Annotated in this window: 50 protein-coding genes, 9 tRNA genes, 1 riboswitch and 1 other annotated feature (1 of these 61 running past the window's edge); of the genes, 8 read left to right on the plus strand and 51 right to left on the minus strand. The window is 27.4% G+C overall.

Annotated features, from left to right (window positions below):
* Positions 1–641: 641 nt before the first annotated feature.
* From AC4FQW_RS09315 to rph, 13 genes are all read right to left on the minus strand, one after another.
* Positions 642–1,370, minus strand: coding sequence for an MgtC/SapB family protein (locus AC4FQW_RS09315; protein WP_491148715.1), 729 nt, complete (start codon positions 1,368–1,370; stop codon positions 642–644).
* Between the two features lie 438 nt (positions 1,371–1,808).
* A tRNA-Gly gene (locus AC4FQW_RS09320) sits at positions 1,809–1,882 on the minus strand.
* Positions 1,883–1,887: 5 nt separating this feature from the next.
* Positions 1,888–1,962, minus strand: a tRNA-Gly gene (locus AC4FQW_RS09325).
* A gap of 47 nt (positions 1,963–2,009) precedes the next feature.
* Positions 2,010–2,085, minus strand: a tRNA-His gene (locus AC4FQW_RS09330).
* A 4-nt stretch (positions 2,086–2,089) separates the two neighbouring features.
* A tRNA-Arg gene (locus AC4FQW_RS09335) sits at positions 2,090–2,166 on the minus strand.
* A 6-nt stretch (positions 2,167–2,172) separates the two neighbouring features.
* Positions 2,173–2,246: transfer RNA gene (locus tag AC4FQW_RS09340), tRNA-Gly, on the minus strand.
* Positions 2,247–2,350: 104 nt separating this feature from the next.
* Positions 2,351–2,426 (minus strand) — tRNA-Pro (locus AC4FQW_RS09345).
* A 3-nt stretch (positions 2,427–2,429) separates the two neighbouring features.
* Positions 2,430–2,506: transfer RNA gene (locus AC4FQW_RS09350), tRNA-Arg, on the minus strand.
* 72 nt (positions 2,507–2,578) lie between these two features.
* Positions 2,579–2,652 (minus strand) — tRNA-Gly (locus tag AC4FQW_RS09355).
* A gap of 101 nt (positions 2,653–2,753) precedes the next feature.
* A tRNA-Pro gene (locus AC4FQW_RS09360) sits at positions 2,754–2,829 on the minus strand.
* Between the two features lie 219 nt (positions 2,830–3,048).
* The gene (locus AC4FQW_RS09365) at positions 3,049–3,525 is read right to left on the minus strand and encodes a YfcE family phosphodiesterase (protein WP_303130184.1); all 477 of its coding nucleotides are present in this window, start codon (positions 3,523–3,525) and stop codon (positions 3,049–3,051) included.
* 8 nt (positions 3,526–3,533) lie between these two features.
* Complete coding sequence (locus AC4FQW_RS09370; RefSeq protein WP_303130183.1) at positions 3,534–4,145, minus strand: XTP/dITP diphosphatase; 612 nt, start codon at positions 4,143–4,145, stop codon at positions 3,534–3,536.
* Complete coding sequence (gene rph / locus AC4FQW_RS09375; RefSeq protein ID WP_491148718.1) at positions 4,145–4,891, minus strand: ribonuclease PH; 747 nt, start codon at positions 4,889–4,891, stop codon at positions 4,145–4,147. The genes AC4FQW_RS09370 and rph overlap by 1 nt, the downstream gene beginning before the upstream one ends.
* A 161-nt stretch (positions 4,892–5,052) precedes the next feature.
* On the opposite strand from rph, the gene AC4FQW_RS09380 reads away from it, so the two are divergent.
* A complete protein-coding gene (locus tag AC4FQW_RS09380) occupies positions 5,053–6,594 on the plus strand; it encodes a hypothetical protein (protein ID WP_491148720.1) in 1,542 nt (513 codons plus the stop codon).
* A gap of 94 nt (positions 6,595–6,688) precedes the next feature.
* On the opposite strand, the gene AC4FQW_RS09385 is transcribed toward AC4FQW_RS09380, so the two are convergent.
* Positions 6,689–8,173 (minus strand): ABC transporter substrate-binding protein, encoded by a 1,485-nt coding sequence (locus AC4FQW_RS09385; RefSeq protein WP_491148722.1) that lies wholly within the window; start codon positions 8,171–8,173, stop codon positions 6,689–6,691.
* 143 nt (positions 8,174–8,316) lie between these two features.
* On the opposite strand from AC4FQW_RS09385, the gene AC4FQW_RS09390 reads away from it, so the two are divergent.
* Entirely contained in the window at positions 8,317–8,598 is a 282-nt protein-coding gene (locus AC4FQW_RS09390) for a hypothetical protein (RefSeq protein WP_303130178.1), read from the plus strand.
* 35 nt (positions 8,599–8,633) lie between these two features.
* Here the strand turns inward: AC4FQW_RS09390 and AC4FQW_RS09395 are convergent, their stop codons facing one another.
* From AC4FQW_RS09395 to pcrA, 3 genes are read right to left on the minus strand one after another with little or no spacing between them, the layout of a single operon-like run.
* Positions 8,634–8,906 carry a hypothetical protein gene (locus AC4FQW_RS09395; protein WP_303130177.1) on the minus strand — a complete coding sequence of 91 codons (273 nt, stop codon included), beginning with the start codon at positions 8,904–8,906 and terminating at the stop codon, positions 8,634–8,636.
* A 4-nt stretch (positions 8,907–8,910) separates the two neighbouring features.
* Positions 8,911–10,902: an NAD-dependent DNA ligase LigA gene (gene ligA / locus AC4FQW_RS09400; RefSeq protein WP_491148725.1), complete on the minus strand. Its 1,992-nt coding sequence runs from the start codon at positions 10,900–10,902 to the stop codon at positions 8,911–8,913.
* A 21-nt stretch (positions 10,903–10,923) separates the two neighbouring features.
* Positions 10,924–13,167: a DNA helicase PcrA gene (pcrA, locus tag AC4FQW_RS09405; RefSeq protein WP_491148727.1), complete on the minus strand. Its 2,244-nt coding sequence runs from the start codon at positions 13,165–13,167 to the stop codon at positions 10,924–10,926.
* A gap of 134 nt (positions 13,168–13,301) precedes the next feature.
* Here pcrA and AC4FQW_RS09410 point away from each other — a divergent pair, with 134 nt between their 5' ends.
* Positions 13,302–13,748 carry a hypothetical protein gene (locus AC4FQW_RS09410; RefSeq protein ID WP_303130174.1) on the plus strand — a complete coding sequence of 149 codons (447 nt, stop codon included), beginning with the start codon at positions 13,302–13,304 and terminating at the stop codon, positions 13,746–13,748.
* A 33-nt stretch (positions 13,749–13,781) separates the two neighbouring features.
* Here AC4FQW_RS09410 and AC4FQW_RS09415 read toward each other — a convergent pair whose 3' ends face one another.
* The 4 genes from AC4FQW_RS09415 to AC4FQW_RS09430 form a co-directional block, all read right to left on the minus strand.
* Positions 13,782–14,267, minus strand: a complete 486-nt coding sequence (locus AC4FQW_RS09415) for an HdeD family acid-resistance protein (protein WP_491148729.1) — start codon at positions 14,265–14,267, stop codon at positions 13,782–13,784.
* A 98-nt stretch (positions 14,268–14,365) separates the two neighbouring features.
* On the minus strand, positions 14,366–15,238 hold the full coding sequence (locus tag AC4FQW_RS09420; protein WP_303130172.1) for an AAC(3) family N-acetyltransferase: 873 nt from the start codon (positions 15,236–15,238) through the stop codon (positions 14,366–14,368).
* A 24-nt stretch (positions 15,239–15,262) separates the two neighbouring features.
* Entirely contained in the window at positions 15,263–15,847 is a 585-nt protein-coding gene (locus tag AC4FQW_RS09425) for a pentapeptide repeat-containing protein (RefSeq protein ID WP_491148732.1), read from the minus strand.
* 19 nt (positions 15,848–15,866) lie between these two features.
* Complete coding sequence (locus AC4FQW_RS09430) at positions 15,867–16,274, minus strand: hypothetical protein (RefSeq protein WP_491148733.1); 408 nt, start codon at positions 16,272–16,274, stop codon at positions 15,867–15,869.
* Positions 16,275–16,412: 138 nt separating this feature from the next.
* On the opposite strand from AC4FQW_RS09430, the gene AC4FQW_RS09435 reads away from it, so the two are divergent.
* The gene (locus tag AC4FQW_RS09435; protein ID WP_491148964.1) at positions 16,413–17,315 is read left to right on the plus strand and encodes a radical SAM protein; all 903 of its coding nucleotides are present in this window, start codon (positions 16,413–16,415) and stop codon (positions 17,313–17,315) included.
* 121 nt (positions 17,316–17,436) lie between these two features.
* Positions 17,437–18,063 carry a superoxide dismutase gene (locus AC4FQW_RS09440; RefSeq protein ID WP_491148734.1) on the plus strand — a complete coding sequence of 209 codons (627 nt, stop codon included), beginning with the start codon at positions 17,437–17,439 and terminating at the stop codon, positions 18,061–18,063.
* 125 nt (positions 18,064–18,188) lie between these two features.
* Here the strand turns inward: AC4FQW_RS09440 and AC4FQW_RS09445 are convergent, their stop codons facing one another.
* Positions 18,189–21,506 carry an FtsX-like permease family protein gene (locus tag AC4FQW_RS09445; protein WP_491148736.1) on the minus strand — a complete coding sequence of 1,106 codons (3,318 nt, stop codon included), beginning with the start codon at positions 21,504–21,506 and terminating at the stop codon, positions 18,189–18,191.
* 14 nt (positions 21,507–21,520) lie between these two features.
* Positions 21,521–22,222, minus strand: coding sequence for an ABC transporter ATP-binding protein (locus AC4FQW_RS09450; RefSeq protein ID WP_491148738.1), 702 nt, complete (start codon positions 22,220–22,222; stop codon positions 21,521–21,523).
* 133 nt (positions 22,223–22,355) lie between these two features.
* Here AC4FQW_RS09450 and AC4FQW_RS09455 point away from each other — a divergent pair, with 133 nt between their 5' ends.
* Together AC4FQW_RS09455 and AC4FQW_RS09460 are read left to right on the plus strand one after the other, a co-directional pair.
* On the plus strand, positions 22,356–22,907 hold the full coding sequence (locus AC4FQW_RS09455; protein WP_303130165.1) for a TetR/AcrR family transcriptional regulator: 552 nt from the start codon (positions 22,356–22,358) through the stop codon (positions 22,905–22,907).
* Positions 22,908–23,087: 180 nt separating this feature from the next.
* Positions 23,088–24,746: a glutamine--tRNA ligase/YqeY domain fusion protein gene (locus AC4FQW_RS09460; protein ID WP_303130163.1), complete on the plus strand. Its 1,659-nt coding sequence runs from the start codon at positions 23,088–23,090 to the stop codon at positions 24,744–24,746.
* A gap of 137 nt (positions 24,747–24,883) precedes the next feature.
* Here the strand turns inward: AC4FQW_RS09460 and gltX are convergent, their stop codons facing one another.
* The 14 genes from gltX to AC4FQW_RS09530 form a co-directional block, all read right to left on the minus strand.
* A complete protein-coding gene (gltX, locus tag AC4FQW_RS09465; RefSeq protein ID WP_491148741.1) occupies positions 24,884–26,542 on the minus strand; it encodes a glutamate--tRNA ligase in 1,659 nt (552 codons plus the stop codon).
* Between the two features lie 61 nt (positions 26,543–26,603).
* Positions 26,604–26,812, minus strand: a binding site (T-box leader).
* A gap of 433 nt (positions 26,813–27,245) precedes the next feature.
* The gene (locus AC4FQW_RS09470; protein ID WP_303130987.1) at positions 27,246–27,962 is read right to left on the minus strand and encodes a pseudouridine synthase; all 717 of its coding nucleotides are present in this window, start codon (positions 27,960–27,962) and stop codon (positions 27,246–27,248) included.
* Between the two features lie 252 nt (positions 27,963–28,214).
* Entirely contained in the window at positions 28,215–30,215 is a 2,001-nt protein-coding gene (locus AC4FQW_RS09475; protein ID WP_491148743.1) for a triple tyrosine motif-containing protein, read from the minus strand.
* 154 nt (positions 30,216–30,369) lie between these two features.
* Positions 30,370–30,813 (minus strand): YaiI/YqxD family protein, encoded by a 444-nt coding sequence (locus AC4FQW_RS09480; RefSeq protein ID WP_303130984.1) that lies wholly within the window; start codon positions 30,811–30,813, stop codon positions 30,370–30,372.
* Between the two features lie 3 nt (positions 30,814–30,816).
* A complete protein-coding gene (locus tag AC4FQW_RS09485; protein ID WP_303130983.1) occupies positions 30,817–32,169 on the minus strand; it encodes a glucose-6-phosphate isomerase in 1,353 nt (450 codons plus the stop codon).
* A gap of 442 nt (positions 32,170–32,611) precedes the next feature.
* The gene (gene hdhA / locus AC4FQW_RS09490) at positions 32,612–33,409 is read right to left on the minus strand and encodes a 7alpha-hydroxysteroid dehydrogenase (RefSeq protein WP_491148746.1); all 798 of its coding nucleotides are present in this window, start codon (positions 33,407–33,409) and stop codon (positions 32,612–32,614) included.
* A 265-nt stretch (positions 33,410–33,674) separates the two neighbouring features.
* Positions 33,675–34,751 (minus strand): NAD(P)H-dependent amine dehydrogenase family protein, encoded by a 1,077-nt coding sequence (locus AC4FQW_RS09495; protein ID WP_491148748.1) that lies wholly within the window; start codon positions 34,749–34,751, stop codon positions 33,675–33,677.
* Between the two features lie 71 nt (positions 34,752–34,822).
* The gene (locus tag AC4FQW_RS09500; RefSeq protein ID WP_491148750.1) at positions 34,823–34,954 is read right to left on the minus strand and encodes a hypothetical protein; all 132 of its coding nucleotides are present in this window, start codon (positions 34,952–34,954) and stop codon (positions 34,823–34,825) included.
* A 137-nt stretch (positions 34,955–35,091) separates the two neighbouring features.
* Positions 35,092–35,631, minus strand: a complete 540-nt coding sequence (locus tag AC4FQW_RS09505) for a MerR family transcriptional regulator (protein WP_491148752.1) — start codon at positions 35,629–35,631, stop codon at positions 35,092–35,094.
* Positions 35,632–35,825: 194 nt separating this feature from the next.
* Positions 35,826–37,358 (minus strand): glutamine-hydrolyzing GMP synthase, encoded by a 1,533-nt coding sequence (guaA, locus tag AC4FQW_RS09510; RefSeq protein ID WP_491148754.1) that lies wholly within the window; start codon positions 37,356–37,358, stop codon positions 35,826–35,828.
* 196 nt (positions 37,359–37,554) lie between these two features.
* Positions 37,555–39,009 (minus strand): IMP dehydrogenase, encoded by a 1,455-nt coding sequence (gene guaB / locus AC4FQW_RS09515; RefSeq protein WP_491148756.1) that lies wholly within the window; start codon positions 39,007–39,009, stop codon positions 37,555–37,557.
* 115 nt (positions 39,010–39,124) lie between these two features.
* Positions 39,125–39,222, minus strand: a riboswitch (purine riboswitch).
* 175 nt (positions 39,223–39,397) lie between these two features.
* Positions 39,398–41,023: a chaperonin GroEL gene (groL, locus tag AC4FQW_RS09520; RefSeq protein ID WP_491148758.1), complete on the minus strand. Its 1,626-nt coding sequence runs from the start codon at positions 41,021–41,023 to the stop codon at positions 39,398–39,400.
* Positions 41,024–41,035: 12 nt separating this feature from the next.
* Complete coding sequence (gene groES, locus AC4FQW_RS09525) at positions 41,036–41,320, minus strand: co-chaperone GroES (RefSeq protein WP_491148760.1); 285 nt, start codon at positions 41,318–41,320, stop codon at positions 41,036–41,038.
* A 201-nt stretch (positions 41,321–41,521) separates the two neighbouring features.
* On the minus strand, positions 41,522–43,015 hold the full coding sequence (locus tag AC4FQW_RS09530) for a 4Fe-4S dicluster domain-containing protein (protein WP_491148762.1): 1,494 nt from the start codon (positions 43,013–43,015) through the stop codon (positions 41,522–41,524).
* Positions 43,016–43,183: 168 nt separating this feature from the next.
* Here AC4FQW_RS09530 and AC4FQW_RS09535 point away from each other — a divergent pair, with 168 nt between their 5' ends.
* Positions 43,184–43,480, plus strand: a complete 297-nt coding sequence (locus tag AC4FQW_RS09535; protein WP_303130745.1) for an HNH endonuclease — start codon at positions 43,184–43,186, stop codon at positions 43,478–43,480.
* Between the two features lie 52 nt (positions 43,481–43,532).
* Here AC4FQW_RS09535 and AC4FQW_RS09540 read toward each other — a convergent pair whose 3' ends face one another.
* The 14 genes from AC4FQW_RS09540 to AC4FQW_RS09605 form a co-directional block, all read right to left on the minus strand.
* On the minus strand, positions 43,533–44,432 hold the full coding sequence (locus tag AC4FQW_RS09540; protein ID WP_491148765.1) for a DNA-3-methyladenine glycosylase family protein: 900 nt from the start codon (positions 44,430–44,432) through the stop codon (positions 43,533–43,535).
* A gap of 17 nt (positions 44,433–44,449) precedes the next feature.
* Complete coding sequence (locus AC4FQW_RS09545; protein WP_303130747.1) at positions 44,450–44,854, minus strand: C-GCAxxG-C-C family protein; 405 nt, start codon at positions 44,852–44,854, stop codon at positions 44,450–44,452.
* 222 nt (positions 44,855–45,076) lie between these two features.
* Positions 45,077–46,270, minus strand: a complete 1,194-nt coding sequence (locus AC4FQW_RS09550; RefSeq protein ID WP_491148767.1) for a phospholipase C — start codon at positions 46,268–46,270, stop codon at positions 45,077–45,079.
* A 158-nt stretch (positions 46,271–46,428) separates the two neighbouring features.
* Positions 46,429–47,277 carry a 3-hydroxybutyryl-CoA dehydrogenase gene (locus AC4FQW_RS09555; protein ID WP_303130749.1) on the minus strand — a complete coding sequence of 283 codons (849 nt, stop codon included), beginning with the start codon at positions 47,275–47,277 and terminating at the stop codon, positions 46,429–46,431.
* Between the two features lie 34 nt (positions 47,278–47,311).
* Entirely contained in the window at positions 47,312–48,310 is a 999-nt protein-coding gene (locus tag AC4FQW_RS09560; RefSeq protein WP_491148769.1) for an electron transfer flavoprotein subunit alpha/FixB family protein, read from the minus strand.
* Between the two features lie 20 nt (positions 48,311–48,330).
* Entirely contained in the window at positions 48,331–49,110 is a 780-nt protein-coding gene (locus AC4FQW_RS09565; protein ID WP_491148771.1) for an electron transfer flavoprotein subunit beta, read from the minus strand.
* A 16-nt stretch (positions 49,111–49,126) separates the two neighbouring features.
* Positions 49,127–50,266 (minus strand): acyl-CoA dehydrogenase, encoded by a 1,140-nt coding sequence (locus AC4FQW_RS09570; RefSeq protein WP_491148772.1) that lies wholly within the window; start codon positions 50,264–50,266, stop codon positions 49,127–49,129.
* 60 nt (positions 50,267–50,326) lie between these two features.
* On the minus strand, positions 50,327–51,109 hold the full coding sequence (locus AC4FQW_RS09575; RefSeq protein WP_491148774.1) for a short-chain-enoyl-CoA hydratase: 783 nt from the start codon (positions 51,107–51,109) through the stop codon (positions 50,327–50,329).
* A gap of 275 nt (positions 51,110–51,384) precedes the next feature.
* A complete protein-coding gene (locus AC4FQW_RS09580) occupies positions 51,385–52,023 on the minus strand; it encodes a redox-sensing transcriptional repressor Rex (protein WP_303129807.1) in 639 nt (212 codons plus the stop codon).
* A 595-nt stretch (positions 52,024–52,618) separates the two neighbouring features.
* Complete coding sequence (locus tag AC4FQW_RS09585; RefSeq protein WP_491148777.1) at positions 52,619–54,838, minus strand: heavy metal translocating P-type ATPase; 2,220 nt, start codon at positions 54,836–54,838, stop codon at positions 52,619–52,621.
* A 15-nt stretch (positions 54,839–54,853) separates the two neighbouring features.
* A complete protein-coding gene (locus tag AC4FQW_RS09590) occupies positions 54,854–55,213 on the minus strand; it encodes an ArsR/SmtB family transcription factor (protein WP_303129810.1) in 360 nt (119 codons plus the stop codon).
* Between the two features lie 215 nt (positions 55,214–55,428).
* Entirely contained in the window at positions 55,429–56,007 is a 579-nt protein-coding gene (locus AC4FQW_RS09595; protein WP_303129812.1) for a zinc dependent phospholipase C family protein, read from the minus strand.
* A 306-nt stretch (positions 56,008–56,313) separates the two neighbouring features.
* Complete coding sequence (locus AC4FQW_RS09600; RefSeq protein ID WP_303129814.1) at positions 56,314–57,165, minus strand: MurR/RpiR family transcriptional regulator; 852 nt, start codon at positions 57,163–57,165, stop codon at positions 56,314–56,316.
* Positions 57,166–57,397: 232 nt separating this feature from the next.
* On the minus strand, positions 57,398–57,671 hold the final stretch of the coding sequence (locus tag AC4FQW_RS09605) for an ROK family protein (RefSeq protein ID WP_491148780.1). It continues 608 nt past the right edge of the window; 274 of the gene's 882 nt are visible here — the last part of the coding sequence; its start codon lies beyond the right edge, outside the window; the stop codon is at positions 57,398–57,400.

Below are 57,671 nucleotides of genomic sequence, written 5' to 3' on the forward strand. Positions count from 1 at the left end.
CAAACTCTCAATAAAAAGTTTAATCTCGCTCTTAAAACTTACTTGTAAAAAGAATTGCTGGTTCTAAATGTATTTCTATATTCTGTTCATTTTTCAAAGATCAAATTTCATATCGCTCCAAGCGACTTCATTATCTTATCATCAGAGAAATTCATTGTCAACACTTTTTTAATGTTTTCAACATTTTCTTGTGTTCTTCTCGTTTAATCTCTCGCGACGACATGGATTATTCTATCACAGTCTAAATATGTCACAATATATCTATATATTATTATTTAAATTTATAGTCTATTTTCTTTATTTTTCTTTATTTTTCTTTATTTTTATTATATTGATACTCCTGGTAAAGTTTTTCTTTATTTCACCTAATTAATATTAAAAATTTAATTTAAGTATTAATAATAAACACTGTGAATAATAATATATATTTAATCTTAAATATATATTATTATAATTAATTAAAATAAATTTTTAAAATAATAACTTATAAGTATTATAACTAATTTTCTTATACTTATATTTGTAATTTAAGTATCTTAAAAATCAAATGTTTTTTAATATATAAAAATAAAAAACTCATATTAACATTAATGTTAATATGAGTTTATAAATAAAATATATATATTTTTTTTATTTATATATTATTTTATTATTTTAGCACTTAAAATTTCCTCAACTGAACATATATCTGAAATAATCTCATTTAAATCAATATTTCTAGGCGCTTCTATACTATAAACACACCTTTTTATATCATATATATTTTCATCCTTTCTAATATATTCTTCTCTGCATTCTTTATAATAAAAATCTATACCCTTTATATTTATATCTTCATCAGATAATATACGATCTATTTCTCTTATTGTATTTTTATTACTTTTATACGTTACTTCAAACTTAAATATTTCTATTTTAGTTATAAATTTATTCTGAAACTTTTTTAAAAAAACTAATACAATAAATATAATTAATGCACTTATTATACTAATTATATAAAATCCCATTCCAATAGCTAGTCCAACACAAGCAACTGCCCATATAGAAGCAGCTGTTGTAAGACCTTTTATGGATCCTTTATTTCTAATTATAGTTCCAGCTCCTAAAAATCCAATTCCAGATATAACTTGAGCTACTATCCTCCCTGAATCCACTTTTAAACTCCCTAACAATTCTTGGTTTAATTGAATTTGGTTAATTACAAAATATCCTAGTTGTAGTTCAATAAGTGCAGAAATAGTAGCTCCTAAACAAACTAACATATGTGTTCTAAATCCAGCCGGCCTATTTTTAAATTCTCTATCATATCCTATTATTCCACCAATAATAACTGAAAGCATTAATCTAATTAATATATCAATTTCTTTCATTAAATACCATTTCTCTATAAAAAATTATTCTATTAAAGTTTACTAAAATAAAATATAATATATTCATATATTATATTTTTTGAATACTATAAACTAGTAAATAAATTAATTTATTTATTACAAAGTTTAAAAGTAAAAAATCAAGAATTTATTAATATTCATTTTAAAATCAATTGATTTTAAAATTATATTTTATTTTTTAAAACATTCTTTTATAACTATTTAAAACATTAACTAATAATTCTATAAATTCAATCACTACATATAATTCTTAGAATTATTTGAAAATTTTATAAATTTAATTATAAAAAAGATATCCACAAAAAATATTCTTTAATTACATATCTTTTGTGGATATCTTTTACCAAATGTGGATTTTATCAAACACTTTATATATTTTAGGAATAAAAAAAACAACTAAACTTATTAGTTGTTAAATGGAGCGGGTGAAGGGAATCGAACCCTCGTAACTAGCTTGGAAGGCTAGGGCTCTACCATTGAGCTACACCCGCATATTTGGAGCGGAAAACGGGACTCGAACCCGCAACATCCACCTTGGCAAGGTGGCGCTCTACCATTGAGCCATTTCCGCATCTTTTTTTAAATTTAATTGTGGTGCAGATGAANGATATCCCTGTATGGGGTGAACGATGGGACTCGAACCCACGACAACCAGTGCCACAAACTGGCGCTCTACCAACTGAACTACGTTCACCATATGGTGCGTTTTAAGGGATTCGAACCCCTGGCCCACGCCTTAGAAGGGCGTTGCTCTATCCAGCTGAGCTAAAAACGCATCTATTGGAGCGGGTGAAGGGAATCGAACCCTCGTAACTAGCTTGGAAGGCTAGGGCTCTACCATTGAGCTACACCCGCATATTCTTTTTCTCTTTACTATCTGATTATTAAGTCAACAATCAAACACCTTATCTTTTATACAAGTTTTAAACTTCCTTGTCAATATAAAACTTGATTTTAAGTGGTCGGGGTGACAGGTCTCGAACCTGCGACCTCATGGTCCCAAACCATGCGCGCTACCATCTGCGCCACACCCCGAAATGGTGCGTTTTAAGGGATTCGAACCCCTGGCCCACGCCTTAGAAGGGCGTTGCTCTATCCAGCTGAGCTAAAAACGCATCTCAGAACGTTTATTATTATAAATCATTCTTTATTTTTTGTCAAGAACTTTTTTGAAGTTCTTTTCAAAGTGGAGCGGGTGAAGGGAATCGAACCCTCGTAACTAGCTTGGAAGGCTAGGGCTCTACCATTGAGCTACACCCGCATGTCTAACTTAATTCATCAATTAAGTTTTGCAACAACCTGCCTTATTATTTATACAGGTTTTTGTTTCATTTGTCAAGTTGTTTTTGACAAATTTTTAAGTGGTCGGGGTGACAGGTCTCGAACCTGCGACCTCATGGTCCCAAACCATGCGCGCTACCATCTGCGCCACACCCCGTTGAGTCATTATCCATTGCTTTTGGAACCTCTCGTTTCATCTGTTCTCTCTCGCAACGACAATGACTATTCTACATTATGAAACTTAATACGTCAATACTTTTTTTAAAAAAATTCTAATTTAATTTAACACTTTATACTTTTCTATTATATTAATAATTTTATAAATAAATTATCAATAAAACAACCTGCTTATTAATAATTTAATCTCATAATATAACTACTCTAAACTTTCCAAATATACTTCAGGTTCTTTTCCATTTTCAATTTCTATAAAACCTATACTCCTTCCCCTACCTCTTGGTAAGGAAACACTACCTGGATTCATTAATATTATACCATTATGATTAATTATTAATTCTTGGTGAGTATGCCCAAAAAGAGCTATATTAGCATTTAATTCTTGTGCTCTATAGTAAATATTGTTCAAATCATATTTAACTCTATATTTATGTCCATGTGTTGCAAATATCTTAAATCCATTTATGTCTATAATTCTTTCTACAGGATATTCATTTGAATAGTCACAATTTCCTAATACAGCATATACTTCACCATTAAAATCTCTTGATAATTCTGAGACATCATCAACATTATCACCTAAGTGTATTAAAATATCTGCAGTTGCTATTTTTTCTTTTGCAACCTCAATATATTCTTGAATTCTATGAGTATCACTAACTACAGCTATTAACATAATACCTCCTACAACATATCAAAAATATTATCTTTTAATTTTTTTAAAGCAACTCCTCTATGGCTAACCTTATTTTTTTCTTCTGCTCCTATTTCTCCAAAAGTTTTATTAAATCCTTCATAATAAAATAAAGGATCATAACCAAATCCACCTTCTCCATTTAAACTTTCAATTATTTTACCTTCTACTTCTCCACATATATCTAAAACTTTACCTTCTGAATTTATTAAAGTTAAATGGCACACAAATTTTGCTCCTCTATTTTCCATAGGTACACCTTTTAACTTTTCTAATAATTTTTTATTATTTTCATTGTCATTTCCATGCTCTCCTGCATACCTTGCTGAATATATTCCTGGTTCTCCATTTAAATAATCTACTTCTAATCCTGAATCATCAGCCATAACTATAAAATCACTATCTCCTCTATTTAATAGATAATTTCTTATTTCACTGGCCTTTTTAGTTGCATTTTCTTTAAATGTATTTCCATCTTCTATTACATCAATATTTATATTTTCATCTTTTAAAGATTTTATTTCTAGATTCATTTCTTTTAATATAGTTTTTATTTCTTTTATCTTCTTTTGGTTATTACTAGCCAATATTAATTTTTTCATTATTGACCTCCTGTTCCAATCCATAAAGCATCCATCTTAAGAGCACTTTTTTGAATCTCTATCATTTGTTTTAATCCTTTTTCACCTAAATCTAATAATTCATTAAGCTCACTTCTTGTCATTGGTGATTCTTCACCTGTTCCTTGTACTTCAACAAACTCACCTTCATGAGTTCCAATTATATTCATATCTACTTTTGCATTTGAATCTTCCTCATAACATAAGTCTATAATTTTTTCACCGTTTACTATACCTATACTTGTTGCAGCAACAAAGCTTCTTATAGGATAAACCTTAAAAGGCTTTTCTTTATGAAGTTTATTTACAGCATCAACCATAGCAACAAATGCTCCAGTTATTGATGTTGTTCTTGTTCCCCCATCAGCCTGTATAACATCACAATCTATCCATAAAGTTTTTTCACCTAAAGCTTTTAAGTCAACAACAGATCTCAATGCTCTACCTATTAATCTTTGTATTTCCATAGTTCTTCCATCAATCTTTAATCTAGCTATATCTCTAACCTTTCTTGTTCCAGTTGATCTAGGAAGCATATTATATTCTGCAGTAATCCATCCTTCCCCTGAACCTTTTAAAAATGGTGGTACTTTATCTTCAATAGATACATTACAAAGAACTTTTGTATCTCCTACCTCTATATATACAGAACCTTCTGCATATTTTGTGTAATTCCTAGTTATTTTAGTAGGTCTTACCTGATCATTTTTTCTTCCATCTATCCTCACTAAAATTGCCTCCTTATATTAAACCAATTTAAAAATATTTTATATATACTTTGTATCATTTTTTAGTTTTATGCACTTTTTTTAATTTTATCTCATATTAATTATTATAAGAATTATATATGAGGTGAAATATTTTGAGATATATAGGTCCATTTTTTCGAATGAATAGCTTATCACATTGTGAAATATGTGGTCAGCTTTTTCACTTATCAAAAGAAGCTGTAAAACTACTAGCTCTAAATTCTAAATGTGGATATACTTTATCTTCTAGAAGTGCTAAAAAAATTGCATCTACAAAAGATATTAGCATATTAAGTAAATTTTCTCCAGTACTCTGTTTATATAAAAAATCATCCCCAATTTTTATGCATAATAAAACTTCAAACGGATTTGATTCATCTTCTTTTAAACGTGAAATTATTCCAACAACAAATGCTTTACTTACAATGTCATTACTAGAACTTAGTGATTATTATTCTTTTTTAAGCAAAGATTCTAGTAATTATCAATTGGCAAAGGGATATAGACAATTAGCTCATGAACAACTGGATTTTTATTATGAAAATTTAAGAAATGCTGAAGGAATATTTATACCTAAAAAAAGTCTATTTGAAAATAATTCTAAAGAAACTAATTTAATTGATAAAAATAGAAAGTTTGCATTTAGTGATCAAGCATTTATGATGAATGCTTATTATTTATATTCTAAATATGAAGATAATGAGCAAGTAAAAACAGATTATGAGGAATTTTCTAATCAAATTTTACAAATGTTTTTAGATTATAAAGAAGCACTTTACAATTTATCCTTTGATGAAGGACTTAAAACTTTGCTAGCTTTTAATATTTATTATAAAAATTCTAAGAATAAGTCTATAGTCCCTTTAATTATAGATTTAAGTGAATTTATGATTAATAAATTTGATGAAAAAAATTATTATATTGAATCATTGGATAAATCTGCACTTCTTGCAATTAATTTAATGTATTCTTACGAACATACTACTCTAGTAACTTTTAAAGATAAATACTGCGAGATAATGGATAAATTACTTTCACTTTATGATGAAGATAATAATGTTATTGAAAATTTAACTACAAAGAAAGAAATTAAATATACATCTTTTGATATATGCTTTTATTTGTTATCTATAATAATGTATGCTGATATATCAGATACTTTAAGAGAGTATAATTCTACTATTTCTAAAATATATAAAAAATATATTTTAAATTCTAATATTGTTACTAGTTGGCCAGAAGCTCCAGACTTAGATAATGAAGAAAGGTATATGAATTTTAGTACTCTTTCTAAAGACATGTTAGATGAAACATTCTTTACAATGCCAAATTTACCATCTCTATCAACTACTGGTATGGCTCCTGTATTTTTAAAAAATATAGTTTACTCTAGAAAAAAAGAAGATTTCAAAACTTCTGATAAAAAAACATTTGATAGTTATAAAAATATGTTTATTTTCTATATGTTTATTTATACTTTTAAGGATGTTTTCTTTAGAAAATTAAACCTTTTAGAAAACACTTATGAAGATTCTAAGAAAACTAATATAGATGAAGATATTAATACTACTGAAGACTCTACTACTTCTATAAACACAAATACTATTAAAGAAACAAAAGAGTTAAATAATAATTCTGAAGAATCTTCTAATACTAAATCTAATTCTTTAGAAGAAACTTAAATATTATATAATGTCTTGTTTTAAAAATTTATTTATATATAAAAATAGGTTAGGCTTAACTTTTATATTTATAAAAGCTAGGCTTAACCTTAATTTATTTTAATGTTTCAAATTTTATATTTCCATTCCAATCAAATTCTATATTTTCAACTTCACTAGATATAGCAACATTTTTATTTTCAAATATTAATGGTAATATTCTATAATTATTAAATAAATTTGATTCTAATTCTATAAATTCTCCTTTACCACTTAATTCTTTTTTATAAATACTCTCCTCTTTATCTGTATAGTAAGGTTTTAAATTTTTATAAAATTCTAATCTATTATTTGTATTTGCTACTAAATCAACTATTAATATATCATATCTCTTTCTTAACTCTAAGTTATTAAAATCTTCTTCCGTAGTTAATGTATATCTTATATTACTATCTGTATTTGAATCAAACCATGATTGAATATATTTACATAAGGCTCTATTTTCATTATTATCTTTTGCTAATATAGTTATAACTTCTGGAAGCTTTGCAGAAACTTTATTAGTCATTACTTTTCTTGATTGGAGCTTATTTAAGTTATCTTTATCTCCTCTAAAGTAACTACACTCTGTAAGCTCTAAATAATTATTATTTTCTTCCTTATAATCTAACACTACAGAATTCAGAGTATAATATATAACTTTTCTAACTGATAAAGGAAGTTCCTCATCTTCTGAATTTAAAACTATATACTTTCCACTATCAGAAGGAAATGTTTTTAATCTCCCCTCTTCTTCTAATCTATTTAACTCAGTATTTGGTGGTTCTACAACTAAATCTCTATCTCCAATTTCAAAAGCTGCCATTGATAATTCTTCACTTTCATCAGATATTATTTTTATACAATTTGGAGAGTCTGTATCGCTTTTTTTATTTTTTTCTAATAATACTTCTCTATCATTCATATCACTTATATAATATTCACCTGAATATATTATATTTTTATGATTTCTTTTTATATTATTCCACATCATTAAGTACTTTCTCAATCTATACTGTGGCTTTGTTAATTCTTCTAAAAACTTTTCATCTTTGTTATTTAGTCTAATAGTTAATATATTATCTTTTACTCCAATAGCAACTCCACTTTCAAATGTAACATTACCATTTCTAAATTCTTTTGCCCCATAAACATTTAAAAAAGAACTTATATTTTCATCATACTCTTCTTTCAATAATTCTTTAAAAAATTCTCTTATATCTTCTGCTGTTATTCTACTGCCATCACTCCAATAAGCATCTTCTCTTATTTTAAATTCATATTCTATACCATCATCTTTAATATTTATTTCAGTAGCTAATGAAGGAACTATTTTACCATCATCATTTTTTTCTACTAATCCTTTACTTGTTGCACAAATTACATCTTCTTCTCTAGTTGATAATTTACTTACATCTTTTAATTCATTAGGAACTGAATTAACCGCATATAAAATAACCTCTGAATCTTTAGAAGATGATATTTTTTCTATTTCTATAAAACTCAATAGAAATACTAACATTATGCCTATAATAAAGCTTGGTAATAAAAATTTTTTCACCTTATTCTATCTCCTTTTTTAAAGTTATCATAATTATTGTCACTTATGTATATTTTTAATCAACATGAGCAATATTTTTATAATATGTTAAATTTATAAATCCATTATGTTATAATTAAATTATATTTAAAGGAGGCGATAAGATGACTTTTTTAGTTGCCACATTCTCTATAATAGGGATTATATTTATGCTAACTTTCATGTTTATTGGCATATGGCTTTTTATTGTAGCTTTAAAGACTTACAATCAAATTCGTTATAAAAATTATATTTTAGAAAAAATAAGTCAAAAGTTAGATTTACTTTCTGAAAGTAAGAGAGATTTTTCTTATGAAAATTTTCTAAATGAAGAGGCTTCAAATGATGAATTTATGTCTCCTGATTTAACTAACATAAAAGACTTTGAAAAAAAAGAGTATAAATAAAAAGCTTCTAAAAAAATAGAAGCTTTTTATTTTTATTATCTTACAGTTCCAAGCATAAATGCTATTATAAAAACAGATAACATTAAACTCAACCCAGAGTATAGATATTTATTTTTTCCACTTTCATTAATCCAAAACCTAGCAGCTAAAGATAACATAGTTATTGCAACTGTAACTTGTATTGCATAATAAGAATTAAATATTTCTCCAAGGTATAAAAATTGGTATGAAGTTAAAAAAGTACAAATTATTACTATACAAGCTATTATACTTAATAAAATAGTTAATATATTAATTAGCCGTTTCAATAACTTAGCCTCCTATCATAACTTCAAATTCATCTTCTGTTAAAGTCTTAACTCCAAGTTCTTCTGCTTTTGTAAGCTTTGAACCTGCTTCTTTACCATAGACTACATAATCAGTCTTCTTACTTACACTACCTGCTACTTTAGCTCCAAGCATTTCTAATTTCTCTTTTATTTCTTTTCTAGAGTATTTTTCCATAGTTCCTGTTACAACAACAGTCTTGCCATCAAATACACTTTCAATAATTTCTTTTTCTTCAAACTTAGGATTCACACCTATCTCTAAAAGTTCATCTATTGTTTTTAAAACTTTTTCTTCATGGAAGAACTCTACAATACAATTTGCAACTATATCTCCTACATCAGGAACAGATACTAATTCTTCAAATGTAGCTTTTTTAAGTCCATCTAATGACTTAAATTTATTAACTATATCTTTAGCCGTTTTTACGCCTACATTTTGTATTCCTAATGAGTATATAAATGCTTCAAGAGTACAATCCTTACTCTTTTCAATTGCATCTAAAAGATTTTGTGCTTTTTTATCTCCAAATTTATCAAGTTTAACTAAGTCTTCTTTATTTAACTTATATAAGTCACTTATTGATTTTATATTAAGCTTTTCAAATAATTGTTCAGCAGTTCTTTCTGAAAATCCTGAAATATTCATAGCTTCTCTTGAACCGTAATGAACTATAGTCTTAACAAGCTGAGGCTTACATGAAAGTGTATTTTCACAGAATATATGTGCACCCTCTTCTACTAAGTGACTACCACAAGCTGGGCAATTAGTAGGAGGTATTATTTCTTCTGTTCCTTCTAAGGAATCCTCTTTAACTCCCATTATTTCAGGTATAACATCATTACTCCTTCTCACTAAAACTTCAGCACCAATTCTTACACCTTTTCTTTTTATATCATCCATATTATTAAGAGTTGCTCTTTTTACAGTAACACCAGCAAGTTCAACCGGATCTAATATAGCAGTTGGTGATACCCTTCCACTTCTTCCAACATTCCATTCAACATCTAAAAGCTTAGTTGTTGTTTCTTGAGCTTCAAACTTATATGCTATTGCCCATTTAGGAAACTTTACTGTATATCCTAATAACTCTCTAGTTTTTATATCATCTATAACTATTACAAGTCCATCAATATCATAGTTTAAATCAAATCTTATATCTCTTATATAGTCTATTTCCTTTTGAATATCATCTATTGTATAACACTCTTTTATATAATCATCTACTGGAAAGCCCATTTCCTTTATAAACTTCATCATCTCTGTATAAGTTTTAAACTGCTTCCCTTCCTTATATCCTACATCATAAAAAAATGCTGATAAGTTTCTTCTTGCAGTTTCTTTTACATTTAAATTCCTTAATGCTCCTGCAGCCCCATTTCTTAAGTTTTTAAGAGGTACTTCTGCTAATTCATTATATTTTTCAAAGGCTTCTGTAGTCATTATAGCTTCACCATGAACTTCAAAAAAATCATTACAGTTAACTTTAAGAGGAATACTCTTTATAGTTTTAACCTGTGCTGTAACATCTTCTCCAATACTTCCTGTACCTCTTGTTGCTCCAACTGCTAATATACCTTCTTCATTATATGTTAAGTTAACAGTTAACCCATCAAATTTTTTCGTAACTATATATTTAAGCTCAGGAAGATTTTCCCCCTTTGATCTCATCTCTTCAATAAACTTAACATTTCTATTATGCCAATCTATTATTTCTTCAATACTTTGAGCTTTACCTAAGCTCCAAAGTTTACCTTTATGAGTATATTTTTTAAACCCATCAAGTATTACATCACCAACTCTAACAGTTGGTGAATATGGTAAAACTTCATTAAGTTCCTTTTCTAAGGATACAAGCTCATCATATTTTTTATCATATTCTTTATCTGTAACTGATGGATTATCTAAACTATAATACTCGTATGAATATCTATTCAACTCTTCTACAAGAGCTTTCATTCTTTCTCTTTTATCCATAAACTTACTTGCCTCCTAATACTATAAAAGTTCTAAATTAGCCATTGATAATAATAGTACCTTAACACCTTGTTTATCAAATGCTATTGTAAGTTTTTTATCATTTCCAGCCGGTAATACTGAAACTACTGTTCCTTCACCAAACTTTTCATGTTTTACTTTTCTTCCAAGTGATATTTCTCCTAAATCTGAAGTGCTATTTTGTTTAGTTTCTGTAATTTTTCTACTTGAATTTTGATTTCTAATAGAAGTTCTTAAGCTATGTGGATTATTAAAATTTGGTTTGGATTGACCACCAAACATTCCATCTCTTGCTGCTCCATTAGCACTTCTATCATTAACATATTCTTTTAAATCAGATCTTATTTCTCCAATAAAATCTGATTGACTATAAGACATTGTTCTTCCAAACACTCTTCTTACTTCTGCTGAAGTCATATGAAGAGTTTCTTTTGCTCTTGTGATTCCAACATAACAAAGCCTTCTTGCCTCTTCCATCTGATCTTCTTTATCAAAATCGCTCATACTAGGGAATATTCCATTTTCCATTCCTACCATGAATACATGAGGAAACTCAAGACCTTTTGCACTATGAAGTGTCATTAAAACTACAGCATTATCTTCCTCTTCATCACCTTCATTAATATCTTGTACTAATGATACTTTTTCTAAATATGCAGCTAAACTTTTATCTTCATTATTTCTTTCAAATTCAACTGCATCTGATACTAATTCTTCTAGGTTTTCTATTCTACTTTTATCTTCTATTTCATTTGATTTTCTAAGCTGATCTAAATATCCAGTATCTTTTAAAATTGTTTCTATAAGCATTGATACTGGCATACTTTCAGCCATTATTACAAAATTATTCATAAGATCCATAAACTTTTCTATAGAACCACAATTTCTTGCGGTAAGAGTTGAAATTGTTCTTACTTCTTGAAGTGCGTCCCATAAATTTAACTCAAAACTATCTGCAAAATCCTGAATTTTATTTACTGTAGCATCACCTATACTTCTCTTTGGTACATTTATTATTCTCTTTATACTTATATCATCTTGAGGATTTACCAATACATTAAGATATGCAAGTATATCTTTAATTTCTTTTCTATCATAGAATTTAGTTCCTCCAACAATTTTATAAGGTATACCTCGTCTTCTAAAGGTCTCTTCAAATACACGTGACTGAGCATTAGTTCTATAAAGAACAGCAAAATCTTTATTTTCTGCTCCTTCTTTAGCTTTTGTATCAATTATTTGTCTTGCTACAAAATCCCCTTCTTCTGAATCTGAGTATGCTCTATATATTTTTATTTTATTTCCTTGTTCTTGTTCTGTTCTAAGTGCCTTATTCTTTCTTCTAGAATTATTTACTATAACAGCATTTGCTGCATCTAGTATATTACCTTTAGACCTGTAATTTTGCTCAAGTTTTATCACTTTACAATTTGGATAATCTTTTTCAAAATCCAGAATATTGCTTACATCAGCACCTCTCCATGCATATATGCATTGATCATCATCACCAACAACACAAATATTTTTATATCTTGCTACTAAAAGTCTTACAAATTCATATTGAGCTCCATTTGTATCTTGATACTCATCAACCATTATGTATTTAAATTTATTTTGGTAAAATTCTAATACATCATCATGTTTTTTAAATAATTCTACTGTTTTAAATATAAGGTCATCAAAATCTAAAGCATTATTTTCTTTAAGTCTCTTTTGATACATTTCATATACATCAGCAATTTTCTTTTCTCTAAAATTGCTTTCATGTTCTCTCATGAAACTTTCAGCAGTAATCATATTATCTTTAGCTCTTCCTATCTTCCCCATAATTTCTTGAAGAGTTATATCTTTATCGTTTATATTTAAAGTTTTCATACAATCTTTTAATAAAGTTTTTTGATCTGAAGTGTCATATATAGTAAAACTTGATTTATATCCAAGTTTATCAATTTCTCTTCTAAGTATTCTAACGCAAGTTGAGTGGAATGTTGAAATCCACATATCATTAGCTTTTTCCCCAACAATAGCTTCTATTCTCTCTTTCATTTCTTTAGCTGCCTTATTAGTAAATGTAATTGCTAATATACTCCATGGCTTTATTCCTAAATCTTCTATCATATGTGCCATTCTATATGTTAAAACTCTAGTTTTACCTGAACCTGCACCTGCAAGTATTAAAACTTGACCATCAACAGTAACAGCACCTTCATACTGCTCTTTGTTTAATAATGATTTTAAATCCAAATCATCATCCTCCCTTCCTAGTATTAAAATATTATATCATACATCACCTTTTAGTGTTGCCAGAAAGTATAATTGTTAGTAAAAATGTGGTATAATATCTAAAATCATATTCCAGTTTTTAGGAGGTATTTGTATTGAAGTTTAAAACTATGATTTTAACTTTTCTTATTTCAATTTTAATTTTTAATTTTATATCTTGTTCTAATAAAAAAATAAATTTTGATGATACTCGTTCTTATTCAGATAAAATAACTAATGATATTCTTATATCTATTAATGATTTAGATTACAATGGCTTTATAAAAAATTTTGATGAAAACATGAAAGAAATTTCATCTAATGAAACTGAATTTTTAAATTTAGTTATGCCTATAAAAGGTGCTATAGGAACATATGAAGATGGTAGTTTAGAATTTGTACAAGGCAAAAAGAGTAAGGATTTTACAAGTATAATTTATAAAGCAAAATTTTCTAATGAAGTAGAACCAGTAAATATCTCAATATCCTTTGATGAAAAAAATCATAAAGTTTCTGGACTATACTTTAATTCACCAAAAATAAAAGAATTATATAGCAAATAAAAAAATAGATAAGGATAAATCCTTATCTATTTTTTATATTTCAAACGCTAATATTATTTCAAATATTGCAAATAGTATTAAGTTTATTCCAATTAATATTGGTGCAAATGCTAACGCAACTACTGGGTATAATATTACTAAAACACTTAATATAATTAAACATATTGTATATATTGTTCTAAAATTAAAACCAGCTGATTTAAATTGAAATTCAGCTACAAGTGCTGATATACCTCTTATTAATCCCCAGATTCCAAAGAATATAACAAAAAATTGTGTTGAATAAACTGGTGAAAATAAAAGTGTTAATCCAAATAATATATCAATTATACCATTAAAGATAAAAAATCCTCTTCTATATGATTTAAATGCTTTAATTATAGACATAATACCTGAAGCTAAAACAAAAACTCCAATTACCATAGTTAAATTAAATATACTTTCTAATGGATACATTAAAAATATTATACCTACTATTGCTAATAAAACTCCTTGTAAAATAAAAGGCCATTTTTTCATAATTATCAACTCCTTCTATTTATACTTTACTATTTTATTATATAAGTTACCATTTACCTTTTGTAAATTTTAAAATACATATTGTAAAATTTAATTAATTAATATAAATTACAATTTTTAAAATATTCTACAGCAAAATCAACACATTCTCTTTGATTAAATAATTTTATTTTTGCATTTGCAATGTTATCAACTTTAACATTACACTTTTCTTCAAATTCTTCACCTAGAAACATAAATAATTCAGTTTTAAACTCTATATCCTTAAATTGTTTAAATATTCTTTTTCCATTTTCTAATATAGGTGAAGCATTTATAGATTCTGTATAATTTCCTGCTCTATACTCTGCTAAATGAAATGAGGTATTAACATCATAATCAACACCTAATAATAATACTTTTCCATTTAACTCATAAAATCTTGCAAGAGGTGACTTTTCCCCAAGTGAATATTCTAAACTGTGATTATCTGTTATAAAATTCTTATTTTTTCCCCAAGCTGAAAATGATACTGTTGGATGATAACTTCTCTTTACACCATAGAAATTTCTAAAAGCTTCTGCTATTTTACCCATACTATAAGTTGGCGTAATTTTTTCATCAAAAGCTGGCATTTCTTCTCTTATAGTGTTAAACCATTCGGAAGGTACTGGTGGATTACTCCAAAAAGCTGGATCACATATATCAGCACTATGAGCTGGCATTACTATAGTTCCTTCTTCCCCTACTGTTTCTATTAAAGCCTTTATAACGGTAACTTCTCCTCCACATATCCATCCAAATTTACTTAATGATGAATGTACAAGTAATGTATCTCCCTTTTTTATTCCAATTCTTCGAAATTCATCTTTTAATATACTAAGAGTTATTGGTTTCTTAGTATCATTTATTAACTTTTCTATATTACTTATTTCATTATCCTGTTCTATATACTCATCATCTACATATAAGTCCTCTAAATTTATATCCATTTATTTGCCTCCAAACGTTAAGAATCACTCTATAATAATTTCAAAATCATTTAATAATCTTAAAACTTCAGGAATACTAAATTTTGCTTTATTTATATTATTTCTATTTGGATTTATCCTGTAATTCAAACATTCTCTGAAATCTACTTTTGAAAGATTAGTATTTTCAAATATACTATCTTCAAGACTTGATTTTAAAAATGACACCTCTCTTAAATCAGCATTTATAAAATCACTTGATGTAACATTACATTCTATAAAATTTGTCTTTGGTATTTTAAGCTCTGCAAAACTACAACTTTGTATTAAACAGCTTTTAAATTCAAAATCTAAAATAAATCTATCACATTTAGTAAAATCAACTCCAACTATTTTACAATCAATAAACTTAACTCCTCTAAGCTTTGAATAATAAAATTTTGTAAGAGATATATTACATTCCTTAAAAATACACTCTTCAAAATTTACTTCTAAAAACTTTGTTCCTGAAAAATCACATCTATTAAATATACATTTATCAAAATCTCTTTTTTTAATTTCTATATTTCTAGTATTAATTCTTTCAAATCTTTCATTATAATAATCATATTCTAAGAACTCGTCTATCATAAATTATCTCCTAAATTACTTAATTATCAGTTTTATTTTTCAATTCACTATATTCTACAATAAATTTACTATTTGGCAAATATTTCAATGTATATTCAACTCCTATCTTAGGTTTAAGTTCACACTGATTTATTTTATATATAACATTATTTATTTCTAATTCAGTTATTCCTTTTGCATTATTAAATTTAGTACAAACTCCTGTTGCTGTATAATAATCATTTGCAAAATAGTATTTAATATCTTTTACCTTAGGTAATATTATATTAAATAAAGTTATTTTGCTAGAAATCAACAAAATAAAAATTAATATAAAATATTTTTTTGATATCTTCCCTTTAATTATTTTTATTAAATTAAATATAATTGAAAGTAACATAAATATAATTACTATTATTTGAAAAAGTAAAATTAATATAAACTCCATAAGTTTCCCCCTTTTTAATTATTATAATGTTAAGTTAATTAAATTTAAATTATAAGATTATTTAATTGCTAAACATTTTGCCTAGTAATATAATTTCAATATATTATCTACGAGGTGATTTTTTTGAAATATAACAAAATGGAAATGCTAAAAAATTGTAATCTTTGTATTAGAAAGTGTAATGTTAATAGATTAAACAATGAAGTTGGTGCATGTCTATCATCCGAAAAAATAAAAGCTGCTAAAGCTTATTTACATATGTGGGAAGAACCTCCAATATCTTTAGATACAGGATCTGGAACTATATTTTTTTCTAACTGTAATTTAAAATGTGTATTTTGTCAAAACCATGAAATTAGTCAAGAGAAATTTGGAGAATTTATAACTATAGAAAGACTATCAGAAATATTTTTAGAACTTCAAGATAAAGGAGCTAATAATATAAACTTAGTAACCCCTACACATTATGTCCCACAAATTATAGAAGCAATAAAAATAGCAAAAAAAAATGGACTTACTCTACCTATTTTATATAATACAAATGGATATGATTCTTTAGAAACTATAAAAGCCTTAGATGGTTATATAGATGTTTATTTACCTGATTTTAAATACTTTAATGATAAATATGCAATAAAATATTCAAAAGTTTCAGGATACAGAGAAAATGTTATTACTATTTTAAAAGAAATGTTTAAACAAGTTGGTAAAAATAGATTTGATGAAAAAGGAAGAATGATAAAGGGTATTATTATTAGACATTTAATGCTCCCTCATCTTTTATTTGATTCAAAGAAAATTATAGATACTATATATAGTTTATTTGGAGATGATGTATATATAAGTATAATGAATCAATATACTCCTATGTTTAATGCATTTAAATTTGAAGAGTTATCAAAACCATTAAATCCAAAGCTTTATGATAGTTTAATTGATTATGCAGCAAGCATTGGTGTAAAAAATGCCTTTATTCAAGAAAGTGGCACTAATAAAACTGATTTTGTTCCTGATTTTAATTTACAAGGAGTTTTAAAATAGTTCATACATCTTTTTACTATTATTGATTATAATAGTTTTATAGAATAAATTTTGAAATAGTCATAAATTATTTTGAATTTTTTATTTAAAAATTTCAAATACTAATGTAGAGGTGATTTAAATGGAACAAAACAAATTTACTTTAAAACCATTACCATATTCTTATGATTCTCTAGAACCTTATATTGATGAAAAAACAGTAGTAATTCATCATGACAAACATCAACAAACTTACGTTAATAATCTAAACAATGCACTGGATAAACATCCTGAATTTTTCAAGATGTCTCTAGTGGAAATACTTAAAAATTTAGATGATATTCCAGAAGATATAAATCAAGCAGTTGTTAATAATGCTGGTGGAGTATTTAATCATGAATTTTACTGGGATGGATTAGCTCCAAATAAAGGTGGAGAACCTACTGGAAATATAAAAGATGCTATTTGCAAAACTTTCGGTTCTTATGAAGACTTTAAAACTAAATTTAAGGAAGCAGCTACTACTCAATTCGGTTCTGGATATGCATGGCTTGTTTTAGATGAAAATAATAAATTAAAAATTACTAAAACACCAAATCAAAATTGTCCAATTTCATTAAACGAAAAACCTCTACTAACAATAGATGTTTGGGAACATGCTTATTACTTAAAACACCAAAACAAACGTCCTGATTATGTAGATTGTTTCTTTGAATTAATTAATTGGGATATGGTTAATGAAAGATTTAAAAAAGCTACAAACCTTTAATAAAACAATAAATTAATTATTTATTTTTAACAATAGTAAGTTTAATTTGAAATATATATCTATATTTTATGTTAAGCTTATTAAAAAAGAAGATTCCTTTATTAGGAATCTTCTTTTTCTATAAATTATTCATTTGATTTCAATGCTTCTATCATATTTACATTTTTCAATTTTAAATGCATTATAAACATTACTATGCTTGAAAAGATTATTGTCAATATTCCTGCATAAATAAAACTGCTCAAATGTAATGAAGGATTAAACATCATGTTATCCATCTCAGCTGTACTTAAAACATACTGGTGTAAAATTTTTCCCAAGCCACTTCCTACTATAATTCCCATTATAGTTAATATTATATTTTCTCTATAAATATACATAGTTACTTCGTTATCGTAAAATCCTAAAACCTTTATAGTTGAAAGTTCCCTTATACGCTCAGATACATTTATATTAGTTAAATTATATAAAACTATAAAAGCTAATATTGCAGCTGATATTATAAGTACAATAACAACTATATTTAAACTCGACATAGAGTCTTCAAAATTATCTTCTATAGAACCATTATAAGAAATATTTAATACTTTACCTTCTTTACTTAACTTTTTAGATAAATTTTCTTCAAAATTAGTATCATATTTATATTTTAAAAGTTCAGCATTATAAAGAGCCTCTTTATTGAATATCTTTTTATAAAGTTCTTTTGACATATAAATATAATGTCCAGCATAATTTTCTGTAACATCAGCAATCTTAACTTCAAAAGCTTTATTATCCGACGTTTTAAACTTTATTACATCGCCCTTTTTAAGCTTAAATAATTTAGCTAATTTTTCAGATATTATAGCACCATCATTATTTAAATTATATTTTTCATCAGTCTTTCTATTGTTTAATGTTATAAATTTATTTAAATTATCTTCGTTTTTAGGCACCATAAGAAATGCTTCCTGAGGATTAACTCCTTTTTCTTGAACTTTTACTTGTTCTTGATAAATTTCTAATCTATCTTCTATTTCAGGTAACCCCTTAATTAAACTTTCATAAGATTTCGTATCTTCATTTGAAGCATCTTTATTATATATAATCATAGCATTATATTTAACTATTTTACCAAACTGCAATCTTGCAAGGTCTGAAACTGAACCTTTTATACCAAAACCAGTAATAATAAGTGCCATACATCCTGCAATACCCAAAACTGTCATTAGCATACGATCCTTATATCTAAATATATTTCTTGCAGTAACTTTTTCTATAAAATTGAACCTTTTCCAAATAGGCTTTATTCTTTCTAATAATATACGCTTACCTGATTTTGGAGCCTTAGGCCTCATAAGTGTTGCTGAAGTACTTTTTAAATCTTCTCTCAATACTACATAAGCAGATATTCCAGTACAAGAAATTGCTATTGCAATTGATATAAGTGCATAACTTAAATAATATGAAATTTGTAAATCTGTGAAATTATAAAGCATACTATAAGCATTATAAATAATTCTTGGTAGTAATTCATATCCAATCAATAATCCAAAAAAACTTCCAATTAAACTTGCAGTTGTTGCATACACTAAATATTTTAGTGATATATCAAAATTACTATAACCTAGTGCCTTAAAAGTTCCAAGCTGAATTCTTTGTTCCTCAATCATTCTAGTAATCGTTGTTAAACTTACTAAAGCTGCTATTGCAAAGAAAAATAAAGGAAATACTTGTGATAATGCTGTAATTCTATCTGCATTATCTTCATATTCGCTATAACCTAAATTATCGCTTCTTGAAAATACATAATAATCAGGAACCTTGATATCTTTTATATTTTCTTCCCCTTTTTTAATTTCCTTTTCTCCATCTAATATTTTCTTTTCAGCATTAGACTTCTCATTATTAAATTTATTTAAACCTTCTTTGTATTGTCTTTCACCTTCATCTAATTTTTCTTTAGCTAACTTAAAGTTTTCTAACCCTAATTTTTTTCCATTATTATATTCTGATTCCTTTTCCTTAATAATTTTTGATGCTTTATTAAATTCTTGTTTATATTGATTAACTTGTACTATTCCATTATTTAATTTTTTATAATTACTTTCTAATTCCTCTTTACCTTTTTCTATATTAATTTTTGCTATTTCTAAATTTTTAATTATAGAACTCATACTATTTGAAATAGCATTAGCTTCCACCTCTCCATTAAAATACCCTTCTAATAAATTACCTAAATTTGAACCATTATTAATTGGTACTTCTTTTAAACTTTCAATTAATTGGTTTTTCATATTGTTAGGTATATTATTAGGAGGTAGCTTTAATAAAGCTTCTACTTGATTAAATAAAGGCTTTAGCTTATTTATATTATTATTTACATCATTTAATTTTTTATTTACTTCTTCCTTTGCCTTTAAAATTTCTGATTGTTTCTTTTGTAAATCCTTTAACTTATTTTCTAACTCTTCTTTTTTAGAATTTAATTGATTTTTAGAACTATCTAATTTTAATTTTGCATCTTGCATTTTATTATTAAATTCACTTAAGTTCTTATCGTATTTTTCTCTTCCCTCATTAATTTTCTTTTTAGACTCATTTAACTTACTTTCAGCTTTTTTAAGTTCATTTTTAGCTTTTATAATATCATTTTTAGCTTTTAAGAGTTTATCATTTGCCTCTTTTTTTATATCATCAAGGCGTAATACCCCTCGTTCTTTTGTTACACTTTCTACTTCTTTTATATGATTATTTAATAAATCATTGTACTTTTCACTATAACTGTTTAAACCTTTCAAATCGTTAAATGTTAAATAAGCTTCTGTATATACTGGCATTTTAAATTCAGATTCTGAAATTAAACCAAATCCATCAACCCTACCTTTTCCAATAGCACTTGTTCCTCTTTCATAATTTCCAATATACATAGGACTTTTTACAAAACCAACTACTTTATAAGTTTTATTTTTAATTTCGTCACTTAACTCTTTACTATTATCAGAAGAAAAACTTATCTTATCACCTATTTTATATAATTGTTTAATAGATTCTTTGCTATCTAATGCAATTTCTCCATTCTTTTCTGGTAATCTTCCACTTTCAACAACATATTTATTTAACTTATTATTACTATCATAAGAAATAAGTTTTAATAAAAGTCCTTCCTTCCCTATTAATACATCCTTACTATATATAGGTTCAACATAGTCTACTCCTTTTATTTTTTTTAATTCATCTATATCACCTTTATCAATCCCCATTGTAGATTGTACTTTTAAATCCATCAAATTTTGTTCATCAAAATATTTATTAGCTGTATTTAACATATCAGGACCTGCCGATTTTAATCCTGAAAAAAATCCAACCCCTAACATAATTAAAAATAAAATAGATAAAAATCTTGATTTAGATGAAGAAATTTCTTTTAAAATAGTTTTAAATAAAGCCTTTTTCTTCATAAACTTCTCTCCTTTTACCATTCTATTTCATCAATAGATTTAGGATTCTTATTTACTTTAATATCCCTAACCTTTGCATCATTAACATGTATAACTCTATCAGCTATTGGAGATAATGCAGAATTATGAGTTATAACTATAACTGTAGTACCTGTATTTTTGCATGTATTCTGTAATAATCTTAATACTTGTCTTCCTGTTTCATAATCTAATGCTCCAGTTGGTTCATCACATAACAAAAGCTTTGGATTTTTAGCTAATGCTCTTGCTATTGCAACTCTTTGTTGCTCTCCCCCTGATAGTTGAGCTGGAAAATTATCCATACGATGACCTAATCCTACATCTTTAAGTACTTTATCAACATTTAATGCATTTTTAGAAATTTGAGTTGCAAGTTCAACATTTTCTTTTGCAGTTAAATTTGGTACTAAATTATAAAATTGAAATACAAATCCAATATCATCACGTCTATATTTTGTAAGCTCTTTTTTATTAAGCTTTGCAATGTCAACTCCATCAACTAATACTTGTCCTTCATCTGGAGAGTCCATTCCTCCTAATATATTTAAAACAGTTGACTTTCCTGCTCCACTAGGTCCTAATATTATTACAAATTCTCCTTTTTCAATTGAAAAACTTATTCCATTGTTAGCTACAATAACATTATCGCCCATTTTATAACATCTATGCTCATTTATAATATCTACATAACCCATTTATTTCACCCTTTCATTATTTACAAATAACTCATGACTCACTTGTGTCATTTTATTTTTAATATTATAATAATCATCAAGCAAATACAATACAATTAATTTAAATTACACATAAAGGAGAGTTTGTGTCACTATGTATAAAATTCAAACTAATTCACTGGCTATAAAGTCTCAAAATTGGATAGCAAAATCATTATTAAAACTAATGAAATATCAGCCTTATAAAGATATTACAGTAACACAAATATGCCAAGAAGCTAACTTAGTTAGAAAAACCTTTTATAGAAACTTTGATAGCAAAGAAGATATTTTACATTTTATATTTGATAACTTATTTAATGATTTTCAAAGAAATAAAAATTTTGATAAATTATCTCCTAAAGAAATAATTTATTTATATTATAGTTATTGGATTAAACATAAAGACCTATTAAAATTAATACATGAAAATAACTTATTCTTTTTAATAAATAAAAAATATATAAATTATACTGAATCTTTTATATCACTACTTCCTGACACAAAAATTCAATTATTAGAAAATAATAATTTAAGTCCTTATTTTTTTAATTTTATAGCAAGTAGCATGAGTTCAATTTTAGAATTATGGGTAAAAAGAGACTTCAATGAATCTGTTGATGTTATAACCAACTTAACACAATCTTTATTATGTTCTAAATTATAAAATATATTTTTATAGACATAATATTCATTTGTGTAATTCATATGTTATAAAGGAAAAGTTATACTTTATTTTTTCACTATATTAGATTAAAATTAAAGGTAAATGTATAATATATAGACATAGATTAGAGGTTATTTTTAATGGCCCTATTTAAAATATAATTGCAGGAGGGTAATCTTTATGTCAAATGATACTAATTCATCTAACTTCATAAGAAATATAATTATTGAAGATTTAGAGAGCGGTAAACATGATTCTATAATTACTAGATTTCCACCAGAACCAAATGGCTATCTACATATAGGTCATGCAAAGTCTATTCTTTTAAACTTCGGACTTGGTGCTGAATTTAATGGAAGAACTAATTTAAGATTTGATGACACAAATCCAGTTAAAGAAGATACAGAATATGTTGAATCAATAAAAGAAGATGTTCAATGGCTTGGATGTCACTGGAATGAACTTCACTTCGCTTCAAATTATTTTGATGAAATGTATAAAAGAGCTATTCTTTTAATAAATAAAGGCTTAGCATATGTTTGTGATTTAACACCTGAAGAAATGAAGGAATATAGAGGAACATTAACAGAGCCAGGAAAAGAAAGCCCTTATAGAAATAGAAGCATCGAAGAAAACCTTGATTTATTCGAAAGAATGAGAAAAGGTGAATTTAAAGATGGAGAGAAAGTTTTAAGAGCAAAAATTGATATGGCGTCTCCTAATATGAATATGAGAGATCCAATAATTTATAGAATAGCTCATGCATCTCACCATAATACTGGCGACAAATGGTGCATATATCCTATGTATGATTTTGCTCATCCACTTGAAGATGCTATTGAAGGTATAACTCATTCAATATGTACTTTAGAATTTGCAGATCACAGACCTTTATATGATTGGTTCGTAAAAGAATGTGAAATGGAAAAAGTACCTCAACAAATAGAATTTGCAAGACTTAATATGACTAATACTGTTATGAGTAAGAGAAAACTTAAACAATTAGTTGATGAAAATATAGTTGATGGATGGGATGACCCAAGAATGCCAACTATATCAGGACTTAGAAGAAGAGGTTATACTCCAGAATCTATAAGAAACTTCTGTCAAGCAATAGGTGTTGCTAAAAATAATTCAATTGTTGACGCTCAAATGCTTGATTACTTCTTAAGAGAAGATCTGCAAACTAAAGCTCCAACTGCAATGGCAGTTACAAAACCTCTTAAGGTTATTATAACAAATTATCCAGAAGGTAAAACTGAAATGTTACCTATTCCAAATAACCCTAAGAATCCAGAGCTTGGAACTAGAGAAGTTCCTTTTTCAAGAGAAATATATGTTGAACAAGATGACTTCATGGAAGTTCCAGTAAAAAAATACTTTAGATTATTCCCAGGAAACGAAGTTAGACTTATGGGCGCATACTTTATAACATGTAATGATGTAATAAAAGATGCTGAAGGAAATGTTGTAGAACTTCATTGCACTTATGACCCTGAAACTAAGAGTGGTTCAGGATTTACTGGAAGAAAAGTTAAAGGTACAATTCATTGGGTTGATGCAAAAAGTGCTATACCTTGTGAATTTAGATTATATGAACCTTTAATATTAGATGATGCTCCAGAAAACGAAGGTAAACATTTCTTAGAACAAATAAATCCTAATTCATTAGAAGTTTTAGAAGGATTTATAGAACCAGTTGCTATTAAGGATGCAAAAAATCTTGATAAATTCCAAATGGTTAGAAACGGATTCTTCTCAGTGGACAAAAATTCTACTAATGATAAACTAATATTTAATAGAATTGTTCCTTTAAAGAGTTCATTTAAACTAAAATAATAAATAAATTTTAAATAAAAGAGTGGTCTTATAGTACCACTTTTTTTATTTAAAATTTTATAAAAATTCTCTTTTAATTAAATACTTTAAAATCCTTAAATTAAAAGAGATGCTTTAAAAAGCATCTCTTTTATATACTAAAGACTAATAAACTTATTAAATCTTTCTCTTACTTTATCTTCACCCATTATTTGCATTATAGTATAAAGATCTGGAGTATTAGTTCTATGAGTAAGTGCTGCTCTTACTGCACCTGCTACATCAGAAACCATACCTTTAAAGTTTTCTGGATTTTTCTTATACTCTTTTCTATTTGTTGCATATCCAAGTTCTACTGCTAATGCTTTAAGCTCTTCAAACCAAGTTTCTTGATCTGTATCAAAGTTATATACTTTAGCATAGCTTTCTATTATACTTTTTGCATCTTCTAAGTTTAATGTTTTTGGAAGTTCAACATCTTCTGCTGTTTCACTATCAAATAACTCATCAAAGAAGTAGAATATTTTTTCTTTAACTTCATTCCATTTTCCAAAGTCTTTTCTTGGTTTTGGACCTTCTTTATCTATATTAAATACTTCTTTCATCATATCTTCATTTGAAGTTACAAGGTCATACATTTCTTTATCAAAATCTTTTGCCCAATTTGTGTAATAATCATATACCACTGGTGCTTTCATCTTACATATAACATTTTTACTTACATCATGAAGTTTAACTATATCAAATAAAGCTCCTGATTTACTCATTTTATCTAAAGCAACAGGGAATTCATGATAATCAGCATCTGGATTTTCTGATCTCCAATCTTCAAAGCTTGAATTTATTATATTTAAAAGATATTCTATAACTGATACTGCTGGATATCCTTCCTCTCTATAATAACTTACAGCACTTTCTGGATCTTTTCTTTTTGAAAGCTTTCTTTTTGATCCATTTTCTGATTTCATTATTGTTGGAACGTGAGCATAATTAGGTCTTTCAAATCCTAATACATCAAATAATTGAAGATGTATTGGAAGTGATGATAACCATTCTTCTCCTCTTATAACATCTGTAGTATGCATTAAAGCATCATCTATAGCATGTGCAAAGTGATAAGTTGGTAATCCATCTGATTTAATTATAACTATATCTTGAACATTTTCTGGGAATGATATATCTCCTTTTATTAAATCATGAAATTCTATTCTATTTTCTTCTTTTCCTGGTGACTTTAATCTTAATATGTACTCTTCACCAGCTTCTATTTTCTTTATAGCTTCTTCTGTTGAAAGATTTCTATATATAGCATATTTCCCATAATATCCTGGAGTTATTTTTTCAGCCATTTGCTTTTCTCTTATTTCATTTAACTCTTCTGGTGTACAGAAACATGGGTAAGCTAATCCCTTTAAAAGTAAATCCTTAGCAAAAGCATGGTATATTTCTCTTCTTTGACTTTGTCTATATGGACCATACTCTCCTTTTGAAGTTTCTTCTCCAGTCATTCCTTCGTCAAAGTCCATTCCAAAGTTATGCATAGTTTGTATTGTATCTTCTATTGCACCTTCAACTTCTCTTTTTTGGTCAGTATCTTCTATTCTTAAGTAGAAAATACCTTCACTTTGATGTGCAAGTCTTTCATTTATAAGAGCTGCATAAACTCCACCAATATGTTGAAATCCAGTTGGACTTGGAGCATATCTTACTACTTTAGCTCCTTCTTTTAAATTTCTTTTTGGATATTTTTCTAAATAATATTCTGGAGTCTTTAATTCATTTTTAAATATTAAATTTGCTAATACTTCTCTACTCATTTTTACATCACCTTTCTAAAAGTTTATTTTCTATGTATTAAAAAAAGCCTTCTCCTCCTATACTTAGGACGAAAAGACTAAAGCTTTACGCGGTACCACCTAAATTAGTTTAAATTAAATTTAAACTCACTCATTTCTCTATAATGGGAGAACCCAAAATTAATATGCTCCAAAGCTTCTTTCTATAACTTTACTTATTAAGCTCACACCAAATTGCCTAACTCTCTGAAAAGTAAATATTCATATACTCTTCTTCTTCAACGCACTTTTAACATTTTTAATTTATCTTAAATCTAACTTATATAATTATACATTTATTAAATACTATTGTAAACATGTCAAAATTCCTTCTAATATAATTTTTGAATAAATATATTTATTTATCCAAATTAATTTTGCAATATAAATTTCATTTTATTAATTTTATGAAATATTTAAACCACATTGTTTAAATTTAATTATTTTTATTATTTAAATTAAGCATACAATAATAATTATTTATACAAAAAAAGACGTAACCATTGGGGCTCGGTTACGTCTTAGCAATAAGCAATAAATAAAAAGGGGGCTATTTATTCCTTTTATTTATCCTCGCATTAGTATTATATGTTAACGCATTATAAAATGCAAGTAAATTTGATATTTTTATTTAATTCTCTCATATATTATGAATACTTTTCTTGCATATTAAATTTATTATTCGTTAAAAGCTTTTTAAATGTGCAATTTCTTCTTCTGTTAACTCTCTATATTCGCCCTCATCTAATTCATTATCTAGTTTAATTCCGCCAAATTCTATTCTTTGTAAATAAACAACATTCTTATCTACAGCCTCAAACATTCTCTTTACTTGATGAAATTTTCCTTCTTGAATTGTTATATTTACTTCTGAACCTTCATCAGTAGCGCTTAAGATTTCAAGTGTAGCTTCTTTACATTTATATCCATCATCTAATGTTATTCCATTTTTAAATGCTTCTACATCTTTTTCTGTTACCTTTTTATCAATCCTTGCAAAATAAATTTTGTCTACCTTCCATTTTGGAGATATTAATCTATGATTTAATTCACCATCATTAGTTAAAAATAATAATCCTACCGTATCTTTATCTAATCTACCAACTGGAAATGGCTCAAAAACTTGATGCTCAACTTCTAGTAAATCTATTACAGTTTCTTCTCTTGAATCATATGTAGCTGAAATAACACCATCAGGTTTATTCATCATAAGATATATAAATTCTCTATAAAAAATTTGCTCACCATTTATTTTTATAACTGACTTATCTGGATCAACTAGCATCGCACTATCTTTTACAATTTCACCATCAACTTCAATTACACCTTTTTTAGCAATCTTTTTTATTTCTTTTCTACTTCCATATCCTAAATTTGAAATTATCTTATCTAATCTTTGCACTATAAAATACACCTCTTATCCTTAACTTTATTTTTATATTAAATTTACTAATTAATTATTATAATTTTTAATTAAACAATTATTTTATATATTCATTAATATATTTTTTATTATCACCTATTTAGTATTTCAAAATATTAAATAAATCATTTATATATCAACAGTCTACTTAAGTTTCATCTTATTGTATTATTAATTTAATTAAAAAGCAATTATTTGCATAATAAAAAAGCCTCTAAAGGCTTCTTTATTTTAAACAGTAAATTCTATTTCACAGTAATCTTCATAATTAACTCTTTTATAAAAGCTCTTTGCAAGAACCATTACTCTATACTTTCCTTTTGAAAATGGTATAAATGTATAATATCTTTTTTTACTATAACTTTGAGCTTTTACCCAATTTCCTCTCTCCATTACATAGAACTCATAACATACATCTTTTCCACCATTGCTTTCTGCCCAAAAATTCACTTCTTTATTTATTTTTATTGGTTCTTTATCTATTGTTATTTTAGTATCTGTAACAGGAGTTGCATCATAAATATAAATAGAAATTTCCTTCTTTGTATCAAAATCTGTTTCACATTTAATATTTTTAGCATATACTTCAAATGTATATTTTCCTGAACACTTTGGTGTAATAGATAATTTTTTATTCTTAACAAAGCCGGTTGCTTCAACTTCATGACCATTTATTTTGGTAACAAAATTAACTAATATATTGTTTGTATTTTGTACTACTGCTTCTATTTCAAATTTATCTCCAACTAAAAAATTCTCCTTACATGGAAGTAATATATAATCTATAGTTCCTGGTAAGTAATCTTTCCCTTTAAAAAATAAACTTGATTCAACATCGTATTCGTTTAAAGAATATTTATCTTTAACTCTAATACTTATTTCATATTCACCCTTCTCATGAGGTACATAATTAAACCAATTTGTCCTTGTAAAATCTCTTCTATCTATTTCAACTCCATCTTTTAATATAACAAAAGAATATAAAAGTATACTGCCTCCCTCTGCTATAGCCCTAATATTTATTGGAGTATTTATAAGAACTTCCTTACGTTGATCTGATATTACATCAACAATTCTTATAGGTTTATCTCCTCTTTTATCTATATCAAAAAGTATTGTTTTTTTCTCTTCATAATCTCCTTCATATGAAATGTCTTTAACATATAAAGTTATTTTATATGACCCTTTTTCTCTAGGATTCCAATAAAATTCTTTACTTCTTGTATAACAAGAATCTTCTGCTATTGGCCCATCAATAATATATCTATATACTAATTCTCTGCCACCTGACGCATCTACTTTAAATGTTATATCTGTTCCTGAAATTTGTGGACTTTTTACATCAGCTTTAAAACTATTAATTCTTATAGCTTTATATGGTTTTACTTCATAAACCATAACAGCTCTGTCATCATATTCTTTATTTGAAAATATATCTTTCATTAAACAAAGTAATTTATATTCCCCTTCTTCATTTTCTTGAAAGCTTACAATTCTTCTTGATGAATAATCTTGTACACATATAGATCTTCCATACTTGTCCATTTTTATAAATTTAAATAACAATGGTCTTGCATCTTCACATGAAGCTTTTACTTTAAATACAAGTTCCTCATTCAATAATAATTCATCTGTTAAACACTTAAAATCTATTATTTCAACTTTATTTTTTTCTTTAACACTAAATTTTATAATTTTATAATCATCAACATTTTCCTTTGAATCAGGCCTTTTACATTCTATAAGTAATTCTTCAACGCCTTCTTTTGTTACAGCATAAGATAATTTACAATCTGTTGAATAGTCTCTAACTGGCTCCCAGCCATTATCTCCTTTTTTCCAAAACCTATAAAGTAATGTTCTTTCTTCAGAAACAACTTCTATATTAACTTTTTCACCAATAAAATATTCTTCCTTTTCTAGTAAAACATCCATAATCAATTTTTCTTCACCTATACTCTTTCTTATAATATATGCCTCTTTTGCTAAAAAATCATATGATTTTTTAGACCCTTTTCTTTTCCCTTGTACCATAACCATATAATTACCCTCTTTTTTCGGTGTCCATACACATGACTTTTTACTATTGAATTCTTTTATTGTATTCCATATTCCATCATTACCAATTAAAACCTTAAAATCGATGGCTTCTTCGAAGTCAACGCCTATTTCTATATTCTCTTTAGGTGCTTGAGGACTCCTTTTGCCAAATAAAATGTTCATAGTTCCCATAAATTTCACCCCGTATTAATAAATATAATAATACATTATATTACAACCCTTATTTTACAAATAAAATTCCATATTTATCTAAGTATATTATACAACATTATATTTAAACTACAAATAAAAAAGGCTTTAAGAAATAATTATATTTCTTTAGCCTTCAATTTTTTATAATATATTCAATTAAAGCTCTCAAATTTTTTATAAGCCTTTCTTCATCTTCTTTAGTTCTCTTTTTATGACCTTTAAGCCTTCCACCAGCTTTTCTAAATTTTTGTGCTATATATCTTTGTTCAAGCAAAACATCTATATTATCATCAGTGTATAATGTACCTCTTGGGTTTATAACTTTACAACCTCTACCCAAGCACATAGATGCCACTCCATAATCTTGAGTTACTACAATATCATTTATTTTTGAATTATTAACAACATACATATCTACACTTTGAAATCCACTATCTACAACTATCACTTTTGAATAATCACTTTTTATAACATGATGTATATCAACAAAAATATTTACTTCTATAGCATATTCTTTTGCTAAATCTTCAATTTTGGAGATGCTTGGACAAGCATCTCCATCAATTATAATTTTCATAAACTACTTTAATTTAGCTTCTAATTCAGCTTTCATATCTTCATATCCTGGTTTTCCAAGTAAAGCAAACATATTTTTCTTGTATGCTTCAACTCCAGGTTGATTAAATGGATTTACTCCTAAAAGATATCCACTAATTCCACATGCTTTTTCAAAGAAGTAAACTAATTGACCAAAGTAGTAAGGAGTTAATTCTGGTACTCTAACAACCATGTTTGGAACTCCACCATCATTATGAGCTAATAATGTTCCTTCAAAAGCTTTTTGATTTACAAAGTTCATATCTTTTCCAGCTAAGAAGTTTAATCCATCTATATTATCTTCTGTAGCTTCTATAATAACTGATTCTTCAGCTTTTTCTACATGAAGAACTGTTTCAAATAAGTTTCTTCTACCTTCTTGAATATATTGTCCCATTGAGTGAAGGTCAGTTGAGAAATCAACTGCAGCTGGGAATATTCCCTTATTATCTTTTCCTTCTGATTCTCCATATAATTGCTTCCACCATTCATTGAAGTAGTGAAGTGATGGTTCATAGTTAACTAATATTTCTATTTCTTTTCCCTTATTATATAAAGCATTTCTTGCTGCTGCATATTTGTAACAATCATTTTCTTTAAGTGAAGGATTTGAGTATAGTTCTCTTGCATCAGCTGCACCCTTCATCATTTCTGCTATATCAACTCCAGCTGCTGCTATTGGAAGTAATCCAACTGCAGTTAAAACTGAGAATCTTCCTCCAACATTATCAGGAATTACAAAAGTTTCATATCCTTCTGCATCTGCTAATGATTTAAGAGCTCCTTTTGAAGCATCTGTAGTTGCATATATTCTCTTTTTAGCTTCTTCTTTTCCATATTTCTTTTCAAGAAGATCTTTAAATATTCTAAATGCTATTGCAGGTTCAGTTGTAGTACCTGATTTTGATATTACGTTAACTGATATATCTTTACCTTCTACAGCCTTTAGTAATTGATTCATATATGTTGCACTTATATTATTTCCAACGTAGAATATTTGTGGAGCTTTTCTTTCTTCTCTTGGTAATACATTATAGAAGTTATTTGTAAGCATTTCGATTGCTGCTCTAGCTCCTAAGTATGATCCACCTATTCCTATAACTACAAGAACTTCTGAAGTTTCTTGAATTCTTTTTGCAGCTTCTTGAATTCTTGCAAATTCTGCTTTATCATAATTTACAGGTAAATCAATCCATCCTAAAAAGTCATTTCCTGCTCCAGTTCCTTCATGTAATTTCTTATGAGCTGATTGTACTAAATCATCCATAAAGTCGATCTCTTCCATATTTAAATATGGAGCTGCTTTTGATAAATCTAATGATAGTGCTTTAGTCATAATCGAGTCCTCCTTATTTGTGTAAAAATTATTGTTAAGACATAGTTTATCTTATGCATTACACTATATATTTTAAACCGATAATTCATTTTCATTAAAAAAATACCTTACTTTATTAATGAAAATGTTATCTATATATATTTTACTACATATAAACACCTTATAAAAGCATAATATTTACAATAAAACCTATGTAAACATTTAAATTTTTATATAATTTAATAAAAATAAAAATTAAATTTTTCTTATTATTACATAAACTTAATTTAGTTACTTTATTTAGTAAATCAATTAAAAATATATTAAAAATATACATATAAAAATAAAAAATTTAAACTATACATTTATCCTAACATATAAAATTTTATATTTATTAATTATAAAAAATACAAGCTACTTGTATTTTGTGTGAGTAGCTTGTATTTTGATATAAAATTTTCATCTATCTTTTATTTTTCATTTCAATCATATCTCCATATACAGGTGTTGGCATACCAAAACCACCTGAAACATCAACAATTTGTCCTGTAGTAAAAGCTGAATCATCACTTGCAAAATATACTACTGTTCCTGCTATTTCATCTGGTTTTCCCATTCTTCTAATTGGAGTATGCTTTAAGAAAAACTCTTTGAATTCATCAGTTAAGTTATCATTTACTGCATCTGTTGCTGTCATTCCAGGTAAAACTGCATTACAACGAATATTATCTCTAGCACATTGTACAGCAATTAATTTTGTTAAGTAATTAATTGCTGCTTTACTTGTTCCATAAGCAATTTGTGAAATGTCTGGACGTAATCCCCCAATAGAAGATATATTTATAATACTTCCTCCACCATTTGAAGCCATATGTGGTATAACAGCTTGAGAAGACATAAAAACACTTGCAATATTCATATCAATAGTTTCTATATAATCTTTGTAATCTGTGTTTTTAATATCTAAATCTTTTTTAGGATTTGATGTTCCAAAGTTATTAACTAAAATATCAATTTTTCCTTCTTTTTTAATAACTTCATCTACCATAGAAAAATAAGTTTCTTTTTCAGAAGCATCATTATAAACAACCTTTACATTAAATCCCTTATCATTTAATTCTTTTGCTCTAGCATTAGCACGCTCTAAGTTTCTAGCTGCCATGTAAACAGTTGCACCTTCTTCTGCAAAACGTTTTACACAAGCTAGTCCAATTCCTCTTGTTGATGCAGTAATTAATGCTACTTTATTTTTTAATCTCATATTATCCCTTCTTTATACATATTATTTTTAAATTAATAATCTATAATTCTATTATAATAAAATATTAATAAAAAATCAGTATTGTTTAATTAATATTATTAGTATATTCTATATTTTTAATTCATATATTATAATATTTCATCATTTATTATTTTATTCTTTTAAATTTATAATCAGTTTCATAAAATCTTTATTTTAAACCTAAAATAAAACAGGCATAAATTACATAATAATTTCATACCTGCTTTAACTATATATACTATATTTATTTTACATACTCGTTTAATGGCTTGCTTCTATATATTGCTCTTGGCATTTTTTCTGTAGTTGTAAATCCATAAGGAGCATTAATAACATCTGGAATTCTATTTACTATAGTTGCACAAGTTAATTCTACTGTGCATGGATTTTTAATAACCATCTTTGTATCTGGTTCACCATAGATTGTCCATTCATTTGAATCAATATCTTCCTCTGAATATACTTTACCTATACATTCTGATTCTATAATTATACCTTCTTCTGTTTCTGTTACTACTAGAGCTGACATTCCTGTTGCATACCCTTCTTTTATATTCATATTAAGAGTTGTTGAGTTTAAGTCTTTATTACATGTCTGAGGTATACATTTTTGAATTTGTTTTTTTACTGTTAATCCTAATTGAGATACTATCCACCCATTCATACTCCACATATATGATGGCATAAATTCTCCTTTATTTATTATTTCAAATCTTTCTTCTTCACTTATATTATCTGTTGCCGCTATTTCTTTTTCAAATTCATCCAAGCTTAATCCAGCACCATGTGCTTTTGCTAATGCAATACCATAATCTTCTACATTATAACTTGACTTTCCTTTTATTTTATTAATATTATGAGTTGCCCCTGCAAGTGTAGTAACTAAATTGCCCCAAAATACATCTTGGTATCCTGAACCACAAATAGTACACTTGTTTTTCTTTGCTTCTTCATCTATCTTTTTAGTAATTGTAATAGCTGAGTTCCAAGGATATATGGCTTCTTCACAAGTTGTTATTGCATTTATACCATTTTTAGCACAAATCATAAGTATATCTTCCAAATCCTTCATTAAGCTCATTGTAGTTATTATTACACAATCAGGTTTAATCTTAGTTAATATTTCTTCAGCATTTTGAGCATTTTCTATTACTACACCTATTTTATCACTATTTAATATATCACCTATATCTTTTCCAATAATATTTGGATTAACATCAAAAGCAGCTACAACTTCAGCTCCTTTTTCATATACATATCTCATAGTATATAATGACATTTTCCCACAACCATATTGTGCTATTTTTAATTTTCTATTCATAAAAAAACCTCCCAAATATAAAATGAATTTATATGTATATTTTATTCCTTATACCAACTATAAAGTCAATTCTATATCTTTACTGGTATTTGTAACTTTATAAACATATTTCTTTCACCTTTATTTAGCATAGGAAGCTCTACAACTACTTCACATATGTAATCTCCAATTATTTCATAACCCTTATTTTTAATTTCATCCATAAGCTTATTTAAATAATCTAATTCCTTGGAAAAATTATTACAATAAATAGTTAAATATGTGTTTGATTTTATTATTTCTACATTTTCATTTTCTTTAAAATCACTACTGTCAATAAATATAAATATTTCGTTTGATATTAAATTTTTTTAAGCAAATTTTCTTTTCTAATGAATGAACCTATATTACAAAAATACACCAAAGGAAAATCCTTTGAATTTATATGTTTTTTAAACTTTCTAATCATATACTCATAACATTCAATGCCTTCATCATATATATTCATATCGTCTTTATAACAATATACAGTTCTTTTTGGTATATATTCTAATAAAATCATACCTTCTTTTGGTGCGCAATTATATCTTTCAATATTTTGTATCGCTCTATCTATTGCATTTTTAACTTCATTTAATTCAATTAACTTTTTATCTATATTATTTCTTTTCTTATTTAATATATCTTTTATTTTTAAAATATCATTTTTATCTAAATTATTGTTTATCTCTTTTAAAGACATGCCTAAAGATTTCATATTTTGTATCATGTCTAAAGTTGCTGATTGATATATAGAATAATATCTATATCCATTATTTTTATCTACATAATCAGGTTTTAATATATTTAACTTATCATATAATCTTAAAGTTTGTGTTGATACATTATTTAGCTCACTCATTTCCCCAATAGTTAACTTCTTTATAATAAACTCACAACCTTATACTATAAATAATGTTTTATTTATATTTTATCACTTTAAGTATTACAACAATATATTTATATTGTAAAAAAGGTAGCTATAAATTTTATAGCTACCTTCATTTAGAAACTGATATTTATTTTTAGAGGTTATAGTAAACCTATCTAAACATTCTATTCCCACTCAATAGTTGCTGGTGGTTTTGAAGTTATATCATAAACAATTCTGTTTACTCCTTTAACTTCATTTACAATTCTTCTTGACACTAAGTCTAATAGTTCATATGGAATTCTTGCCCATTCTGAAGTCATAGCATCACTTGAAGTAACAGCTCTAAGTGCTATTGTGTGACAATAAGTTCTTTCATCTCCCATAACTCCAACAGATTTTATGTTTGGAAGACAAGCAAAGTATTGCCATATAGTTTCATCAAGATTTGCATTAGCTATTTCTTCTCTGAAAATTGCATCTGCTTCTCTTACTATTTCAAGCTTTTCCTCAGTTATGTCACCAAGAACTCTAATTGCAAGTCCTGGTCCTGGGAATGGCTGTCTCCATACTAACTTGTGAGGTATTCCTAGTTCTTCTCCTACTGCTCTAACCTCATCTTTAAATAATTCTCTTAAAGGTTCTATTAAATCAAATTCCATATCTTCTGGAAGTCCTCCAACATTATGGTGTGACTTAATTACAGCTGAAGTATCTGTTCCACTTTCAACTATATCTGGATAAATTGTTCCTTGAACTAAGTAATCAATATCTCCAACCTTTTTAGCTTCTTCTTCAAATACTCTAATGAATTCTTCTCCAATAATTTTTCTCTTAGTTTCTGGATCTGAAACTCCTTTAAGTTTTCCTAAGAATCTATCTTGAGCATTTACTCTTATAATGTTCATATCAAATTCTTTCTTAAATACTCTTTCAACTGTATCACCTTCATCTTTTCTTAAAAGACCGTGATCTACAAATATACAAGTTAAATTATGTCCTATAGCTTTATGAACAAGCATAGCAGCAACTGATGAATCAACTCCACCTGATAATGCACATAAAACTTTTTTATCCCCAACTAACTCTTTTATTTCTTTTATTTTATCTTCAGCAAATGAAGCCATTGTCCAAAGGCTTTCTAAGCCACAAATTTCATGTAAGAAATTTTGAAGCATTTTTTGTCCAAATGGAGTATGTTCAACTTCTGGGTGGAATTGAACTCCATAAAGATTTTTTTCTTCATTTTCCATAGCTGCAATTGGACATACCTCTGTATGTGCTATTATTTTAAATCCTTTTGGTGCTTCGCTTATGTAATCTGTATGACTCATCCAACAGATATCTTTTTCGTTTATTCCTTTAAATAATCTTGATGAATTATCTAGGTTTATTTCTGTTTTTCCATATTCTCTAACTGGAGCTGTTGATACTTTTCCACCTAAAGTGTGAGCCATAAGTTGATCTCCATAACATATTCCAAGTACAGGAACCCCTAATTCAAATATTTCTTCTGAAACTCTTGGAGCACCATCTCCATATACACTGTTTGGTCCACCTGTGAATATTATTCCCTTAGGATTTTTTGCTTTTATTTTTTCAATTGTGTAATTATATGGTATTATTTCACAATAAACTCCACATTCTCTTACTCTTCTTGCTATTAGCTGATTATATTGTCCACCAAAGTCAACAACTAAAACTAAATCTTTCTTCATGCGCTCCTCCTAGATACTTTTTTAAATATATTTTTTATTCTATTTATAAATAAATTATATCATATTAGAGAAAAATTTTCTCCATAAATACGAACATTTTTATTTTTTTTAAAATCATTCTTCGACTTTTGTATTTTATAAATTTTTATTCATTTATTAATATCTTAAATTACTATAATTATTTTTTACTTTATAATTATTTACTAATGCTATAGTTTGGTGCTTCTTTTGTCATATTAATATCATGTGGATGACTTTCTCTAAGTCCCGCTGATGTTTGAACAACAAAAGTTGCTGTTTCATATAAAGTATTTAAATCTTTTGCTCCTAAATATCCCATTCCGGCTCTTATACCTCCAAGCATTTGGAATATTGTATCAGCAACGAATCCTTTATAAGCTACTCTACCTTCAATTCCTTCTGGAACTAATTTTTTATTTCCTGATTGGAAATATCTATCCTTTGAACCACAAGCCATAGCTCCAAGTGATCCCATACCTCTATAAACCTTATAGCTTCTACCTTGATATATTTCTACTTCTCCAGGTGCTTCATCACATCCAGCAAATAATGAACCCATCATTGCTGCACAAGCTCCAGCTGCTAAAGCTTTAACTATATCTCCTGAATACTTTATTCCACCATCTGCGATTACTGATACCCCGTATTTTTTAGCTACCTCAACACAATCCATAACTGCTGTAAGTTGAGGAACTCCAACTCCAGCAACAACTCTTGTTGTACATATTGATCCAGGTCCTATACCAACTTTAACACAATCAGCTCCAGCTTTTATTAAATCTTCTGTAGCTTCTGGTGTAGCAACATTTCCCGCTATAATTTGAAGTTCTGGATATTTTTCTTTAACTCTTCTTACTCCCTCTAATACACCTCTTGAGTGTCCATGGGCTGTATCTATAGTAATTACATCTACCTTAGCTTTAACTAGAGCATCTACTCTATCCATCATATCAGCAGTAACACCAACTGCAGCACCACATAATAATCTTCCTTGACTATCTTTAGCTGCATTTGGGAATATCTTTGCTTTTTCTATATCTTTAATTGTGATAAGTCCTTTTAAATTACCTTCGCTATCAACTAGGGGAAGTTTCTCTATCTTATGTTCCTTTAATATTTCCTTTGCTTCATCTATTGTTGTTCCTTCTTTTGCTGTAATTAATTCTTCTGAAGTCATAACATCTTTTATTTTTTTTGAGTAATCATCCTCAAATGTTATATCTCTATTTGTAAGAATTCCAACTAATTTTCCGTCAACTGTTATTGGAACTCCTGATATTCTATATTGACCCATTAATTCTTCAGCATCTTCAAGTGTATGTTCTGGTGATAAAAAGATTGGATCTGTTATTACTCCATTTTCTTGTCTCTTTACCTTATCAACTTCTTTAGCTTGAGCCTCAATGCTCATATTTTTGTGGACTATACCGATTCCACCTTCTCTAGCTATTGCTATAGCCATTTTTGATTCAGTTACTGTATCCATACTAGCACTTAATAGTGGTATATTTAATGTTATTTTTTTTGTTAATTTAGTTTTTAATGATACTTCACTTGGTAATACCTCTGATTTATTTGGAACTAATAATACATCATCAAAAGTGTATGCTTGTTTTAATATTCTAGCCATATTTATTTCCTCCCCATTTAACTTCTACTAATTTTATGTATAAAAAAAACACATTAACTTCCTTAAGTGAAGTTAATATGCCATGTTATATTAGTATATAAGTATTATACTAATTTGGTATATTAAATCCACTCATAGTCAGAAATTTAAGGTTTCCGGTAGATACTCCTTGCCATATTCAAGGTATATACGAGTTTTATTTATGCTTTCTAAAATTAAATTAAACTTATTATAAATTACATTTTTTTTAAAGTCAATAATCTATTTATAATAAACTAATTCTTCATTTTATTGAAAACATATACATAATTATTTTCCTTATTTTTTAATAAATTATTCAAATAAAACAGGCATAATCCAAAAATTATGCCTGTTTATTATTTTACTCTTAATACATTCCATCCATTCCCATTCCACCTGGAGCCCCTACTGGCTCTTCTTTTTTAGGAATATCAACAACAGCTGCTTCTGTTGTTAAGAAAGTAGAAGCTACTGAAGCCGCATTTTGAAGTGCTGATCTTGTAACCTTAGTTGGATCTACTATACCAGCTTTAATCATTTCTTTATATTCTCCTCTTAATGCATCATATCCAATACCTGATTCACTATTTCTAACTTTATCAATTATTACTGAACCTTCAACACCAGCATTAGTTGCTATTTGTCTCATTGGTTCTTCAAGTGCTCTTACTATTATATCAATACCAACTTTAGTATCATAAACATCTGATGTTAATTCTGCTACTTTATTTAGTACATTAACGTAAGCAGTACCACCACCTGCAACTATACCTTCTTCAACCGCTGCTTTTGTTGCATTTAAAGCATCTTCTATTCTAAGCTTTCTTTCTTTTAATTCAGTTTCAGTTACAGCACCAACTCTAATTACTGCTACTCCACCTGATAATTTTGCAAGTCTTTCTTGTAATTTTTCTTTATCAAACTCTGAAGTTGTTTCTTCAAGTTGAGCCTTTATTTGATTAACTCTTGCTTTTATTTCTTCTGAATTACCTTTTCCATTTACTATTGTAGTATTATCCTTAGTAATTTTAATACTTTCTGCTTCTCCTAGCATATCTAAAGTTACTTCTTTTAAATCTCTTCCAAGTTCTTCTGAAATAACTTCTCCACCAGTAAGAACAGCTATATCTTGAAGCATTTCTTTTCTTCTGTCTCCAAAGCCTGGTGCCTTAACAGCTATACAAGTAAATGTTCCTCTTAATTTATTAACTACTAATGTAGCCATAGCTTCTCCTTCTATATCTTCAGCTATAATTAAAAGTTTTCTTCCAGATTGAACTATTTGCTCTAATATAGGAAGTATTTCCTGTATGTTTGTAATTTTCTTATCAGTTATTAAAACATATGGATTATCAAGAACCGCTTCCATTTTTTCTGTATCAGTAACCATATACGCTGATACATATCCTCTATCAAATTGCATACCTTCAACAACATTTAATTCTGTTCCCATTGATTTTGATTCTTCAACAGTTATAACACCTTCATTACCTACCTTTTCCATAGCATCTGCAATAAGTGTTCCTATTGTTTCATCAGCTGCTGATATAGCTGCAACTCTTGCTATATCCTCTTTTCCGTTTACTGGTTTTGAAATTGCTTTTATTTCTGAAACTGCTTTTTCAACAGCCATATTAATTCCTGTTCTTATAAGCATTGGATTAGCTCCTGCTGTTACATTTTTTAATCCTTCTCTTATAATAGCTTGCGCTAAAAGTGTAGCTGTTGTAGTTCCATCTCCAGCCACATCATTAGTCTTTGTAGCAACTTCCTTAACAAGTTGTGCCCCCATATTTTCGTATGGATCTTCAAATTCAATTTCTCTAGCAATTGAAACACCATCGTTAGTTATAAGAGGTGATCCAAATTTTTTATCTAAAACTACATTTCTCCCTTTTGGTCCAAGTGTTACCTTAACAGTATCAGCTAACTTATCAACACCTTTTTGCATTGATCTTCTTGATTCTTCTCCAAATTTTATCATCTTAGCCATAAAACATCCCTCCTATTCAACTATTGCAAGTATATCTTCTTGCTTTAAAATTATATATTCTTCTCCATCTAACTTAACTTCTGTTCCTGCATATTTTGAGTAAAGTACTTTATCCCCAACCTTTACTTCCATATCAACTCTTTTGCCATCGCAAATAGATCCAGGACCAACTGCAATAACTTCTGCCTCTTGTGGTCTTTCTTTTGCTGTACCTGCTAAAACTATTCCACTTTTTGTTTTTTCTTCTGCTTCTAATCTTTTTATAACAACTCTATCTCCTAATGGTTTTATAGCCATTAAAAACCCTCCTTTTACTTTTATTTTGTTAGCACTCTATAATCTTGAGTGCTAATTCTAATACTATATTATATTTTATATAAAATAAATTCAAACTCTACTTAAAATATTTTTATCCAAATTTTATTATTTATTCCTAATTATATTGATTTAATTTTATTTTACTTTAATTTTCTCTAAATTTCATAATTTTATAAATAATTACTTCCTATTTAAATTTATACTCTCAAATTCATTTATTGTATCATTATCTATAATTGATTTTTTACAACCTGAATTGTTTAATTTATTAAATATAGATTTAGCTCTAATAGATGGTACAATTGTTCCTGCACCATTTATACATCCACCTTCACACATCATACCTTCAATAAAATTACCATTTAATCTTCCAATCTTGGCCATTGCCATAGCCTTTTTTATCTCATTTCCACCTGCTACTTTTACAGGATTAAAATCTATATCTATATTTTTGTCTCTTATATAACTTTCTATTGATGAAGTAAGTCCCCCGTGCATCCCAAATCCTCTACCAAATATAGATGCGTCACAAACTTCTTCATCTTCACATTCCCAAGGATTAACACTAAATGCATCAAATAGCGCTGTAAGCTCTTCAAAAGTCAATACATAATCTATAGCATCCTTAACCCCCTCCTTTACTGATTCACTTTTTTTAGCCGTACACGGTCCTATAAACACTACCTTTGCATCCTTATCTCTATTTTTAATTAGTCTTCCAGTAGCAACCATAGGTGAAACAGTATTTGATATATTTTCTTTTTGATCTCCATAAAGCTTTTCTATATATGCTAAAAATGCAGGACAACATGAGTTAGTCATATATTTTTTTCCTTCATTTATTCTTTCTTTAAATTCTTCACATTCATGAATTGTAACTCCATCAGCTCCGCAAGCAGCTTCTATCATATCAACAAATCCTAATTTTTTAATTGCACTTTTTATTTGTCCATAAGTTATTTTAACACCAAACTGGCCTGTAATTGCAGGTGCAACTACTGCATACATCTTTCTTTTTCTAGCAAGTCTTTTAGCAACAGGAACTATTAAACTCTTATCTGATATAGCTCCAAAAGGACATGCTTGCATACATGCACCACAATTTACGCATAATTCTTCTTTTATTACAGCTTTTCTATCTTCTTGTTTCATAGTTACTGCTCCTGTTGGACATGCCTTTCTACAAGGCCTCATAACTTCTGATACAGCATCGTAAGGACAAGCTTTTTTGCACATTCCACACTCCTTACAAAGTTCTTGATTTATATAAGCTCTTCCACTTATTACTGTTATTGCTCCAAAGTTACATGCCTCTTTACATTTGTGTGCTAAACAATTTCTACATGAATCTGTAATATTATATTTATTTATTGGACACCTATCACAAGCAGCCTCAATTACATATATTATTTGTTCGTCTGGTCTTATATCAATAAGCTCACCATCTTCTATATCTCCATTAGAAAGAAATCCTGCTGCAAGTTTTGCCCTTTCTTGAACTATAGCCCTTTCTTTATATACACAACATCTATAAATAGCTTTATCACCCTTTATAATCTTATAAGGAATTTTCTCAATCTCCTCTTTAGTTAACATATCTCTTTTAGCAAGTTTTGCTACCTCAGTTAAAACTTCATGTTTTAACTTATTTAATTGAGTTTCAAATTGAAACATAAATTAACCCCCAAATTAATCATTGCCATAATATTTTACCATATTTTGTAAATTAAATAAATAGTATTTTTATCTCTTAGTAATTTCTTCTTTTGATTAGAGTAATATTTATTGATATAATATTAATAGGATATTAATATAAATTTCTTTATAAAAGGAGGTATTTATTTGATAACTAGATTAACTTGCGAACTATGCGATAGAATAGTTCCTGAATTAACGGAACATCATTTAATACCTAAAGAAAAGGGTGGAAAAAACTTAGATACTGTTATGCTTTGTACTACATGCCATAAACAAATACACGCTTTGTATACAAATAAAGAACTTGCAGCAAGACTTTTTTCAATTAATAGACTTAGAAATGATGAAAATATTAAAAAATATCTTAATTTTATAGTTAAGATTCCCGGAGATACAATAATACCAATTAAAAAATGTAAAAATAGAAGAAAACGTGCTTAACGTTAAAATATAAAAAGGACTAATTAAAAAATTAATTAGTCCTTTTTACTTCCTAATCTATTTTTATATTATTCTCTCTTGCATAATAAAAAAGATATTGTTGTGCAAATCCTGATAAACCCTTAAACTTATCCCTTGCAAATATTCTTATCTTATTTAAAGAACCTTCTTCTGCATTATAAAAATGCATCATCGCTCTTTTAACCCAAACATCAACTGGAAAAGCTGAATATTTGCTCATTGAAAATAACATTATACAATCAGCAACTTTTGCTCCTACCCCTTTAAATTCTTGAAGAGCTACATGGCATTCATCATCAGTTAATGATGTTATTCTATCTAAATTATATATACCATCACTATTTTCTAAATCTTCATTTATTCTATATACAGTATCAACAATATACTTACTTCTAAATGAAGCTCCAGTTTCTCTTATTTCATCTTCTGTAATATCCTTTAACATCTCTGGAGTTGGGAAAGTATAAAACACCTCTCCATTATACTCAATTTTTTCTCCCCATCTTTCACTTATTTTCTTTATAGTCTTTTTAATTGAAGGTATACTATTTCTAGCTGATATTATAAAACTTATAACAAGTTCAAATGGATCTTGGTTTAAAAGTCTTATTCCATAACCAAAATCAACTGATTTTTTTAATATTTCATCCTTTGAAAGTTCTTCTTTTATTTTGCTATAATCTCTTTCTAAATCAAAATATGTAAGCCATATATTATTAAAATCTTCTTTATTTGAATTTAAAATAGTAACTTTATCTCCATCTTGCACTACTTCTATAACCCTTCCGTAAGCTATTACTATGTAATCAAGTTCTGATTTTTTTTCCCATCTAAAACATTGTCCACACTCTAATATTTGCTTTATATTAAAATTTTTAACTCCTTCTAATATAACTTTATTATCTTCAAAAATAACTTCTTTAAAATCCATATTATTCTCTCCTTTTCTTATCTATTGTTTTCATTTACTATATCATCCAAAATAGATGCTGCTGTTTCTATAATAAACTTACAACTTCTATCATCATCTTCTCTTTTATGCTTTATATCTATGCAATTTAAGCTTTTAAATTCTTTATAAAATCTATTCATGAATTCTGCTGAAAGCTCCCTAACTATTGGACTTTCATGCCCCCTATCATTAGTAAAAATAATTCCAATAACAGCTATTGCTCCTGTTGCAGCACCACATGAAGAACCAATCCCCATTCCTCCTCCAAAAGATGCCATCATTTTAAAAGAATTTTTATTAAGTCCTAAATTATATTCTTCATTTGCAGCATATAATATACATTCTGCACAATTTAAATCATGTTCTATATTCCAAAACTTTAATGCTTTGTCTATAAGCAAATTCAACACCACCAGTAATTATTATTCTCTAATTATATTTATTAATTATATCACAAATATTTGTTTATTTTATATCTTATAATTTATTAATTTTATATTTACACAAAACCTTAACTTAAGTTTTACAAATACTTTATAAGGAACTATTTTAATAATTAATACCATTTTACAATATAAATATATTCAAAAAAACAGACACTTATTTAAAGTGTCTGTTTTTTATTATTTTATAAAGTATGTATTATTTCCTGATATCCATTCATTAATATTTTTTTCAAGTTCAACATTTTGATTAGCTATTACTTTTATATATTCAGGTTTCCACTGATCAGTTATTTTTGTAAACTTACTTTTTCTAACCCACATTTTATTTATATCATTATATTTTATATTTTTATCTTTAATCTTTAATGTATATGTATCTTCAGCACCTTTAGCAAAATCATCTCCCGGATTATCTAATTGCCATTCTTGCTTGCTTCCATCTTTTGTTTCTATACCAAAGTAAATATAATCATCAGTTCCAGCATCCTTTTCATTGGCTGTTTTTATCACTACAACTAATTCACTTAAATTTTTATCAATTGAATCACTATTGAAAGTTACATCATGCAAAAATCTATATATATATCCTGCTGTTCCCTTTTGAGTGTTAGATAAAGTTATTTTAGCTGCATAATCCCAATCATCCCAGCTACAACTCATATTAGCATGGCTATAATATAATGATTTTGCTTTTTTAGCAAAACCTCTACAATATTCTTTAGACCAACCATTAAAATCCTTGTCTTTTATAATACTTTGATAAAATTCTTCATTTGTTTTACTTCCTGAAGTTTCTATTTTATAATTTTCTTTTCTTTCTTCTGCAAAAGTTTCAAATTTAACATGCCCTAAACTATCAACTGCAGTAACATTTGATGGATGGTATGGTGTATCTATATCACCAAAATAATGCATAGCTTCCCCTAAATAAAAAGCAGCTTTTTTATAATTCCCCTTTTTCCACTCATTTCTTGCTAAAGCTGAACATTTTCTTAATTGTGATTCCCCCGTATCTGGTATTGAATAAGCTAAATACCATTTATTATCTTTTGTAAAGTTATTTTCTGTATCTGGATCCCAGAAATGATCTTGATATAAATCATACTCATTAGGATCATAATCTGGATATGTAGAACCTAATTGCAATTCATGTAAATTACTCTTTAATATGTTTAAATTTTTTCTTATTATTTCTGGTTCATTATTTGACAAGTCATTCTCTAGAACTTTAATTGCTTGAGTAACTATCATAGAATGGGTTCCTGTCCCATCAATTTTTCCATCCCAAGCATAAGCTTTAATTGTACTTCCAATCCAAACAGAACTCGTGAGCAAAATAAATGCTAACCCCTTAAATAATTTTTTATTCAATTTTTTACACCATCTTTCTTCATTTGTTTTTTAATTTATTATAAATAAATTTCTATGTAAAGTATAATAATAAATTAAGGAGATAATAAATTTATTATCTCCTTATTAAAAGTGTAGTTTTATCAAGTGTAGTTTTTAATTGTGTATAAAATAAGTTATTATTTACTATAATCGAAGAATCCTTTTCCTGTTTTTCTTCCAAGCCATCCAGCTCTAACATACTTTCTTAAAAGGCTTGATGCTCTATATTTATTATCCCCTGTTTCTGTATATAAAACATCCATAATAGCAAGACATACGTCTAGTCCTATTAAATCTCCTAATGCTAAAGGTCCCATTGGGTGGTTAGCACCATATTTCATAGCTGTGTCTATATCTTCTGCTGAAGCTATTCCTTCTTGAAGGATAAATGTTGCTTCATTAATCATTGGAATTAAAATTCTGTTTACTACAAATCCTGGAGCTTCTGCTACTTCTACAGGCTCTTTTCCAATTGCTACTGATAATTCTTTAACTGCATCAAAAGTTTCTTGGCTTGTAGCTATTCCTCTGATGATTTCAACTAGCTTCATTACTGGAGCTGGGTTAAAGAAGTGCATTCCGATAACTTTATCAGGTCTTCCTGTAGCTGATGCAACTTCTGTTATTGATAATGATGAAGTATTTGAAGCTAAGATAGTTTCTGGTTTACATATTTTATCTAACTCTGCAAATATTTCTTTTTTAATTTTCATATTTTCGATAGCAGCTTCTACTACTAAATCACAATCTGCAGCTAAAGCCATATCAGTTGTTCCTGAAATTCTGCTTAAGATTTCTTCTTTAGCTTCTTCAGTCATTTTTCCTTTAGTAACTAGTCTAGTAAGATTTTTGTTGATTCCTGATAATCCTCTTTCAACAAATTCATCTTTTATGTCTCTAACTATTACTTCATAACCTTTTTGTGCGAAAGCTTGAACTATTCCAGCTCCCATTGTTCCAGCACCTAAAACAAATACCTTTTTCATTTTCGTACCCTCCTAAAATTCAAGTTGAAAGTTATTATTTTACTTCTTTGAACTGAGCTATAAGCTCTGGTAATACTTTATTTATATCTCCAACTATTGCATAATCAGCAATTTTCATAATTGGAGCAGTTTCATCTTTATTAATTGCTATAATCATATCTGAATCTTGCATACCAGCTGCGTGTTGAATAGCTCCTGAGATACCACAAGCAATATATATATTTGGTCTTACAGTTTTACCAGTTTGACCAACTTGGTAATCTCTTTCTATCCATCCTTTATCAACAGCTCCTCTTGAAGCTGCTACTGATCCTTCTAAAACTTCTGCTAATTCATGTAATTTTTCGAAGTTTTCTTTGCTTCCCATTCCTCTACCGCCAGCTACGATAAAGTTAGCTTCACTTATATCTACAACTTCTTTAGTTTCTTTTACTATTTCAACAACTTTAGTTCTAATATCAGCTTCAGTTAAATTAACTTTAACTTCTTCAACCTTAAAGTTTGAATTTTTTTCTTCTACTTTTGCAAAAACTCCAGGTCTTACTGTAGCCATTTGTGGTCTATGGTCTGGACAAGCAATTGTTGCCATTAAGTTTCCACCAAATGCTGGTCTTGTAGCTAAAAGATCTCCATTTTCAACTACAACATCTAATTGTGTACAGTCAGCAGTTAATCCTGTTGATAATCTTGCTGCAACTCTTGGTCCTAAATCTCTTCCTATGAAAGTAGCTCCTATAAATAATATTCCAGGTTTTCTTTCATTAGCTAAGTCGCAAATAACTTTTGTATATCCGTCAGTTGTATAATGTTCTAATAAAGCATTATCACATACGATAACTTCATCAGCACCATTTTCTCCTAATGTATTTGCTAAACCTTTTATATCTTTACCTAATAATAAAGCTGTAAGTTTAACTCCTAATTTATTTGCAATTTTTCTACCTTCACCTAATAACTCTAATGATACTTTTTGTAATTCGCCTTCTCTTTGTTCAGCAAATACCCAAACGCCATTGTAATCTGCTATATTCATTGTTAAATTACCTCCCAAATTTAGATGTAGTGTTTTTCTTTTAATTTTCCGATAACGTATTTAGCTGCGTCTTTTGGACCTTCTTTAATTAATTCGCCAGCGCCCTTCATTTCCTTAGTCATTGACTTCTTAACCTTTGTTGGTGATCCTTTAAGACCTAATTCTGCCTTATCTACATCTATATCATCTGCTGACCAGATTGTGATTTTTGAATCCTTTGTATCAAATATTAATCCAACATTCATGTATCTTGGCTTATTTAATTCTTCTATTGCAGTTAAAAGACATGGTGTATTAACTTTTATTAATTCATATCCATCTTCTAATGCTCTATTTATTAATAATCCATCTTCTTCAACTTTTACATCTTGAACATAAGTTACTTGTGGAATATTTAAATGTTCTGCTATTTCTGGTCCTACTTGAGCTGTATCTCCGTCAATTGCTTGTCTACCAGCAAATATTATATCGTATTCTAACTTCTTAATAGCTCCTGCTAATGCTTTTGAAGTTGCTAATGTATCAGCTCCTGCGAAAGCTCTATCTGTTATAAGTACTGCTTCATCAGCTCCCATACATAAAGCTTCTCTTAATGCACTTTCTGCTTGTGGAGGTCCCATACTTACTACAGTAACCTTTGCTCCATTATTTTCTTTTATTTGAAGTGCTGCTTCTAAAGCATGTTTATCTTCTGGATTTATTATTGATGGTACACCATCTCTTATAAGTGTTCCTGTTTTAGGATCTATTTTTACTGCTGTTGTATCTGGAACTTGTTTTAAACAAACTACTATATTCATTATTAAAAGGCCTCCCTTATCTTAACTTGCTTCCTGCGATAACCATCTTTTGAACTTCTGAAGTTCCTTCATAAATTTCTGTTATCTTAGCATCTCTCATCATTCTTTCAACTGGATATTCTTTAGTGTATCCATATCCTCCGAATAATTGAACTGCTTTAGTTGTTACTTCCATAGCTACACCTGCAGCAAATAATTTTGCTCTTGCAGCATCAACTGAATATGGAAGTCCTGCTTGTTTTTTGTATGCTGCTTTGTATACTAAGTTTCTTGCAGCTTCTATTTTTGTATCCATTTCAGCAACCATCCATTGTAATCCTTGGAATGCTGTTAATGATCTTCCGAATTGTTTTCTTTCTTTCATATAGTTAATAGCTTCTTCTAAAGCTCCTTCTGCAATTCCTAAAGCTTGAGATGCAATACCAATTCTACCACCATCTAAAGTTTTCATTGCAATTCCAAATCCTCTACCTTCTTGTCCAATTAGGTTTTCTTTTGGAACTATACAATTTTCCATAATTAATTCTGTAGTTGATGATGCTCTTATACCCATCTTATCTTCTACTTTACCAATTGAGAATCCTGGGAAATCTTTTTCAACTATAAATGCTGATATTCCTTTTGTTCCTTTTGATTTATCTGTCATAGCAAATATTATGAAAGTTTCAGCAACTCCACCATTTGTTATGAATATCTTTGATCCATTTAAGATGTAGTTATCTCCATCTAAAACTGCAGTTGTTTGTTGTCCTGCTGCATCAGTACCAGCACCTGGTTCTGTTAAACCGAATGCTCCAATTTTTTCTCCCTTTGCAAGAGGTATTAAATATTTTTCTTTTTGTGCTGGCTTACCAAATTCATTTATTAATGAAGCACAAAGTGAAGTGTGAGCTGAAAGTATAACTCCTGTTGTACCACATACTTTTGATAATTCTTCAACTGCTAAGATATATGAAAGTACATCTCCACCAGCTCCACCAAATTCTTTACTAAAAGGTATTCCCATCATACCAAGCTTAGCCATTTTTTTAACGTTTTCCATTGGGAATCTTTCTGTTTCATCAATTTCAGCCGCAATTGGTTTTACTTCGTTTATAGCGAATTCTCTAACCATTTGTCTTACTAATTCTTGTTCTCTAGTTAATTGGAAATTCATTTAAATTACCCTCCTAATAATACACCTAAATCTATTAGTGAATTTATATATTCTATTTCATTATTTGTTTTGGAAGTTTTTAGCTCTTCTTTCCATAAAAGCAGTCATACCTTCAACTTGGTCTTCTGTACTGAAACATTTACCAAAGTCTTCTGCTTCTATCATTATTCCTTCATCTATACTTACTTGCATTCCTCTTCCGATTGCATCTTTACATAACTTAACAGCTATTGGAGCATTGGCCATTATTTTTTCAGCCATAGCTTTTGCTTCATCCATTAAATTTTCTAAAGGAACCACTTTATTAACTAATCCTATTCTTAAAGCTTCATCAGCTTTTATCATATCGCATGTATAAATAAGTTCTTTTGCTTTTCCCTCTCCAACTAATCTTGCTAATCTTTGAGTTCCACCAAATCCTGGAGTTATTCCAAGACCTGCTTCTGGTTGAGCAAATTTAGCTTTTTCTGAAGCTATTCTTATATCACATGACATTGCAAGTTCACATCCACCACCTAGTGCAAATCCTGAGATAGCAGCTATAACTGGCTTGTCTAATTTTTCTAATCTTCTAAATACTTTGTTACCTAAAATACCAAATTCTTTTCCTTGTTCTTCGTTTAAATCTTTCATTTCTGAAATATCAGCACCCGCAACAAAAGATTTTTCTCCAGATCCAGTTAATATAACACAAGTTATGTTGTTATCCTTTTCTAAATCTTCAACAACTGTATTAATATCTTTTAATGTTTCTGAATTTAAAGCATTTAATGCTTTTGGTCTGTTTATAGTTACGATAGCTAAATTTCCTTCTTTTTGAAGAATTACATTCTTTAATTCCATTAATAAAGCCTCCCTTTTTTCACAACCCAATTAATATACATTATTTGAATATTTTTCTAATTTTCACTTTATCAAACATTAAAAACTTGAAATTTTGTAATTATTTTTCAATTGTTTGTTATAATATTAACAAATATAACTAAAAAATAATTGAAGTCTCTCAACTTCAATTACAATTATAATACTTTGTTAAATTTTTTGCAATATCATTCTAAAATTTTGTGTATTTTTTTACAATTCCTCAAAACCTCTTATTTTATCTAGCTTTAAAGCTATTATTTATTATTCTTATCATGTAATAAATATATTAAAGTTAATAAACTTTCACTTAAATGTACATTTTCAACAGTTATATTTTCTGGAACAATTAAATCTACAGGTGCAAAATTCCATATTCCTTTTACATCACCTTCGACTAAAGTATCACAAACTCTTTGTGCATTAATTTTAGGTACACATATTACTCCAACGTCTATTTTGTTATCTTTTAAAAACCCTTCTAAGTTGTCAATATCCTGTATTTCAACATCTCTTATTCTCATTCCAAGTAATTTAGGATTAGCATCAAATATAGCCTTTAATTTAAAGTTCATTTTACTAAATCTAGTATAGTTGGCTATTGCTTGACCTATATTACCAGCTCCAATTATTACTGCATTATACTCTTTATCCAATCCCAATATAGTACTTATTTGACTTGCTAATTCACGTACATTATATCCATATCCTTGTTGTCCAAAATCACCAAAACAGTTTAAATCTTGACGTATTTGAGAAGCTGTAAAGCCTATTTTTTCTCCTAATTCCTTTGAAGATATTCTGTCTACATCATTTTTTAATAATTCATTTAAATATCTGTGATATTTAGGCAGTCTCTTAATCACAGCCATAGAAATAGATTTCTTTTTTTCCATACGTATCTCCTTATTAATTTTTATATTTGATTAAACATAATTATATAAAACTCTTTAATTGAGAGTTAAATTTTTAACTATCATTATATATATTACCATAATTTAATTAAAATAATCCAATTTTATTATAAAAAATAAAGTTTATATATAAGACGCCCATCTTATATATAAACTTTGCTTGAATAAGATGTAAAGTTTTAAACTCTACAACAGGAAAAATTCCTGTATGCTACCCATCTTGTTTTGCCTGAAAGATTTACCGTAGTAGATTATACTTTTCTTTTCTACCTTTGTCAATGGAATTACTTGTATTTAAAAAGGATTAGATAGGATATAATATTTTTTTAGGCATAATTTATATATAGATACTAAAATATAATTTCTTATTTTTAATAATATTTGTAATTTATAATTTCGTAACACATATTATAATTCATAATATTTTATAAATCAAAGTGTTTAATATTATTTACAAAAAAATATATTTATATAAATTAATAATTAGCGTAAAACTACAATATAAATATCATAACTTTACGCTAATTTTATATTAAAAAAAATATATTTTTAAAAGTCTTTTAAATACTTTTAAATTTTATAATCTAAGTGCTCTCATTGAATTTAATACTGCAATTAATGTTACACCTACATCTGCAAATACTGCTTCCCACATATTTGCATCTCCAAGAGTGGCAAGTACTAATACTAATATTTTTACACCTAATGAAAATATTATATTTTGCCATAATATTTTATTAGTCTTTCTTGCTATCTTAATTGAATCCACTAATGTTGAAGGTTCATCTTTCATAAGAACAACATCTGCAGCTTCTATAGCAGCATCTGAACCTATTCCTCCCATAGCTACTCCAACATCTGCTCTTGCAAGTACAGGGGCATCATTTATACCATCTCCAACAAATGCAAGTTTTCCTGTCTTTTTACTCTTTAATATTTCTTCAACTTTTTCAACTTTATTATCTGGTAATAATTCTGAATAATATTCTGTTATTCCTAATTCATTTGAAACTTTATCTGCAACCTTTTTACTATCTCCAGTTAACATAACTATTTTATTTACACCAATTAATTTAAGATTATCTATAGCACTCTTTGCATCATCTTTTATTTGATCTGAAATAATTATATTACCTTTATATTCATTATCTATTGAAACATATACTATAGTTCCTATTTCATTAACCTCTTGAACGTCAATACCATTTAATTTCATAAGCTTTTTATTACCAACTAGTATATTTTTATTGTAAGCTCTAGCTATTACACCTTTTCCTGAAACTTCTTCTTGTCTTTCAATTACATTATCATCTATATCACTATTACTTGATAATTTATACTCATCAACAATTGATTTAGCTATTGGATGATTAGAAAATTTTTCACAAGTTGCTGCATACTTTAAAAGATCAGATTTTGATATATCTATATTATTTATTTTTGTTACTTTAAATACACCTTTTGTTAAAGTACCTGTTTTATCAAATATAACTGTGTCAACATCTTTAAGTGCTTCTAAATAATTTCCACCTTTAATTAATATTCCTTTTTTTGAAGCTCCACCTATTCCTGCAAATAATCCTAAAGGAACTGACACAACTAACGCACAAGGACAAGAAACAACTAAAAATATTAATGCTCTATATAACCATTCATCAAAACTATCTCCTGTTAATAATGGTGGTATTATAGCTAATGCTACAGCAGAAAATACTACAATCGGAGTATAATACCTAGCAAATTTTGTTATAAACTTTTCTGTTGAAGCTTTTTTACTACTTGCATTTTGAACAAGTTCTAATATTCTTGCTACAGTTGAATCTTCAAATACCTTTGTTACTTTAACTTTTATAGTTCCAGTATTATTTATAGAACCTGCTAAAAGTTCATCCCCTTTTGTTTTGCTTATTGGTACTGATTCACCTGTAAGTGCTGATGAATCTATTAAAGTTTTTCCAGATAATATTATTCCATCAAGAGGAACTCTTTCACCAGGTTTTATAACTATAATATCTCCAATACTCACATCCTCTGGTGATACTTGTACGATTTTATTATCTCTTTCTAAATTAGCATATTCAGCTTTTATATCCATAAGTTCTGATATAGATTTTCTTGATCTATTTACAGCATAGCTTTGGAATAATTCTCCTATTTCATAAAAAAGCATAACTGCGACACCTTCAGGATATTGCCCTATTGCTATAGCACCTATTGTTGCTATACTCATTAGAAAGTTTTCATCAAATATTTTACCTCTTATAATATTTTTAAATGCACTTAATAAAACTTCACTTCCTACTAATATATATGAAATTAAAAGTAAAGGTATATTTTCATCAAATATCATTCCAATTACAAAAAATACTATACCAAATATAAGCCTAAAATTTTCTTTTAAAAAAACTATTATTTTATTTTCTTCTTTTTTAGGTATACCCTCTTGTTCACTTTTATTCATTTCATCACTGTGATGATGTTCACTATAAGTTCTATCTGTAGTACAACAAACATCAGTACAAATAGATGATGAATTTCTAAACTTAGAATTAGATTGATTAATTGAATATTTAACTACTTCAACATGCGGTTCTAAATCTTTAACAACCTTTCTTATCTTATCTATCATATAACTTTCAGTAAAATTCTCATCATATTTTACTATTAATAATTTAAATGAAAAGTTTAAACTTGCTTCTTTCACTTCTGGAAATTCGCTTACTATACTTTCTATTTTACCTGCACAATTTGCACAATCTAAGCCATTTAAAGATAATTTTAATCTTTTACTTTCCATATATGATCCCTCCTTTTATTCATTAACGTGATTTAATCCTTCATTAAATATTCTCATAATATGCTCATCATCTAATGAATAAAAAACTGATTTACCTTCTCTCCTAAACTTAACAAGCCTTGCTGCTTTTAAAGTTCTTAATTGATGTGATACTGCTGATTGAGTCATATTTAAAAGTGTTGCTATATCACAAACACACAACTCCCTTTCATAAAGTGCACATATTATTTTAATTCTTGTTGTATCTCCAAAAACTTTAAAAAGTTCTGCTAAATCATATAAAGTTTCTTCCTTAGGTAGTCTCTCTCTTACATATTCGATTCCGTCTGGATGTGTTATATTAGCTGAACATTTATCTATATAAACTTCTTGCATAAAATTCCCCCTTATATATGAGTGATTGTTCATATGTTCATTATATGATTTTATTTTCAAATATGCAACCATTTTACTAAGAATTATTTTTAAATTTATAATTAACATTTTTATAAATTATATTAATATACTTACATAAAAAAGTTTATGTCACTAAAAAAGGATATAGACTGTATATGTATATTACACATATATAATCTATATCCATATTAATTTTACATTGCTAATTCTCTTCTTTGCTCATTTGCTACTACGGATTCTATAATCATATTAACTACATTAGTACATACATAATATGCAAAGTTTAAGTCATTTTCATAGCTTTCTTCAAATCTATATAGCTCTAAAGTTTCTTCTATAAATTGTTTTACATTGCCTCTATTTAATCTATTATTTTTAATTACATTTATTTCATAATTTTTAGAAACCTTAGAAAGTTCTCTTTCGTATAAAACATGAGGTTTCATTGAATTTTTGAATTCCCATCTTTCATAATGAGGTAAACAATAATAATCAGTTAAGAAGTGACATACAACCCCTAAAACCCCACTAAACTTTCCAACACTACTATCATTCATAATATCTGTTACTGTAAGAGATGATAATCTATCAATCATCTCAAGTATCATATCTATACTTTCATCATAATAATGTTTTTTAAACTTATATCTTGAGGCACAATCTGGTTTTATATTTCCCCATATAAATCTCTTTCTATTTATTAAATGTAATCTATCTTCTCTCATATTATCTAATATATAGTCTGCTATCATTTTATGATTATTCATCATCATTTAAACATCGCTTCCTTTAAAAAAATTATTTATTTATATGCTACTACAAAGCTTAATTAAAATATATATTATTATTTTGGTCTTAATGTTAATAAATATAATATCATTCCAAAAAAGCCCTCATACTTATTGTATAGAAAAGTAATATTAATATTACTAATTTATTATTACAATTCAATTAAAGTTTTTTGAATTTAATACATTTAATTTAAATATTACCACATTATTGAAATTATTCAAATAAAAAAACTACTATTTTACTAAAAAAAGTATTTATAGTAGTTTAATAAAATTATAAATCTTTAATTAAATGCTATCATTATATACTTCAATAGCATTTGTTGTTTTAACCTTTCTTTCAACAGCCTCATTAAACATTTCTTTTATAACTTCAGTATAAACTAAGTCTAACAAAAATATTTGTGGTATTTTTGATGATATTGATCCTGTTTCAAGAATAGTTTCACCAGATACATAAGTAAGCTCATAATCTGCAAGTCTTCTTAAAGGATTATCAGTATCCTCTGTTAATGTAATTATTTTAACCCCATTCTCCTTTGCTTGCTGAACTGTTTTAACTATTTCCTTTGTTACTCCAGAATGAGATACAGCTATTATTGCATCATCACTATTCATAATTGAAGACATTATAACCATTGTATGACTATCTGTTATAGGAGTACTATTAAATCCAATTCTCATAAACTTATAATTTATATCTGTAGCTACAACCCCTGAATATCCTATTCCTACAAAATAAATTCTTTTAGAATTCATTATTAAATTCTTACATAAATTTATCGTATTTGAATTAATTTTTTCTGTAGTTCCTTCTAATATATCAATGGTTGATTTTAAAAGTTTATTTGCGGTTTCTATAACTCCTTCATCCTTATGAACATGTGAGCTTATAGCACTAGTATTTTTCTTTACAGATAACTCTTTAGCTAAAGTAACCTTAAAATCTTGAAATCCACTAAAGCCCATTTTCTTTGTAAATCTAGTTATAGTTGCTTCTCCAACATTAGATTCACTTGCTATTACTGATATTGATTTATATATAAAATTATCTAAATCTGTTTTTATATATTCAATTAGTGCTTTATCTGACTTTGTCGCTCTAAATTTAGGATTTTCTAATTGACTTAATATTCCCATATTTGATATACCTCTTTTAATATTTATTTCACTTAACACTTATAACAAGTATATCACCATTAGTAATATTATTACATAATATACATAAAATTCACAATTTTATTTTATTAATTTTTTACATAATAATATTATCATAATTAGATATATTAATTATTATAGTTTATTATCGAATATGAGTATAGTTATATAAAGGAACTAAATAATTATATTTAGTTCCTTTATATCATCTTATTTATACATAATTTTTAAAATTATAAACTGCTCCCACCATACCCGCTGTATTTTTAAGCTTAGCAAATTGTATATTAGTATTTTTATAGACTGATTCTATTAAATATTTCTTTAAAGAATTTTCTATTAAAGGTCTTAAAATATCTTCTCTAGCCATAATTCCTCCACCTAAAACTACAACCTCCGGATTAAATAAATATACTACATTAGATATTCCATGTGCTATTATATCAGCAATTTTTTCTATTTCTTCAATACAAATAGCATCACCATTT

It is taken from the genome of Clostridium sp. TJA085, from assembly GCF_058310235.1.

What these genes read in the sequence shown, in the direction of transcription:
- AC4FQW_RS09315 (WP_491148715.1), bottom strand. Translation starts at nt 1,370, where the DNA reads ATGAAAGAAATTGATATATTAATTAGATTAATGCTTTCAGTTATTATT.
- AC4FQW_RS09365 (WP_303130184.1), bottom strand. Translation starts at nt 3,525, where the DNA reads ATGTTAATAGCTGTAGTTAGTGATACTCATAGAATTCAAGAATATATT.
- AC4FQW_RS09370 (WP_303130183.1), bottom strand. Translation starts at nt 4,145, where the DNA reads ATGAAAAAATTAATATTGGCTAGTAATAACCAAAAGAAGATAAAAGAA.
- AC4FQW_RS09380 (WP_491148720.1), top strand. Translation starts at nt 5,053, where the DNA reads ATGAATAGCTTATCACATTGTGAAATATGTGGTCAGCTTTTTCACTTA.
- AC4FQW_RS09390 (WP_303130178.1), top strand. Translation starts at nt 8,317, where the DNA reads ATGACTTTTTTAGTTGCCACATTCTCTATAATAGGGATTATATTTATG.
- ligA (WP_491148725.1), bottom strand. Translation starts at nt 10,902, where the DNA reads ATGGATAAAAGAGAAAGAATGAAAGCTCTTGTAGAAGAGTTGAATAGA.
- AC4FQW_RS09415 (WP_491148729.1), bottom strand. Translation starts at nt 14,267, where the DNA reads ATGAAAAAATGGCCTTTTATTTTACAAGGAGTTTTATTAGCAATAGTA.
- AC4FQW_RS09420 (WP_303130172.1), bottom strand. Translation starts at nt 15,238, where the DNA reads ATGGATATAAATTTAGAGGACTTATATGTAGATGATGAGTATATAGAA.
- AC4FQW_RS09425 (WP_491148732.1), bottom strand. Translation starts at nt 15,847, where the DNA reads ATGATAGACGAGTTCTTAGAATATGATTATTATAATGAAAGATTTGAA.
- AC4FQW_RS09430 (WP_491148733.1), bottom strand. Translation starts at nt 16,274, where the DNA reads ATGGAGTTTATATTAATTTTACTTTTTCAAATAATAGTAATTATATTT.
- AC4FQW_RS09435 (WP_491148964.1), top strand. Translation starts at nt 16,413, where the DNA reads ATGGAAATGCTAAAAAATTGTAATCTTTGTATTAGAAAGTGTAATGTT.
- AC4FQW_RS09440 (WP_491148734.1), top strand. Translation starts at nt 17,437, where the DNA reads ATGGAACAAAACAAATTTACTTTAAAACCATTACCATATTCTTATGAT.
- AC4FQW_RS09445 (WP_491148736.1), bottom strand. Translation starts at nt 21,506, where the DNA reads ATGAAGAAAAAGGCTTTATTTAAAACTATTTTAAAAGAAATTTCTTCA.
- AC4FQW_RS09450 (WP_491148738.1), bottom strand. Translation starts at nt 22,222, where the DNA reads ATGGGTTATGTAGATATTATAAATGAGCATAGATGTTATAAAATGGGC.
- AC4FQW_RS09455 (WP_303130165.1), top strand. Translation starts at nt 22,356, where the DNA reads ATGTATAAAATTCAAACTAATTCACTGGCTATAAAGTCTCAAAATTGG.
- AC4FQW_RS09460 (WP_303130163.1), top strand. Translation starts at nt 23,088, where the DNA reads ATGTCAAATGATACTAATTCATCTAACTTCATAAGAAATATAATTATT.
- gltX (WP_491148741.1), bottom strand. Translation starts at nt 26,542, where the DNA reads ATGAGTAGAGAAGTATTAGCAAATTTAATATTTAAAAATGAATTAAAG.
- AC4FQW_RS09475 (WP_491148743.1), bottom strand. Translation starts at nt 30,215, where the DNA reads ATGGGAACTATGAACATTTTATTTGGCAAAAGGAGTCCTCAAGCACCT.
- AC4FQW_RS09480 (WP_303130984.1), bottom strand. Translation starts at nt 30,813, where the DNA reads ATGAAAATTATAATTGATGGAGATGCTTGTCCAAGCATCTCCAAAATT.
- AC4FQW_RS09485 (WP_303130983.1), bottom strand. Translation starts at nt 32,169, where the DNA reads ATGACTAAAGCACTATCATTAGATTTATCAAAAGCAGCTCCATATTTA.
- hdhA (WP_491148746.1), bottom strand. Translation starts at nt 33,409, where the DNA reads ATGAGATTAAAAAATAAAGTAGCATTAATTACTGCATCAACAAGAGGA.
- AC4FQW_RS09495 (WP_491148748.1), bottom strand. Translation starts at nt 34,751, where the DNA reads ATGAATAGAAAATTAAAAATAGCACAATATGGTTGTGGGAAAATGTCA.
- AC4FQW_RS09500 (WP_491148750.1), bottom strand. Translation starts at nt 34,954, where the DNA reads ATGGATGAAATTAAAAATAAGGGTTATGAAATAATTGGAGATTACATA.
- AC4FQW_RS09505 (WP_491148752.1), bottom strand. Translation starts at nt 35,631, where the DNA reads ATGAGTGAGCTAAATAATGTATCAACACAAACTTTAAGATTATATGAT.
- guaA (WP_491148754.1), bottom strand. Translation starts at nt 37,358, where the DNA reads ATGAAGAAAGATTTAGTTTTAGTTGTTGACTTTGGTGGACAATATAAT.
- guaB (WP_491148756.1), bottom strand. Translation starts at nt 39,009, where the DNA reads ATGGCTAGAATATTAAAACAAGCATACACTTTTGATGATGTATTATTA.
- groL (WP_491148758.1), bottom strand. Translation starts at nt 41,023, where the DNA reads ATGGCTAAGATGATAAAATTTGGAGAAGAATCAAGAAGATCAATGCAA.
- groES (WP_491148760.1), bottom strand. Translation starts at nt 41,320, where the DNA reads ATGGCTATAAAACCATTAGGAGATAGAGTTGTTATAAAAAGATTAGAA.
- AC4FQW_RS09530 (WP_491148762.1), bottom strand. Translation starts at nt 43,015, where the DNA reads ATGTTTCAATTTGAAACTCAATTAAATAAGTTAAAACATGAAGTTTTA.
- AC4FQW_RS09540 (WP_491148765.1), bottom strand. Translation starts at nt 44,432, where the DNA reads ATGGATTTTAAAGAAGTTATTTTTGAAGATAATAAAGTTATATTAGAA.
- AC4FQW_RS09555 (WP_303130749.1), bottom strand. Translation starts at nt 47,277, where the DNA reads ATGAAAAAGGTATTTGTTTTAGGTGCTGGAACAATGGGAGCTGGAATA.
- AC4FQW_RS09560 (WP_491148769.1), bottom strand. Translation starts at nt 48,310, where the DNA reads ATGAATATAGCAGATTACAATGGCGTTTGGGTATTTGCTGAACAAAGA.
- AC4FQW_RS09565 (WP_491148771.1), bottom strand. Translation starts at nt 49,110, where the DNA reads ATGAATATAGTAGTTTGTTTAAAACAAGTTCCAGATACAACAGCAGTA.
- AC4FQW_RS09570 (WP_491148772.1), bottom strand. Translation starts at nt 50,266, where the DNA reads ATGAATTTCCAATTAACTAGAGAACAAGAATTAGTAAGACAAATGGTT.
- AC4FQW_RS09575 (WP_491148774.1), bottom strand. Translation starts at nt 51,109, where the DNA reads ATGGAATTAAAGAATGTAATTCTTCAAAAAGAAGGAAATTTAGCTATC.
- AC4FQW_RS09580 (WP_303129807.1), bottom strand. Translation starts at nt 52,023, where the DNA reads ATGGAAAAAAAGAAATCTATTTCTATGGCTGTGATTAAGAGACTGCCT.
- AC4FQW_RS09585 (WP_491148777.1), bottom strand. Translation starts at nt 54,838, where the DNA reads ATGGAAAGTAAAAGATTAAAATTATCTTTAAATGGCTTAGATTGTGCA.
- AC4FQW_RS09590 (WP_303129810.1), bottom strand. Translation starts at nt 55,213, where the DNA reads ATGCAAGAAGTTTATATAGATAAATGTTCAGCTAATATAACACATCCA.
- AC4FQW_RS09595 (WP_303129812.1), bottom strand. Translation starts at nt 56,007, where the DNA reads ATGATGATGAATAATCATAAAATGATAGCAGACTATATATTAGATAAT.
- AC4FQW_RS09600 (WP_303129814.1), bottom strand. Translation starts at nt 57,165, where the DNA reads ATGGGAATATTAAGTCAATTAGAAAATCCTAAATTTAGAGCGACAAAG.